47 protein-coding genes, 2 tRNA genes and 1 pseudogene are annotated in these 53,057 nt (G+C 65.8%); 23 read left to right on the plus strand and 27 right to left on the minus strand.

The genetic code is table 11. The annotated features are described in order from the left end of the window. Positions 1-37: 37 nt before the first annotated feature. From IE243_RS14830 to groES, 3 genes are all read right to left on the minus strand, one after another. Complete coding sequence (locus tag IE243_RS14830) at positions 38-1,855, minus strand: ABC transporter ATP-binding protein/permease (protein WP_191320171.1); 1,818 nt, start codon at positions 1,853-1,855, stop codon at positions 38-40. An 895-nt stretch (positions 1,856-2,750) separates the two neighbouring features. Next, positions 2,751-4,397: a chaperonin GroEL gene (groL, locus tag IE243_RS14835; RefSeq protein WP_191320172.1), complete on the minus strand. Its 1,647-nt coding sequence runs from the start codon at positions 4,395-4,397 to the stop codon at positions 2,751-2,753. A 149-nt stretch (positions 4,398-4,546) separates the two neighbouring features. Further along, the gene (gene groES, locus IE243_RS14840; RefSeq protein ID WP_132010087.1) at positions 4,547-4,834 is read right to left on the minus strand and encodes a co-chaperone GroES; all 288 of its coding nucleotides are present in this window, start codon (positions 4,832-4,834) and stop codon (positions 4,547-4,549) included. A 415-nt stretch (positions 4,835-5,249) separates the two neighbouring features. On the opposite strand from groES, the gene IE243_RS14845 reads away from it, so the two are divergent. Continuing rightward, positions 5,250-5,732 (plus strand): MarR family winged helix-turn-helix transcriptional regulator, encoded by a 483-nt coding sequence (locus IE243_RS14845; protein ID WP_244643193.1) that lies wholly within the window; start codon positions 5,250-5,252, stop codon positions 5,730-5,732. Positions 5,733-5,835: 103 nt separating this feature from the next. On the opposite strand, the gene IE243_RS14850 is transcribed toward IE243_RS14845, so the two are convergent. Next, a complete protein-coding gene (locus tag IE243_RS14850) occupies positions 5,836-6,132 on the minus strand; it encodes a hypothetical protein (RefSeq protein WP_191320174.1) in 297 nt (98 codons plus the stop codon). A gap of 94 nt (positions 6,133-6,226) precedes the next feature. On the opposite strand from IE243_RS14850, the gene IE243_RS14855 reads away from it, so the two are divergent. After that, positions 6,227-6,931 (plus strand): L,D-transpeptidase, encoded by a 705-nt coding sequence (locus tag IE243_RS14855; RefSeq protein ID WP_452101186.1) that lies wholly within the window; start codon positions 6,227-6,229, stop codon positions 6,929-6,931. Positions 6,932-7,078: 147 nt separating this feature from the next. Further along, positions 7,079-7,780, plus strand: coding sequence for a hypothetical protein (locus IE243_RS14860; RefSeq protein ID WP_191320175.1), 702 nt, complete (start codon positions 7,079-7,081; stop codon positions 7,778-7,780). A gap of 102 nt (positions 7,781-7,882) precedes the next feature. On the opposite strand, the gene IE243_RS14865 is transcribed toward IE243_RS14860, so the two are convergent. Next, entirely contained in the window at positions 7,883-8,764 is an 882-nt protein-coding gene (locus tag IE243_RS14865) for a DUF2076 domain-containing protein (RefSeq protein ID WP_191320176.1), read from the minus strand. 267 nt (positions 8,765-9,031) lie between these two features. Between IE243_RS14865 and IE243_RS14870 the strand changes: the two genes are divergently transcribed. From IE243_RS14870 to bfr, 8 genes and pseudogenes are all read left to right on the plus strand, one after another. Beyond that, on the plus strand, positions 9,032-9,517 hold the full coding sequence (locus tag IE243_RS14870) for a c-type cytochrome (RefSeq protein WP_373301695.1): 486 nt from the start codon (positions 9,032-9,034) through the stop codon (positions 9,515-9,517). Between the two features lie 127 nt (positions 9,518-9,644). Beyond that, the gene (locus IE243_RS14875) at positions 9,645-10,460 is read left to right on the plus strand and encodes a (Fe-S)-binding protein (RefSeq protein ID WP_191320177.1); all 816 of its coding nucleotides are present in this window, start codon (positions 9,645-9,647) and stop codon (positions 10,458-10,460) included. A gap of 1 nt (position 10,461) precedes the next feature. Then, positions 10,462-11,931: a LutB/LldF family L-lactate oxidation iron-sulfur protein gene (locus IE243_RS14880; RefSeq protein ID WP_191320178.1), complete on the plus strand. Its 1,470-nt coding sequence runs from the start codon at positions 10,462-10,464 to the stop codon at positions 11,929-11,931. Continuing rightward, the gene (locus IE243_RS14885; RefSeq protein WP_191320179.1) at positions 11,928-12,611 is read left to right on the plus strand and encodes a LutC/YkgG family protein; all 684 of its coding nucleotides are present in this window, start codon (positions 11,928-11,930) and stop codon (positions 12,609-12,611) included. The genes IE243_RS14880 and IE243_RS14885 overlap by 4 nt, the downstream gene beginning before the upstream one ends. A 60-nt stretch (positions 12,612-12,671) precedes the next feature. Beyond that, on the plus strand, positions 12,672-12,893 hold the full coding sequence (locus IE243_RS14890; protein WP_191320180.1) for a hypothetical protein: 222 nt from the start codon (positions 12,672-12,674) through the stop codon (positions 12,891-12,893). 295 nt (positions 12,894-13,188) lie between these two features. Next, positions 13,189-13,335: pseudogene (locus tag IE243_RS23515) on the plus strand ((2Fe-2S)-binding protein); the annotation flags it as partial. A gap of 6 nt (positions 13,336-13,341) precedes the next feature. Beyond that, complete coding sequence (locus IE243_RS14895; protein ID WP_244643200.1) at positions 13,342-13,629, plus strand: hypothetical protein; 288 nt, start codon at positions 13,342-13,344, stop codon at positions 13,627-13,629. Positions 13,630-14,080: 451 nt separating this feature from the next. Then, positions 14,081-14,575, plus strand: coding sequence for a bacterioferritin (gene bfr / locus IE243_RS14900; RefSeq protein WP_191320182.1), 495 nt, complete (start codon positions 14,081-14,083; stop codon positions 14,573-14,575). Positions 14,576-14,916: 341 nt separating this feature from the next. Here bfr and IE243_RS14905 read toward each other — a convergent pair whose 3' ends face one another. After that, a complete protein-coding gene (locus IE243_RS14905; RefSeq protein ID WP_244643195.1) occupies positions 14,917-18,063 on the minus strand; it encodes an ATP-binding protein in 3,147 nt (1,048 codons plus the stop codon). A gap of 283 nt (positions 18,064-18,346) precedes the next feature. Between IE243_RS14905 and IE243_RS14910 the strand changes: the two genes are divergently transcribed. Beyond that, a tRNA-His gene (locus IE243_RS14910) sits at positions 18,347-18,423 on the plus strand. A 329-nt stretch (positions 18,424-18,752) separates the two neighbouring features. On the opposite strand, the gene IE243_RS14915 is transcribed toward IE243_RS14910, so the two are convergent. From IE243_RS14915 to IE243_RS14935, 5 genes are all read right to left on the minus strand, one after another. Beyond that, positions 18,753-19,613: a helix-turn-helix transcriptional regulator gene (locus IE243_RS14915; protein ID WP_191320183.1), complete on the minus strand. Its 861-nt coding sequence runs from the start codon at positions 19,611-19,613 to the stop codon at positions 18,753-18,755. Positions 19,614-21,049: 1,436 nt separating this feature from the next. Further along, a complete protein-coding gene (locus IE243_RS14920; protein WP_191320184.1) occupies positions 21,050-21,556 on the minus strand; it encodes a Ros/MucR family transcriptional regulator in 507 nt (168 codons plus the stop codon). Between the two features lie 1,427 nt (positions 21,557-22,983). Beyond that, complete coding sequence (locus IE243_RS14925) at positions 22,984-23,961, minus strand: NAD(P)H-dependent flavin oxidoreductase (protein WP_191320185.1); 978 nt, start codon at positions 23,959-23,961, stop codon at positions 22,984-22,986. A 206-nt stretch (positions 23,962-24,167) separates the two neighbouring features. Beyond that, positions 24,168-24,923, minus strand: a complete 756-nt coding sequence (locus IE243_RS14930; RefSeq protein WP_191320186.1) for an SDR family NAD(P)-dependent oxidoreductase — start codon at positions 24,921-24,923, stop codon at positions 24,168-24,170. Beyond that, positions 24,920-25,549: a 2-hydroxychromene-2-carboxylate isomerase gene (locus tag IE243_RS14935; protein WP_191320187.1), complete on the minus strand. Its 630-nt coding sequence runs from the start codon at positions 25,547-25,549 to the stop codon at positions 24,920-24,922. The genes IE243_RS14930 and IE243_RS14935 overlap by 4 nt, the downstream gene beginning before the upstream one ends. A gap of 296 nt (positions 25,550-25,845) precedes the next feature. Here IE243_RS14935 and IE243_RS14940 point away from each other — a divergent pair, with 296 nt between their 5' ends. Then, a complete protein-coding gene (locus IE243_RS14940; protein WP_191320188.1) occupies positions 25,846-26,364 on the plus strand; it encodes a winged helix-turn-helix transcriptional regulator in 519 nt (172 codons plus the stop codon). Positions 26,365-26,600: 236 nt separating this feature from the next. Here IE243_RS14940 and IE243_RS14945 read toward each other — a convergent pair whose 3' ends face one another. From IE243_RS14945 to hemA, 4 genes are all read right to left on the minus strand, one after another. Further along, positions 26,601-26,924, minus strand: coding sequence for a hypothetical protein (locus IE243_RS14945; protein ID WP_191320189.1), 324 nt, complete (start codon positions 26,922-26,924; stop codon positions 26,601-26,603). 273 nt (positions 26,925-27,197) lie between these two features. Continuing rightward, positions 27,198-28,739, minus strand: coding sequence for an acetyl-CoA acetyltransferase (locus IE243_RS14950; RefSeq protein WP_191320190.1), 1,542 nt, complete (start codon positions 28,737-28,739; stop codon positions 27,198-27,200). Between the two features lie 300 nt (positions 28,740-29,039). Continuing rightward, positions 29,040-29,114: transfer RNA gene (locus tag IE243_RS14955), tRNA-Thr, on the minus strand. 451 nt (positions 29,115-29,565) lie between these two features. Further along, positions 29,566-30,789 (minus strand): 5-aminolevulinate synthase, encoded by a 1,224-nt coding sequence (gene hemA / locus IE243_RS14960; RefSeq protein WP_191320191.1) that lies wholly within the window; start codon positions 30,787-30,789, stop codon positions 29,566-29,568. A 348-nt stretch (positions 30,790-31,137) separates the two neighbouring features. On the opposite strand from hemA, the gene IE243_RS14965 reads away from it, so the two are divergent. Together IE243_RS14965 and murA are read left to right on the plus strand one after the other, a co-directional pair. Then, complete coding sequence (locus tag IE243_RS14965) at positions 31,138-31,455, plus strand: hypothetical protein (protein WP_210319870.1); 318 nt, start codon at positions 31,138-31,140, stop codon at positions 31,453-31,455. 492 nt (positions 31,456-31,947) lie between these two features. Continuing rightward, positions 31,948-33,243, plus strand: coding sequence for a UDP-N-acetylglucosamine 1-carboxyvinyltransferase (gene murA / locus IE243_RS14970; RefSeq protein ID WP_191320192.1), 1,296 nt, complete (start codon positions 31,948-31,950; stop codon positions 33,241-33,243). 5 nt (positions 33,244-33,248) lie between these two features. Here the strand turns inward: murA and IE243_RS23790 are convergent, their stop codons facing one another. Both IE243_RS23790 and IE243_RS14975 read right to left on the minus strand, forming a co-directional pair. Next, positions 33,249-33,383 carry a hypothetical protein gene (locus IE243_RS23790; RefSeq protein WP_280514602.1) on the minus strand — a complete coding sequence of 45 codons (135 nt, stop codon included), beginning with the start codon at positions 33,381-33,383 and terminating at the stop codon, positions 33,249-33,251. A 63-nt stretch (positions 33,384-33,446) separates the two neighbouring features. Beyond that, entirely contained in the window at positions 33,447-34,091 is a 645-nt protein-coding gene (locus IE243_RS14975) for a hypothetical protein (RefSeq protein ID WP_191320222.1), read from the minus strand. 249 nt (positions 34,092-34,340) lie between these two features. On the opposite strand from IE243_RS14975, the gene IE243_RS14980 reads away from it, so the two are divergent. From IE243_RS14980 to IE243_RS14995, 4 genes are all read left to right on the plus strand, one after another. After that, a complete protein-coding gene (locus tag IE243_RS14980; RefSeq protein ID WP_191320193.1) occupies positions 34,341-34,793 on the plus strand; it encodes a DUF2948 family protein in 453 nt (150 codons plus the stop codon). A 1-nt stretch (position 34,794) separates the two neighbouring features. Beyond that, positions 34,795-36,105, plus strand: coding sequence for a histidinol dehydrogenase (gene hisD, locus IE243_RS14985; RefSeq protein ID WP_191320194.1), 1,311 nt, complete (start codon positions 34,795-34,797; stop codon positions 36,103-36,105). A gap of 87 nt (positions 36,106-36,192) precedes the next feature. Beyond that, complete coding sequence (locus IE243_RS14990; RefSeq protein ID WP_191320195.1) at positions 36,193-36,720, plus strand: UPF0262 family protein; 528 nt, start codon at positions 36,193-36,195, stop codon at positions 36,718-36,720. Positions 36,721-36,772: 52 nt separating this feature from the next. Continuing rightward, on the plus strand, positions 36,773-37,222 hold the full coding sequence (locus tag IE243_RS14995) for an arsenate-mycothiol transferase ArsC (RefSeq protein WP_191320196.1): 450 nt from the start codon (positions 36,773-36,775) through the stop codon (positions 37,220-37,222). Between the two features lie 262 nt (positions 37,223-37,484). Here IE243_RS14995 and IE243_RS15000 read toward each other — a convergent pair whose 3' ends face one another. The 4 genes from IE243_RS15000 to IE243_RS15015 all read right to left on the minus strand — a co-directional run bounded on the left by IE243_RS15000 (position 37,485) and on the right by IE243_RS15015 (position 42,070). Then, positions 37,485-38,201, minus strand: coding sequence for a TerC family protein (locus tag IE243_RS15000; RefSeq protein WP_191320197.1), 717 nt, complete (start codon positions 38,199-38,201; stop codon positions 37,485-37,487). A gap of 249 nt (positions 38,202-38,450) precedes the next feature. Continuing rightward, on the minus strand, positions 38,451-39,638 hold the full coding sequence (locus tag IE243_RS15005; protein WP_191320198.1) for a serine hydrolase domain-containing protein: 1,188 nt from the start codon (positions 39,636-39,638) through the stop codon (positions 38,451-38,453). 61 nt (positions 39,639-39,699) lie between these two features. Then, complete coding sequence (locus tag IE243_RS15010; protein WP_191320221.1) at positions 39,700-40,296, minus strand: NUDIX hydrolase; 597 nt, start codon at positions 40,294-40,296, stop codon at positions 39,700-39,702. 241 nt (positions 40,297-40,537) lie between these two features. Further along, positions 40,538-42,070, minus strand: coding sequence for an acyl-CoA synthetase (locus IE243_RS15015; protein ID WP_191320199.1), 1,533 nt, complete (start codon positions 42,068-42,070; stop codon positions 40,538-40,540). Positions 42,071-42,427: 357 nt separating this feature from the next. On the opposite strand from IE243_RS15015, the gene IE243_RS15020 reads away from it, so the two are divergent. The 3 genes from IE243_RS15020 (at position 42,428) to IE243_RS15030 (ending at position 45,277) form a co-directional block, all read left to right on the plus strand. Beyond that, positions 42,428-43,405, plus strand: coding sequence for a DMT family transporter (locus tag IE243_RS15020; RefSeq protein WP_191320200.1), 978 nt, complete (start codon positions 42,428-42,430; stop codon positions 43,403-43,405). Between the two features lie 129 nt (positions 43,406-43,534). After that, positions 43,535-44,800, plus strand: coding sequence for an alpha/beta hydrolase (locus IE243_RS15025; protein ID WP_191320201.1), 1,266 nt, complete (start codon positions 43,535-43,537; stop codon positions 44,798-44,800). 297 nt (positions 44,801-45,097) lie between these two features. Continuing rightward, a complete protein-coding gene (locus IE243_RS15030; protein ID WP_191320202.1) occupies positions 45,098-45,277 on the plus strand; it encodes a hypothetical protein in 180 nt (59 codons plus the stop codon). 88 nt (positions 45,278-45,365) lie between these two features. On the opposite strand, the gene IE243_RS15035 is transcribed toward IE243_RS15030, so the two are convergent. From IE243_RS15035 to mscL, 3 genes are all read right to left on the minus strand, one after another. Beyond that, positions 45,366-45,698, minus strand: coding sequence for a hypothetical protein (locus IE243_RS15035; protein ID WP_191320203.1), 333 nt, complete (start codon positions 45,696-45,698; stop codon positions 45,366-45,368). Positions 45,699-45,846: 148 nt separating this feature from the next. Next, positions 45,847-46,140 (minus strand): GCG_CRPN prefix-to-repeats domain-containing protein, encoded by a 294-nt coding sequence (locus tag IE243_RS15040; protein ID WP_191320204.1) that lies wholly within the window; start codon positions 46,138-46,140, stop codon positions 45,847-45,849. Between the two features lie 409 nt (positions 46,141-46,549). Further along, on the minus strand, positions 46,550-46,963 hold the full coding sequence (mscL, locus tag IE243_RS15045; protein ID WP_191320205.1) for a large conductance mechanosensitive channel protein MscL: 414 nt from the start codon (positions 46,961-46,963) through the stop codon (positions 46,550-46,552). A 256-nt stretch (positions 46,964-47,219) separates the two neighbouring features. Between mscL and IE243_RS15050 the strand changes: the two genes are divergently transcribed. After that, on the plus strand, positions 47,220-50,720 hold the full coding sequence (locus IE243_RS15050; protein WP_191320206.1) for a hybrid sensor histidine kinase/response regulator: 3,501 nt from the start codon (positions 47,220-47,222) through the stop codon (positions 50,718-50,720). Between the two features lie 294 nt (positions 50,721-51,014). Here the strand turns inward: IE243_RS15050 and IE243_RS15055 are convergent, their stop codons facing one another. Genes IE243_RS15055 through IE243_RS15065 form a run of 3 tightly spaced genes read right to left on the minus strand, consistent with a single transcriptional unit; the run spans position 51,015 to position 52,599 of the window. Continuing rightward, positions 51,015-51,266 (minus strand): zinc ribbon domain-containing protein, encoded by a 252-nt coding sequence (locus IE243_RS15055; RefSeq protein ID WP_191320207.1) that lies wholly within the window; start codon positions 51,264-51,266, stop codon positions 51,015-51,017. 28 nt (positions 51,267-51,294) lie between these two features. After that, positions 51,295-51,990, minus strand: a complete 696-nt coding sequence (locus tag IE243_RS15060; protein ID WP_191320208.1) for an OmpA family protein — start codon at positions 51,988-51,990, stop codon at positions 51,295-51,297. A 3-nt stretch (positions 51,991-51,993) separates the two neighbouring features. Continuing rightward, entirely contained in the window at positions 51,994-52,599 is a 606-nt protein-coding gene (locus IE243_RS15065; protein WP_191320209.1) for a hypothetical protein, read from the minus strand. Positions 52,600-53,057 lie beyond the last annotated feature (458 nt).

Below are 53,057 nucleotides of genomic sequence, written 5' to 3' on the forward strand. Positions count from 1 at the left end.
GAACCGGATTTCGCGCCGCTGGAAAACGCTCTGGCTTTCAGGCCGCGTGGTCGCGCGGCTCGAACAGGCGATTGCCTGTGCTGACCATGTCGATGACGCGGCCGTGCAGGGCGTGCAGGGTGGAGCGGTGGCCAATGGACACCAGGGTAGTCCGGGGCAGTTCGCGGGCCAGCAGCTTGTAGATCGACGCTTCAAGCCCTTCGTCCATGGCCGATGTCGCCTCATCAAGGAACAGCCAGTCTGGCCGCGCCAGCAAGGCCCGGGCGATGGCGAGGCGTTGTTGCTCGCCCAGCGACAGCGACTGGGACCAGTGCCTGTCCTCGTCAAGGCGATTGACCAGATGCCCGAGTTGCGCCGCCTCCAGCGCCCGCCGCAACTCCTGGTCGCTCCAGGTATCGGCGGCGGAGGGATAGGACACAGCCTCACGCAATGGCCCGATCGGCAGATAGGGCCGCTGGGGCAGCAGCAACAGGCTGGCTGGCCCGCCTTTCTCATCCTGCGGCAGCGCGATGGCCCCATGGCCGAACGGCCAGATGCCGGCGATGGCCCGGAACAGGGTGGACTTGCCAGAGCCGGAAGGACCGGTGAGCAACGCCGTCTCGCCTGGCCGGAACGTCAGCTCCTGCACGCGCACGATCTGGGTTCCATCCGGCAGGTTCAACGCAAGACCGGCGATGTGCAGCGCCCCATCGGCGCCTTCCGCGCGGGCGATGCGGGTGACCAGAGCGTGGCTCTCGTCCTGCCCCTGGCTGTCCAGGGCGCGCGCCGCGTCAACCGAACCGGTGAAGGTGGTGAGACGGTCGACGACGGCCTTGTAGTCGGCGATGGTCGAATAGGCGCTGATGAAAAACGACAGGGAATCGCTGACCCGGCCAAAGGCGCTGGCGGTCTGCTGCATGCCGCCGAGGGTGATCTTGTCGGCAAAATAGTACGGCGCCACCAGCACGTACGGGATGACGTTGGCGATCTGGCCGTAGGCCGCGGTCACCGCCGTCAGCTTCTTGGTGCGGCTGACGATGGCGAGGAAGTTGCCGATGACCGCGCCGAAGCGGCCGGACAGGTGCTGCTTTTCAGCCGGAGCGCCGCCGATCAGCGCCACCTGTTCGCCATACTCACGCAGGCGGGCCAGCGAGAAGCGGAAGTCAGCCTCATATTTTTCCTGCTCGAAGTTCAGGCGGATCAGCGGCTTGCCAACCTTGTGAGTGATCCATGTGGCGAGCACCGCGAAGATCAGCGCCCCCCACAGCAGGAAGCCCGGAACCTGGACGCTGGTCCCGGGGAAGGTGAAGGCGGCCGAGAGCTGCCACAACACCACCGCGAAGGAGGCCAGGGTCGTCACCGACGACAGAAGACCAAGGAACAGCGTCATGGTGCGCAGGATGAAGGAATCGATGTCCTGCTGGATGCGCTGGTCGGGGTTGTCGGCGCCGTGCCCCAGCAGCTGCATGTGATAGTGGGCGTTGTGATCCAGCCACTGGCCGACGTAACGCTCGGTCAGCCAGGTGCGCCAGCGGATGCGCATGTAGGATTTCAGCGCGTACTGGTAGATGGCGGCGACGATGTAGATCACCGCCCAGAACAGGAACACCGTGAACAGCAGGCTCCAGAAGCTGGCTGCGTCCTTGTTCTGGATGGCGTTAAACCAGTCGCGCGAGAAATAGGACAGGCGCACGTTGATCGCCACCAGCGCGAATTCGATGGCGATGATGACGGCGGCGAAGATGAGGGCCAGCACGCGTTGCTGCACGGCAAAGGCCGGCAGCGGCCAGATGCGCGCCGTGGTCAGCTCGCGCGAGGTGAAATAGGGCAGCGTCAGACGCCAGATATCGGCAAGGGCCTGTTTCAGTCCGTGCATGGGTTCCGCCGGCTCGCATGGGTGGGCGCATGTGGACGCGCGAACGGCGCTCCGCCGCAGGTCGCATGCTGCAGGACGCCCGCCAGCCGAAGCTGGCCGGACGCGGGAATCATCGGAAGTCCGGCCAACGCAGATCATGCGCGCCGTCTCCATGGAAGGCGGGCCAGCCATGCTCCCGGCAACCGGAGCGCGCGACAGATCCGCCGAAGTCCCGCGAAGGGGACCGTCACCGCAACCTATGCGATCTCACGGTCAATCCTCCGTTAAATTTTGGTCATTGTGCGCCAGGGACGTTCCGGCGCCAGAAAGGCCGCCAAAAACGAAAAAGCCGCGCGCTCCAGAGTGGGAGCGCGCGGCCAGAATCATGTCAACGCCGGGGCGCGCCCCGACCGGCTTCAACCGAAGTTGTGCCAGAAAATGGCGACGCAAGCGACGATGGCGAAAGCCAGCGACCAGAACACGCCCGCGATTGGGCTGTCGACTTCATCATTATTGCTCATGGCTTCACCCCCTGGAGCATGTCCGGACCAAAGCGGGGCCTCACAAGGACATGCGTCAAAACAACAAGACGGAACGGTTCCGCGCCACGCGGCGCCAAAACGCTCCCGGCTTCCGCGCAACTCCCCACCCCCAGCGACGGCGACGTTGCGAGGCGGAATTGCGACCGACAAACGGACAGGCGCGCCAGCGATAGCCGGAACGCTCCATGTCTCCAGTCCTAGAACATCATCCCCGAAAGGGAAACCGCTTTTGCCAAACATCCCCGCGCGCGGTCGACGCGGCGGCGGCTGTCGCCCCATGGCCGGAAGCGCGCCGCACGAAAAAGGGCTCCGGAAAACTCCGGAGCCCCGATGTCGCCGGTCCGGCGCGGGCCGGACCGTCTGAGCTGGCTGGATCAGAAGTCCATGCCGCCCATGCCGCCCATGCCGCCAGCCGGCATCGCCGGAGCCGCATCCTTCTTCGGAGCGTCAGCGACCATGGCCTCGGTGGTGATGAGCAGACCGGACACCGAAGCGGCGTCCTGAAGGGCGGTGCGGACAACCTTGGCCGGGTCAACGATGCCGGCCTGGAGCATGTCGACATACTCTTCGGTCTGCGCATTGAAGCCGAACGTGGCGCTGTCCTTGTTGTCGGTGATCTTGCCGACAACGATCGAGCCTTCAACGCCGGCGTTTTCGGCGATCTGGCGGATCGGAGCCTCAAGGGCGCGGGCAACGATGGCGATGCCGGCGCGGATATCAGCGTTGTCCGAGGTCAGGGCCTGCACAGCGGCGCGGGCGCGCAGCAGGGCGGTGCCGCCGCCCGGAACGATGCCTTCTTCCACCGCAGCGCGGGTGGCGTTCAGGGCGTCGTCAACGCGGTCCTTCTTTTCCTTGACTTCGACTTCGGTCGAGCCGCCAACGCGGATGACCGCGACGCCGCCAGCCAGCTTGGCCAGACGCTCCTGCAGCTTCTCACGGTCGTAGTCCGAAGAGGTCTCTTCGATCTGGGCCTTGATCTGGGCGACGCGGGCCTCGATCTCCTCGCGGGCGCCGGAGCCGTCGATGATCGTGGTGTTTTCCTTCTCGATGCGGATGCGCTTGGCGCGGCCCAGCATCTCAAGGGTGACGTTTTCCAGCTTGATGCCGAGGTCTTCCGAGATGGTCTGACCAGCGGTCAGGATCGCGATGTCCTCGAGCATGGCCTTGCGACGATCGCCGAAGCCCGGAGCCTTGACGGCCGCAACCTTCAGGCCGCCGCGCAGCTTGTTGACCACCAGGGTGGCCAGAGCCTCGCCCTCGACGTCCTCGGCGATGATGACCAGCGGCTTGCCGGTCTGGACGACAGCCTCGAGCACCGGCAGCAGGGACTGCAGCGACGACAGCTTCTTCTCGTGGATCAGGATGTACGGATCTTCAAGGTCCGCAACCATCTTCTCGGCGTTGGTGATGAAGTACGGCGACAGGTAGCCGCGATCGAACTGCATGCCCTCAACGATTTCGACCTCGGTCTCGGCCGTCTTGGCCTCTTCAACCGTGATCACGCCCTCGTTGCCGACCTTCTGCATCGCATTGGCGATTTCCTCGCCGATGAAGCGGTCGCCATTGGCGGAGATGGTGCCGACCTGGGCGATCTCGGACGAATCCTTGACCTTCTTGGCGCGGGCGGCGATGTCCTTGATGGCGGCGGCGGTAGCAAGATCAATGCCGCGCTTCAGGTCCATCGGGTTCATGCCGGCGGCGACAGCCTTGGCGCCTTCCTTGACGATGGCCTGGGCCAGCACGGTGGCGGTGGTGGTGCCGTCGCCAGCCTTGTCGTTGGTCTTCGAGGCCACTTCGCGCACCATCTGGGCGCCCATGTTCTCGAAGCGGTCAGCCAGTTCGATTTCCTTGGCGACCGAAACGCCGTCCTTGGTGATGCGCGGCGCGCCGAACGACTTCTCGATCACGACGTTGCGGCCCTTCGGACCCAGCGTCACCTTCACGGCGTTGGCGAGGATATCGACGCCGCGCAGCATCTTTTCGCGGGCTTCACCGCCGAATTTCACGTCCTTGGCAGCCATGTGCTTGCTCCTGTTGTCGGGACCTCCCGCCGATACCTGCGCCGGATCCAGATCCGTCGCGGCTCTGGCGGAGCCCTGAATTCACTGTTTGGAAAAATCGGAGAACATCCGGCCGGCCCGGAAGCCGGCCCCATCACGCTGGCTGGAAATCAGCCGATGACGCCGAGGATGTCCGATTCCTTCATGATCAGCAGGTCTTCGCCGTCGATCTTGACCTCGGTGCCCGACCACTTGCCGAACAGCACGCGATCGCCAGCCTTGACGTCGAGAGCAACCAGCTTGCCCTGCTCGTCACGCGCGCCGGCGCCAGCAGCCACGACCTCGCCCTCCTGGGGCTTTTCCTTGGCGGTGTCGGGGATGATGATGCCGCCCTTCGTCTTCTCTTCGCTCTCAATGCGACGGACGACGACGCGGTCATGCAGCGGACGGAACTTCATGGACCATTCCTCTTGATAGAAGCGCGAAACGCGCGTGGTTCGAATGGGGTCGTTAGCACTATACGAACGTGAGTGCCAACGCTGGCCGGGAGATAGGCGTGGGCCCGCGGGGTGTCAAGAAGCGCGCCACGGGGTCCGGAGCATTTTTCTACGGCGCCATGGCCTTCCCACCCCCGCCAGTTGTCCCCGTCAGCCCGCGAGCAGCGGCAACCGCCCGGAAAAACCCGGCGAATGTCATGACGGTTTACCAAACGCGGGCAATGCGCCATGTTTCGCCCGAAGCTTCCGCGCATATGCGTGAGCGACAGACAGCGCAGGGGCAGACATGACCGCCAGCCAGCCCGGCAACCCGCCTGCCAGCCGCAGGGACGCTTCCTCCGGTCCTGGAACCATATGCGCCTGCCTTCAATCGCGTATGACAGCCCGGGCGCTGACCCGCATGTATGATGAGGCGTTGCGTCCCACCGGCCTCAAGGTGACGCAACTGTCGCTGCTGGCGGCGATCGACCGTGGCCTTACCGGCTCGATCAGCGCCCTGGCCGATATGCTGGCCCTGGAGCGAACCACCCTCACCCGCAACCTGCGATTGCTGGGCGACGCCGGGCTGATCGCGCCCCGGGCCGGCGGCGGCCGCGCCGTCGCCCACGAACTCACCGACGCTGGCCGCGCTGCGCTGGCGCGGGCGACGCCGCTGTGGCGCAAGGCCCAGGACGCGATCGAAACAGGCATGGGATCCGGGGCCTGGCTGGAAGCGCGCGACAGCCTGCGCGCCTTGCGCCGCGTCGCCCGCGCCCAGTCCACGCCCCAGGAGGCATCCCGGGAAGCGCCTCGCGAGACGTCCCTGGAGATGCGCAACGTCGTGGCGGAGCGCAGCGCGCGGACAACGGCCCGGCGCTAGGGCGCCCCCGGGAAACGCGGAGCCCAAGCCGCGTGGAAAAATGAGACCAGTCAATGGGGTAGAAGGCGCTCCGGCCGGAACCGTCTGGTCAACCGGAGTGCGCTCATAACCAGGGGAACCGTTCCACGGCAGGATGCTGGCGAAACAGACCGGAACAGCGTCCCGACAGCATCGTCACAATTCCGCTGCCGGGAACCGCCAGCATCGCCATTGCATTATCCTGCTGGGGGAACAGGCCGGCCTGCGCTCCCACTGGCGCGCGTTCGTTTCCGGGGAGGATCACGACTCCGGCAAGATCGCGACCCGACGCCAGCCCCTGATCCTGCGCGCTTCCCGCGAAAGCGGCTTCAGCCTGGCGGAAAGCGTCGCGTTCACGTTGAGTGGAGGCGCCGATGCCCATGCTGATGCCGATGCCGGTCAGAACCGGTCAGAAGGCGGCGCTGGATGCGCAATCCCATCGGCGCCCGGCGGCGCGAGGGGCCGTCGTTATCGCCATGGCGCTGCTGGCGGCGCCCTTCGCGGCCCAGGCGCAGGATTATGGCCATGGCGTGCGCCGCGCTCCCCCGCCCGGCTACTGGCGCGGCGGCGCGCCGGCGCTGGATGGTCAGCAATATGGCTATTGGGTTGATGACAGCGACGCCAGGCCACGATCCCAACGGCGCTCACGCGCCGCTTCCAGGGAGCCCCAGCAACTGGACGATCAGGGATACTGGGGCGGCGACGTCTATGGCGGCGAGGCCATGCAACAGGAGGTCGCGCCGCGCTTCCGCCGCCAGACGGCGGCCTATTCCGGCGGCCAGCCCGCCGGCACGATCATCATCGATACGCGCAACAAATACCTGTATCTGGTGCAGGGTGGCGGCATGGCCATCCGCTACGGCATCGGCGTTGGCCGCGAAGGCTTCCAGTGGCGGGGCAGCCAGCGCATTTCCATGAAGCGCGAATGGCCCGACTGGCGTCCCCCGGCCGACATGCGCCGGCGCCGGCCCGACCTGCCGCGTTTCATGGCCGGCGGCCCCGACAACCCGCTCGGCGCCCGGGCCCTGTATCTGGGCTCAACGCTGTATCGCATCCACGGCACCAACGAGCCCAACACCATCGGCCAGAACGTGTCCTCCGGTTGTATCCGGCTGACCAATGACGATGTGATCGACTTGTATTCGCGGGTCAGCGTCGGGGCAAAAGTCGTGGTGATGTGACAGGGGGCGCCCAGGCTGGCGTCCAAGCCCGGCTTCCGGGCCCGGCGTCCAGGTCGGGCGGCCAGGTCGGGCGTGCTTGAAGATCGCTGCCTGCGGGCAGGGCCCTCCGCTATCCTTTACCCAGAGTTGCGAAGCGGGGGCGGCGACATGAGATGGCCGGGCGTCCTGACACATGCACGAAAACGCGCCAGATCACTGGGCCACATCGACAGGCCGTCCGCGCCAGACGATCTCGACAGCGATCTGATCCTTCAGACGCTGAGGGAACATCGCATTCACTATGTTCACGGGTCACGCACGCCCTCGCTGCCGGGCGTGGCGCAACACGAGGGCCTCCTGTCGGCCCTGGGACTGCATGGAAAATACCCCAATCCCGATGATGGAGAATGGCTCCCGACCGGCGAACAGTTTTTTACCCGATATGCGCTGGACCTTTATTTCAGCGGCCAGGAGTTGCAGCTTGAGGATGAGTGCAATCTGCATGGAGTCAGCCTCCATGCGACGCCGGAATACGCCAAATCGTGGTGGTTCTACGCGAACCACCGCGCAAGCGCGAATACACACAAGGTTCTGTACGGGGTGAGAGACGTCGACGTCAGGTATATCGCCGGCATAAGCTATCGACATCACTATGCGACTGACATCATTCCGGCAGACTCGATCAAGGCCGTTTTTGTGGCCCCATCCAGAGTGGCGGGCATAAAGGCCGATCTGGAACTGGCGGGCTACCCGGAGATGGCTGCGAAAATCACACGGATTGTCAGCCCGCGCTCCGCCAGGGTTCCGATGCGAAGACACAGTATCCCGGCGACATGTTCAATCCGCGACGGGCTGTTTGCTGGATTCTGAAACGCCAGGGTCCAATCCGTGCAGCGCGCTCGCGACCATGCGAAGCGATGGCGCGCAATGGCAATGCGCGCCATCCCCACCCTGCCCGCGGGGCTCCGGAGCTTACGCCCAGTCGTCGTCGCCGAAGCCGCCGTCGTCCCAGGACTGGTCATCGTAAGACGGATCGTCGTAGCCAGCGTCCTGATAGCTGGCGTCGCTCTGGCTATCGTTCTGGCTGTTGTCCGCCTTCTGGTCGCTGGCGGCGCCCTTGCTGGCGTCATCCGGCTGCGCATCGGTCTTCGCCGTCTCGGCCGCCTTGTCGACCGGCGTGGCGTTGGCGGCGGACGAGCCGCCCATCATGCCCTTCACCGCGTCGAACAGCAGGGCGCCGCCCGCGACGCCCGCCGCCGTGGTCAGGGCGCCGCGCAGGAAGCCGCCGCCAGCCGGGGCCTGCGGCTGCTGCTGCCCGCCCCACGGCCCGGCGCCCTGGCCGGGCTGCGCGCCGCGCGACCACGGGCCGCCGGGCAAAGGACCACCCGGTATGGGACCGCCCTGCGGTCCACCTTGGGTGCCGCCGCCAAAGGCAGGATTCTGGGCGCCGGCAGCCTGAGGGCCGGCTGGCTGGCCGAAGCCGCCCGGCCGCCCCGTTGGCGGCACGCTGCCGCGACCGCCAAACAGGCCGGAAAGGAAGCCACCGGAGGAGCCAGGGGCAGCGCCCTGGTTCGACGCCTGCTGCGCCTGTTCGCGCGCCAGTTGCTCCTGTGCCCTGCGGGCCTCGTCCTCAAGCCGCTGGACGCGCTGCTCCAGTTCCTGATTGCGGGAGGACAGCTGCTGCACCGCCATGTCCTGGACATAGACGGCTTGGGCGAGCGCATAAGGCGCATAGGGCTGGCGGGCGACCAGATCAGCGATATAGCGCTCCGCCTCAGGGTCGCGCGGGTTGTTCGCCGCCTCTCCGAGGCGCCGGAAAATCCCGTCGATGACCTCACGTTCCTGCGGATCCATATACGTCTTCTCCTGATTGCCCACCGCTTCCTGCGAGCGGCCATGGATGACATGGGGACGGTTTCCCGCGCGCGCCAGAGGCGTCAGCTGAACTTTTCATCGTCTGGCCAAGGCTTGGCGAAGGGCGCCAGCCTGCCGTGGGGGCTCGCGATGGCCTGGACAAAATACCTTGCTGCGTCACGCATCCGCGTGTGCAGAATGATTCCAAAGTGCTAAAACCGGCAATATCGAAGCCGGCGCCAGCTTCGGCCAAATAAGGAAAATACCATGATCGCGCATCCGTCCCCCCGCCTCCGCCAGACCGACAACACCCGGCGCCGCGGCGGCCCTGGACTGGCGCGCCTCATGGGCGCCGCGTTGTCCCTGGCGTTCATCGCGGGCCTGCCCGTGATGGCGCGAGCGGAAACCGCCGCGCCGGCCGCCGCCGGCTCCGCCGAGGCTGGCGAGAAGGTGTTTCTGAAATGCCGCGCCTGCCACCAGATCGGCGCGGGCGCCAAACATCTGGTCGGTCCGGAGCTGAACGGGGTGATCGGCCGCAAGGCGGGAACCGTGGCCGGCTACAGCTTCTCCGACGCCATGAAGAATTCCGGCCTGACCTGGGACGCCGCCACCCTGCGCGACTACCTGAAAAACCCGCGCGCCAAGGTCACCGGCACCCGCATGATCTTTGTCGGCCTGCCCAAGGACAAGGACATCGACGACCTGCTGGCCTATGTCGGCCAGTTCGACGCCGATGGCAAAAAGAAGCCCTGACATCAGGAAGCCCTGACCTCTTGCGGGAGCAAAATCCGTTGCCACGGCGCTGGATGTTTGCTTCCGTTTTCCGAACACATGCGTTGTCCAGCCTGTATTGAACAACGCTTCCGAGAGGAACGCGCCGATGCCGCAGCAGACCGCTCCGCGAAACCCTCCGCAACAGCCCCGCGTCGGACTGTTCGTCACCTGCCTGGTGGACCTGATGCGGCCATCCGTAGGGTTCGCCGCGGCGAAACTGTTGCAGGACGCCGGCTGCCATGTGGAGGTTCCAGCCCAGACCTGTTGCGGCCAGCCAGCGTTCAACTCCGGCGACCGGGCCACGGCGGCAGATCTGGCGCGGGCGATGATCCGGGCGTTCAGCCATCTGGATTATGTGGTGGCGCCGTCGGGCTCCTGCGCCGGCATGGTGCGGCGACACTATCCGGAGCTGTTCGCCGACGATCCGGACCTGCGCGGCAAGGCCAACGCCTTCGCTGAAAAGACCTGGGAGCTGACCAGCTTCCTCGTCGACGTCATGGGCGTCAGCGACGTCAACGCCAGCTTCGACGGCGTGGCGACCTACCATGACTCCTGCGCCGGGTTGCGCGAGATGGGCGTGCAGGCGCAGCCGCGCAAGTTGCTGGGCTCGGTGCGCGGGCTGAAGCTGGTGGAGATGGAAGGCTCTGATGTCTGCTGCGGCTTCGGCGGAACCTTCGCGGTGAAATACGGCGAGATCTCCAACGCCATCGTCAGCGAAAAGGCGGCGCGGATCAGCGAATCCGGCGCGCCCATGGTGCTGGCCGGCGACCTTGGCTGCCTGATGAACATGGCCGGCAAGCTGTCGCGCCAGAACAGCGCCACGGCGGTGCGCCATGTGGCCGAGGTGCTGGCCGGCATGGACGATCTGCCGCCGATCGCCGCGCCGGCGGCCCCGGCCACTGGCAAACCGGGAGCAGCCTGAGATGACGGCGGCCATCACCTCCCCCGCCTTCCGTGAAAACGCCCACCAGGCGCTGGAAGACAAGCAGTTGCAGGCGGTGCTCGGCACCATGCGCACCGGTTTCTCGGTGAAACGCGCCGAAGCCGCCGCCGCCCTGCCCGAGTTCGAGGCGCTGCGCGACAGCGCCCGCGACATCAAGAATCATACGCTCGCCCATCTCGATCTTTATCTGGAGCAGTATGAAGCGAAGGTGACCGCCAGCGGCGGCCATGTGCACTACGCCCGCGACGCCGCCGAGGCGCGCCGCATCGTCGCCGACATCTGCCGGGATCTCGGCGCGAAAACGGTGACGAAGGGCAAATCGATGATCTCCGAGGAGATTGGCCTCAATGATCATCTGGAGCGCGAAGGCTTCACGCCGGTCGAGACCGATCTGGGCGAATACATCATCCAGCTGCGCCATGAGACGCCCTCGCACATCATCGCTCCTGCGTTCCATCTGAGCGCCGCCCAGGTGGAGCAGGATTTCCGCCGCGTCCACACGCAACTGCCGCCGGAGCGCGATCTGTCCGAACCGGTGAGCCTGCTGAACGAGGCGCGGCAGATGCTGCGCCAGCATTTCCTCGCCGCCGACGTGGGCATTACCGGGGCCAATTTCCTCATCGCCGAGACCGGGACATCGGTCATTGTCACCAACGAGGGCAACGGCGACCTGACCCAGACGCTGCCGAAGGCGCACATCGTGCTGGCCTCGCTGGAAAAGCTGGTTCCGACCCTGGATGACTGCGCCCAGATGCTGCGGGTGCTGGCGCGCTCGGCCACCGGGCAGGACAGCTCGGTCTACACCACCTTCTCCACCGGTCCGCGCCGCGCCGGGGACGCGGACGGGCCCGGAGCCTATCATGTCGTGCTGCTCGACAACGGCCGCACCGGCATGCTGGGCACCTCGTTTCAGGAGATGTTGCGCTGCATCCGCTGCGGCGCCTGCATGAACCATTGCCCGGTCTATCAGGCGGTCGGCGGCCACGCCTATGGCTGGACCTACCCCGGCCCGATGGGCTCGGTGCTGACCCCGTCGCTGATCGGCGTCGAGAAGGGCGGCCACCTGCCCAACGCCTCCACCTTCTGCGGCCGGTGTGAATCGGTCTGCCCGGTGCGCATTCCGCTGCCGAAGCTGATGCGCCACTGGCGCGAGAAGGAGTTCGAGCGGCATCTGACGCCGGCGACCACGCGCTCTGGCCTCGCCCTGTGGGGCTTCTTCGCCCGCCGGCCTTGGCTGTATCGCCAGGCGACGCGCCTCGGCGCCGCGACGCTGGCGCTGGCGGCGCGCGGCAGGGGCAAATTCGCCGCTTTGCCCTTCGCCTCCGGCTGGACCCAGGGACGGGATTTCCCGGCGCCGGAAGGCAGGACATTTCAGGCGATGTGGGCGGCGGAAGCCGGCAAGCGCCGGCGAGCGGGCGGCAAGCCTGGAGCGAAGGAACAGAACCCATGACGGCTCGGGACGAAATTCTCGCCGGCGTCCGCCGGTCGCTGGGCGTCACCGGCCATGAGGAGCCGCGTCGCCAGGCGGTGGCCGACCGGCTGGCCCGGCCGGAGCGCGGCGTCGTGCCGGCGCGCGGCCAGAAAACCGGCGCGGAAGCCATCGCCACGTTCCGCAAATACGCCGGGGCGGTGCAGACGTCCGTGACGATCGTCAGCGGGCCGGAGCAGGTTCCGGCCGAGACGGCGCGCTGGCTGAGCGCCAACAATCTGCCAGCCCGGCTGCGCATGGGCGCGGATGCGCGCCTCGCCGCCATGCCATGGGACGCCACGACGCTCGACGTCAGCCATGGGCCCAGCGCCGGTACTGATCTGAACGGCGTCAGTCACGCCTTCGCTGGCGTCACCGAAACCGGGTCGTTGATCCTGCTGTCCGGGCCGGACAACCCCACCACCATCAACTTCCTGCCGGACAACCACATCGTGGTGCTGGACAGCGCCGATCTGGTTCCGGCGCTGGAGGATGTGTGGGCGCGTCTGCGCGCCGAAACGCGGAGCGACCCGTTGCCGCGCACGGTCAACATGGTGACCGGGCCATCACGCTCCGGCGACATTGACCGCACCATCTTTCTGGGCGCGCACGGACCGCGCGCCCTGCATGTCATCGTCATCGATCCGGACATGGCGGTCTGAGCGCATCTGGCGGAACCGGCTGGCCATGCTCACGTTATGATTAAGTGAGAGGAGGCTGCCATGAACGACAACAAACCAGGCGCGGGACCCAAACCCGGGCCGGAGCGGTCAAAAGAACGGGCGCACGAGGAAGCGGAACTCGACGAGTCCATTGATGAGAGCTTTCCGGCCAGCGACCCCTCGTCGGTGACGCGCGCGCCGCGCGACCAGCGCTACGCCATCAAGCCGCCGAAAGAGGGCGCGGACAGGAAAACCCCGGCGCATCCAGGCCCCGAGGCCTGAAACGCCTGAAAAGACGCCCGGTCTGCCAGATGCCGGCGCACCGGCAGATGGGCCGGCGGCGTGGTGACGCGCTTGATGAACGCAAAGCCAGGGACTGTCCGGCGGAACGCCGCCGGAGGGTTGCTCTGGCTTTTGTGGCTTGACGTCCAGCCGCCGTGGCCGCGCGAATGGCAGGCCTGGCGACAGATGGCGTTGCGCGCCTGCGGCATTGGCGCGCGACCCGCTTGACCGAACCGGCGTATTATACAATAAGTAATTGAGATAACTTCACTTTTTAACAATTCTAAAGAACGCGATGATCGTCTGTTCCTGTAATCAGTTGACCGACCGCCAGGTGCTGGATTCGCTGACGGGCGAAGTGGCCACGCGTCCGCGTTCGCCAGGGCAGGTCTATCTTTGCCTTGGCTGCAAACCGAATTGCGGTCGTTGCGTCCAGCAGATCCGGCAGATGTTTTCTGACATCACCAGCGGCGCCGGCGCCTGCCAGATTGGCTGCGCCGTGTGCCCGGGCGAGGCCGCGCACGCCGCAGCAGCAACGCCGCCTGTCCAGGCCGCGCCAGCGCCTGACTGGCGCCATGGAAGCGTTGGGCCGCGTCGCCAGCTGGTTGTTCCGGAGGACCAGAGATTCTGCGCCTCCCACGCCTGTGGCGCCGCATGCGTCGATCACGGCCATGGCGATACGGCGCGGCCGGCCAATGATGATGACGGCGACCGGACGCTGATGGCGGCTGAGTAGCCCGCGCCGCTCCTGTCCGCGCACACCGCATCGCTGTCCTCGCGGTTGCCCAGCCGGATTGAGCTGCTTTTTTTGGCCCTGTTGACGACGGAACAACGTGGATGCCCGCAACATGCGCGGGCATGACGCGGTGAGGAACGTGGGAGCGGGTGCAACGCCCCCTTCCCGCTTCCCCTGCCACTCCCCCTCGCGCTATCTTGGCGCGAATCCGACCCCACATTTCCCCAGTTATTGCCCTGCACGGGCGGATTGGCGTCGCGCCTGTCAGTGGGCCGGGCTCTGGCCTGGATTCTCCTGCCTGGTTTCATGGCGCATCCTGCCGGGCAAGATCAGCCTGACGCCGCATGGCGAGAGACTGTTATCCGCGAAACGCCCCCCAGGAGCGCGCCAGCCCCTTGCTTCGGAACGCATCCGCATCTAGATTAGAACAATCCTAAACAAGGAGCCCCCGATGAAAGGCGACCAGAAGGTCATCGAGTATCTCAACCGTGGCCTGCGCAGCGAACTGACCGCGATCAACCAGTACTGGCTGCATTTCCGCATCCTGGACAACTGGGGCCTCAAGAAGCTCGCCCAGCAATGGCGCAAGGAATCAATCGAGGAAATGCAGCATGCGGACCGGTTCACCGACCGCATCCTGTTCCTGGAAGGCTTCCCGAACATGCAGGTCCTCGATCCCCTGCGCATTGGCCAGACCGTCACCGAAATCCTGCAGGCAGACCTCGCCGCAGAGCTGGACGCCCGCGCCCTCTACCAGGAAGCAGCGTCCTATTGCCTGGAGGTGAAAGACTACCCGTCGCGCGACCTGTTCGTCGAACTGATGAAGGATGAGGAAGGGCATATCGACTTCCTCGAAACCCAGCTCGACCTGGTCAACCGTCTCGGCGAAGCGCTGTACTGCCAGCACCACATGGGCGGCCTGGACGAAAGCGGTTCGGACCACTGACGCCAGATCGCGAGGATGCCGGCGCATTCACGATCTGAAAAGCTGGCGTCAGCGCAAGGCATGCCCTCGCCGGCAATGCTTTGCGCCGCCAGGGCGGCGGCCCCGCCCCTTCATCAAAACCCGGCGGGTCAGGCTCAACGGGTTTTGATATGGGTTCAGTGCGCGAAACTGCCCCGCACCATGACATCACCAGAAAAGGCCGGAGCGATCCGGCCTTTTTGCGTTTCGCACAGCCAGGACGTTCCCGGAAACGTGAGGGTCACGCTTCATGAGGAATACGCGTCAAAATCAGGAAGCCCGGCATTTGGGCCAACCGGCTTCACCCGGCATGGTCCTGCATTTTAACCCGCCAGCACCCGCGACGGCGGCAGCACGATATCCACCAGCGTGCCCTCGCCCGGCGTGCTGCTGATGCGCAACGCGCCGCGGTTGGCCTCCACCAGCGCAGCCGTAAGCGGCAGGCCGAGGCCGGTGCCGGGGGTCTTGCGGCCATGGGCGAGACGGCGGAACGGTTTCAGCGCCTCCACCACTTCCTGCTCACTCATGCCGATGCCGGTGTCACGGACGCGGATGACGACCTCACCCGCCGGCGTGCGCGTCGACGACAGGATCACCTGACCGCCGGCGTCAGTGAATTTGAGAGCGTTGCCAAGCACGTTCAGGGTGATCTGCCGCATCGAGCGCTCGTCGGCCACCACCGGCGGCAACTTCGCCTCCAGCGAACTGCGCAGCACGATGTGCGCCTTGTTGGCCTGGGGCTGCATCAGCGTCACGCAGGAGTTCAACACGGCGTTGAGATCGACGCTGGCGAACGACAGCTCCATCTTGCCGGCCTCGATCCGGGCCAGATCGAGCAGGTCGTTGACGAGGCTGATGACGTATTGGCCCGACTCGTGGATATCGCGCACATATTCGCGGTAGCGCGGGTTCTGGATCGGACCAAAGCGTTCTTCCAGCATCAGCTCGGCAAAGCCGATCATGGCCCCAAGCGGCGTCCGCACCTCATGGCTCATGCGCGCCAGGAAGTCCGATTTCTGCGCATTGGCTGCTTCGGCCCGGCGCTTTGATTCAATCAACTCGCTCTCGGTCTTCTTCCAGGCGGTAACGTCGCGCAACACGGCGCAATAGCGCGGGTTTCCGCCGCCGCCGACCTTGCCCAGCGTCATGAACAACCGGCAGTCGCCGCCCTGGCGCACCCGCCCAATCACCTCGCGTCCATCATTGAGCAGGCTGGCGACGCCACCCGCGCGCAGGCTGTCGAGATAGTCCTGGGCGGCGGCGTGGCTCTCTGGCGCCAGCAGGCGCGTGAGCGACTCGCCAACAAGCTGGTTCTGCTCATAGCCGAACAGCGCCTCCGCCGAACGGTTGACCGAGAGGATGCGGCCATGGGCGTCCAGCAACACGACGCCGTCGGTCGCGGTGTCGAGCACGCCGCGCAATTCGGCCTCGCGCGCCGCCGAGGCGGCCAGTTCGTCTTCAAGATGGGCGGAGCGGGCCGCGACCTCGGCCGTTGCATCCCGCAACGCCAGAATGAGCAGAGCCTCGCCGCCTGTCCACGGGACCGGCGCGCAGATCAGCTCCACCGGCGTGCGCACGCCGCGGGCGCCAGCGAGAACGCCCTTGCCGCTAAAGCAGGCGCTCAATGCGGTTTCAGGAAACAGCAGGCCGAGCCGCTGCCCGGCCACGTCCCCGAAGCCGGCGTGGCGCGACAGGGCGAGAAACGCATTGTTGGCGTGCGCCGCAACGCCCTCCTGACTGACCAGGGCGGCGACCGGCATCGCCTGAACCAGGGCGCGAAGCGCCTCGACCTGGGCGTCCGAGGCAATGGCGGCGCGCTCTTTCCCAAGCTGCCTCTCAAGCTCCTGCGCCAGATCCCTGGCAAGATCCTGAGTGAGTTCCTGAGCTGGCGCGGGATCAGCGGGCCCGCCCGGACCCGCCGCCTTGGGCGCGAGATCAGCCTTGGGCGCGTATTCCTGACCAGCCAGTTCCATCGCCGGCTCAGACTCCGGAGGCCCATCAGACGTCGCCCGGGCGTCCCCGCCAGCCGTCCCGGCGACAGCAGCCGGCTGGGCCAGGGGAACCGGATTCCCTGGGGGCGCCGCCGTATCAATGGCGCTGGCGGCGCCGGAACCGGTCGCAGCAGCCCCACGGGAATCCGTGCTTTTCGTCGATTGGCGCCCCGTAGACCGACCTGCAGTCGACTGACTTGCAGTAGACCGACTTGCCGCAAGCGGCGCCTCCGCAGGCGGAACTGGCGCCTCGTCGCCGCCCTCGTGGGCCGCCTCCTGAACCGCCGCCTCCTGAACCGCCGCCTCTTGGCGTCGGGCCTCATCATCGCTCACCCGCGCGCCGAGCGCCCGGGCAATGTCGCGCAACGTCTGGCGTTCGCCGTGGCTCAATCCGCTTGCGTCCGACTTGCGCCTGATATCCGCATGCCGCGCGGGGGGAACTGGACGAGGCGCCGCCGGACGCGCATCAGCCAGCGGCGTGAACAGAGGCAACGCCGGTTCAGGCGCCGGGCTACCGGACGCAACCCTGGCGACAATGCTGGACAGGCCATCGCCCCCCTCCTGGGCAGGACCAGGCTCAGGGGGCTTCGCCGCCAACTGCTGAGGCGGCTGTTCGGGATACTGCGGCTCCGCCCCAAAGACGTCGCCCTGCGGCTCCGGCGCGTCCACCAGTGTAATATCCGCTGGCGCGACATCAACCGGGGCAATATCAACTGCCGACGGCGGCGCCACTGTCGCCGCCTCGTCAAGGCGCATCAGGCCATAGCCCCGCTGCCCCGCCGGCGCGCCGGAGGCGTCGCGGATGGGAGCGCCGCCGAACTCCACGGGAATGTCTGCCCCCAGCGCATCAAGACGCCACGTGGTCGCCAACCCCGACCAGGCCCGGCCGGAACGAACCTGCGCGTCAAGCTCCGGCGCCGCGACGATCTCATGAGCAAGCCCGGCCCAGGTCTTGCCGATGATCGTCTCGCCCCCCAGAGCCCGGACCAGCGCCGCCGACACCGAGCGGATGACGCCCATCGCGTCCGTATGCCAGACAAAACGCAAGGTTGGCCGGGCGCCCGCCATCGTCCTCAGGGCGTTCGCCGGCGCGTCGCTGTCTCCAGCCACTCCCGGGACCTCGAAACGCTCGGGAGCCGCGCCCCAGGCGCGAGGAATACGCCCGGCGACCTGGACCATGACGGCGTGCGCGCCGTCATGGCGCTGCAACACGCTGATACGGGCTGAAAAACCAACGCCGCCGGCCCGCACGGGGGTAGCCGCGCGCAGCGCGCCGGGCGCTTCAGCAGCAAAGGCCAGCACGCGCGCCCGCGAAGGGCGATCCAGTCTCGCCGCCAGCGCCCGCCCCGGTGCTGTCGCCCACAACAGGGCGCCGTCAGCCGCGAACAGACACGCAACGTCATTCGCCTCAACCACGGGCGCATCGGCCGGCCTGGCCAGCAAATCCGTCAGCGTTATATGGCCGGCCGGGTCGGTCATCGATACGGTCACTGCTCCTGCGGACGCGGTTTGGTCAATTTCCGCAATATACTAACAGAATATCCGGCAACGACAGAGCCATTGGACCAGGGGCGTCCAGGGAAGGGTTAACGGTTCTGGCGGGATCGACGCCAAAGCCTGGCGCAAGGCATTTTTCCCCGGCTTTCGCCCTCTGGCGGCCGGCGGGACGGAATGTCGCAAAAGAAGTCGTTGAATAAATGCGATGGAGCGTTGACGGGGTCTTGCCTTCCCGGCCCGACCGCCATAGGTTCCGCCCCAGAATGCAGCTGTAGCTCAGTTGGTTAGAGCGCTAGATTGTGGATCTAGAGGTCCCCCGTTCGAGCCGGGGCAGCTGTACCATTCTTCATCCCATGCAGGATGACAGGCCGCCGCAAGGCGGCTTTTTCTTTGGCCATGTTTTTCTTTGGCCCATGCTTTCCTGGCCCCCCCCTTGAGCAGAGCCCCCCGGGCAGCGCCTGGCGCTGGCTGGCGCGGCTCCGGTCCATTTTCTCCGCAATGCCTGCTTCCCCGGAAGATCTGGCGCAGCGAGGTTCTGGCGCGCAATGGGACGAAGCACCCGGGCAGGCCGGAGCCCCTTCAGGTCGGTGCAGTGGACGCTGCAGCGCGGCGTAATTTCGCGCCCGGCCGCTCAGCGCCCAGCCTGCCCGATCATCGCGGTCGTCAGTTCCTCAGGCGCTTCTGGCCTGAGGCGGCCCCGCCGGAAAACGAAACGGGGACATGGTCAATATATAGAGCAGAAAGAATTCCGAGCGGCGATTGATGCCGAGCTTGAGCATGATGCGCTTGATGTAGGTGCGCACCGTGGCTTCGGTCAGCCCGAGTTCTGCGGCGATCCCTACAGGCGCTGCGCCGACAAGGATCAGCCTGACCACGCCCTCTTCGGCCCGCGTCAGATTGTAGAGGGCTGACAGCCGCCGGGCGCCCTCCTCTTCGTCAACCTCCGGAAGCACCACCACGGCGGTTGGATCCTCGCCATGTGACGGCGACGGCGCCACGATAGCGAAGCGCGGCAATCCCGCGTCCCCTGTCAGGGGGATAATCGACGACCGGCGCCCTTCCGTTCCCGTCTCGCGCACGGACCTGCGCACGGCGGCGCGCAATTCTTCCATGGCGTGGCAAGTGGCGCTGGCCAACCGGCCAGCCTGCTCACACAGGACGCCGCCATGCGCGAGCTCGCGCCTGGCGGGCTCATTGAGGTTCACGATTGCAAGACGCTCGTCGACGCGAATGACCGGGGACACCACGGAGTTGATCAGATCCAGCCCCCCCGCGCCTTCCGCCGTCCCCCGGCCGCGATCGGCCTCAACGGCGTTGCGACAGGCATTGACGCCACGCGCGAGCAGCGCCGCCTCCAGTGGCTCCAGACATGTCGGACGCCACCCGGCCACCAGCACGAGGTCACAATCCGCCTGCCAGCGAATACGCCCGATAACGCTGTGCGCCTGGCCAACCGGCGGTTCGCCAAACAGGCGGGCGACCAGCGGATGACAGGGCGCCAGCCCCAAAAACTGGCCTGTGGCCTGGGGCATCTGCCGCGCAAGCAACCGGACGTCATCACTGACCGACACGCCAGGCGAACTTTCAGATGCCGGCCCGATGCGGACATATTCCTGGACGGAGCCACATGCCGCGATCAGGGCCAATATGCCAGAACGGCACCCGGCCAGGCTCGTCAACACCTCAGCGCACAGCTGCAGGCGCGCGCCAACAGGCAAGTTCTGAACCGACCCTCTTGGGAAAAGAAAATTCACTGTACACCACCATCCGCCCCCGAAATTCATGCCTCAACAGGAATAATTTCCAATAATATGTCCTCGTTTGGAATTTGAGCAATTTTATGAAATAATAAAATAATAAAATGGCAGATCATGCAAAGCTCATGGCGCGTGGAGTGGAAATAAAGCGAAGCCAGTTGTTGGCGTTGACTACCATTTATCCTTGCCCGACCTCGTCACCATATAAACGATCACGTTTTATGGAACAACTGCAACCCAACCCAAATCCGCCCGCTCATCCACCGACGTATCGTTGCGTTCCGCGCCTTGCCATTGCCCTCACAGGTCCGCCATGTGCGTTCGCGCACAAGTTGACTGCCCTGCATGCAGATTACCGGACAGCATAGCCACCGGCCTGGGGGCGCCGTACACGCCGAATATATCACGCGCCGCCTCCAAAACCCTGACCGGGAGCAGCAATACCATCTGGCGATGGAACGAAGCCGTATCTGGGTGCTTGCAGGACTTGCATTTGCAAGACCTGGACAGCAGCCCCCACTGGCCGCGTTGAGAAACGCCCAGAGACGACGTACGCCGCAGGCGCGCCGTCATCATCACCCCTCATGCCAGATCGCCAGGCTGCTGACGCATCCGCGACCTGCAAAGTTCATGCAGCGTAACCGATGTCCTTGCGGGACATCTGTTGCGCGGTTTGGGCTTCCCCAGCCCGATGGCCCTGCTCAACAGGGCCGGCGTCAGGCGTCCTCCAGCAACCTGCTTCCGCACGAGAGTAATCCGGCCCGGCAGATCCGGAGCGGGAGCATTGCGCGAAACAGGATGACCGCCGTCATCACCAGGCGCGTGCAGAATGTCTGCTGGCGCGGTCCGCCAACTGGCAGGCGCTGAACGCCGGCATCCGGCTACCATGCCCAATCCAATGCATCTGACGCATTGGCTCTGGTGAAGGGGCCCAGTGAAGCCTCGCCTGCCCAAAGCCTGCCCTGCAAGGCGGCGCGTTGTACTGGACCGGACCATGCCGGCGTGAACGCGTCAGCATCTTCACGACTTGGCGTCGACGTAACTGGCGACTGCCAGTGGCGCCCCCTCTGACGCCCCCCTCTCCATTCTTCCATATAAAAACAGGCGCGGCCGAAATGGCCGCGCCTGTAAATGTCTCTCCGGCAAGCTCACAGAAGGACCTGAAGCCGGATCTGCCGGCGGATCAAAAACCGCCAGTCAGATCAAGCAGATCACTCAGCGCTTTTGGCCGGGCCGCGCTTGCGGGTGCTGGTCGCAGCGCTCTTGGCCGCATTCGCCGTCCGGGCAGCCGGCGCGTCGTTGGCGGCGCCGCGACGACGCTGCTGGCCGAGACCCATTGATTTGGCCAGCGCCGAACGGGACGCCGCATAGTTGGGAGCAACCATCGGATAATCAGACGGCAGGCCCCACTTGGCGCGGTACTGCTCAGGCGTCAGATCATACGACGTGCGCAGATGACGCTTCAGCGACTTGAACTTTTTGCCGTCCTCCAGACAGACGATGTAGTCTGGCGTGACCGAACGCTTGACTGGCACGGCCGGCTGCTGCGGCTCCGCAACAACTTCCGTCACCCCAGTCGCCAGCTTCACCAACGAATCATGGACGGAGCTGATAAGTTCCGCCAGCTGAACGCCATCCAGCTGGTTGTTGGCGACGTAAGCTGCAACGATATCCGCCGTCAGCTCGATAAGATTTTGCGTTTGCGTGGAATCAACCATTGAATCGGTCCCCTGATCTGCCTGAAAGCTAACTTGTGCAGCAGAGATTGCAATAGTTATCTTCAGTCGTCAAAATAACATCTATCGGCCGCAGAAATACCCCAATCTAACCGACCTGCTCGCCAGGCTCCGGAAAGACCTCAAGGGACCTGACCGCATCAGCCGACGATTCGGATACTTCGCTGACGCCACTGCCAGCTGCCGCTGCGATATCTGGCACCAATAGCGCGGCGGCTTATAGTTAAGCTCACCTGGGTCGACAGACCCGTTTGCCAGACGCACCGTTTGCCCGCTTCGTCAAACTGGATATAAGGCATGCCAATACGCAAAAACAATAACGTTTCGATTTTTTTTGAGTATAGATTTGCTTGAAGGCCGCCTGACCCGGGCCATCCGGGACAGTTTTTGCTCCAACATTCATCACGCCGCCGCTGACGCCAGCCTCAGGCAGCCTTGTCGCGAGCCTGCCTGGGCCTGGATCGCCAAACCTGAAGAAAGCCAAATTATATAATACAATTCATGCTGTTAGTTTGATGTTCGCCATCATAAATTGACGCTTGCCGTCGTCTGAAGCATCTGTTTTATGGCCACGCTCGCGCTTGTTCGGGCAGCCGCAGCGTTAGCACGTCAGCGATTATCAAAATTGCGTTGATACGTCGCACAACCTGAGCTTGTACGGAAAAATCAGGCGACCCGTGACAGTCCCCGCAGCCGGCGTCATGACTGTTTCCTCCCACTGATCTGGGGGGCAAAGCGGCGCCTCCCCGAAAAGCTGACGGGCAACGGATATTATCCTTCCTCCGGCAGTATCCTGGGGGCCAGACGGCGCGTGAATAGTTGCCATTGCAACATACCAACCTGCGGCCGGTCCGACCTGGCTATTTCCGGGCGCCATGTCGCCGGTCAGGCCGGGGGACGAGAAGATCCGCCAGCCTGAAAGCGTTTCCCAGAAAATGAGCGCCGCCGGGCGCGTAAAATACTGGCGGCGCAGCGAACATGAGGCCCTGCCGACAGGAAATTTCCAGCAGATCCGGATCCAGGAAACCTGGCGTGAATGAGCTGATCTGGCCCGCACAACGCGGCGCATGATGATGACGTCGTATCCCGCGCGGCGTCCGGATCGGGGCCTTGGCAAGGGCTCTGCGCGTCTGGAAATCGTATCGCCGGGGCGTCCGGCAAGTTTCCGAATCAGCGTGAACGGGTTTTGCATCGCCAGGCGTCATGCTCCCCGGTTCAGGAACAGGAACAATACGGGCCTCAACGGTTGACGCGACATGAAAAACAGCCCGGATGGCTTCCCATCCGGGCTGTTCCTGAAATCCGCCCCATGAAGCATTCCGCGCTTCATGGGGATGACTGATTCTTTCCAAGGCTGCGCCAGCCGGGATCCGGATCAGATGAACCGGACCCCGCTTTGACGTCACAGCTCAGGAATTGGCAAATCCGGCAAGACGTTTGTTGATCAGGTCGTTGGCCTGGACCATGATCCGGTCGATCAGTTCCTGACAGGTCGGGATGTCGTTGATCAGGCCGGCGACCATGCCGCAGCTCCACGCGCCCGCGTCCATCTCGCCGTTCTGCATGATGCGCGGATACACGCCAGCCACTTCAGCAGCGATATCCTCGAACTTGATGTTGGCGCCGAGGGCCTTTTCCTTCTCCAGAAGGCGGTCGACGGCGGCGTTGCGCAGCACGCGCTCGGTGTTGCGCAGCGGGCGCATGACGAGGCGGGTGTCGGTCTCGGACGCGGCGAGGATCGCCTGCTTGACGTTCTCGTGCACCGGGGCTTCCTTCGTGGCGATGAAGCGGGTGCCCATGTTCATGCCCTCGGCGCCCAGCGCCAGGGCGGCGACGAGGCTGCGGCCATCGGCCATGCCGCCGGAGGCGACGAACGGCACCTTCAGCTCTTCCTCGGCGCGGGCCAGCAGGATGAAGTTCGGGATGTCGTCTTCACCCGGGTGCCCGCCGCACTCGAAGCCGTCAACGCTCAGCGCGTCGACGCCGAGCGCCTGGGCCTTCAGCGAGTGGCGGATGGTGGTGCACTTGTGGATGACCTTGACGTCGGCCGCCTTGAGCATGTCGACCCACTTGCCGGGGTTGTTGCCGGCGGTTTCCACCGCCTTGACGCCGCCGTCGATGATCGCCTTGACGTAGCCCGGATAGTCCGGCGCGTTCACCACCGGCAGGAAGGTCAGGTTTACGCCGATCGGCTTGTCCGTCAGCTTGCGCGCCTTCTCGATCTCACGCGAAAGATCGTCCGGGGTCCGCTGCGTCAGGGCGGTGATGATGCCAAGGCCGCCAGCGTTGGAAACGGCGGCCGCCAGCTCGGCAAGGCCGACAAAGTGCATGCCGCCCTGAATGATCGGGTGCTTGATGCCGAACAGCTCGGTAATGCGCGTCTTCATGGGTGTCTCATTCCTTCCCACATGGTCCGGCGCCCGGGCCTCCCCGCCGCCAGCATTCTGATCTTCTCACCGGAAACCGCCACGCATTGCTGCGGCGCGGACCAGCTTCCGTATTGCCTGGGCAAGGCGACAACTGCCTTGCCCAACATGCGTTGACGCCGGCTGGCAGCCCCTTGCCATGCAGTGCGGTCGCCGGACTGCGGCGGCTACCAGGGTTCAGCCCATGGACGCAGATCCATCTCATGGGTCCAAGCGTCCCTTGGCTGCTGATAGAGCGCCCAATAGGCCTGCGCAACCGATTCCGGATGCATCAGCTGGTCTTCGCCCAGCGCGTCGAGCGCCGCGTCGCCGCCCCGGGCGCGAATGCGCTCGCGCACCCAGGCCGTGTCCACCCCGGAATCGATGACGAGGTGGGCGACGTGGATGTTCTGCGGTCCAAGCTCCCGCGCTGCGGACTGGGCGACGGCGCGCAGGCCAAACTTGGCGCTGGCGAAAGCGGCGTAGCCGACGCCGCCACGCAGGCCGGCGGTGGCGCCGGTCAGGAAAATCGCCCCCCGACCATGGCGCGTCAGGATTCGCGCGGCTTCACGCGTTGCCAGAAAGCCGCTGTAACAGGCCATCTCCCAAACCTTGCGGAACACCCGCTCGGTGGTGTCCAGCAGAGGGAAATTGACATTGGCGCCAACGTTGAAAATGCAGATTTCCAGCGGGGCGATGGCGTCGGCCTCCGCCAGAAAGGCGGTGACGTCCTGCTCGTCGCGCGCGTCGAGGGAACGGCCGCTGGCGCGACCGCCGGCGGCGGCGATATCGGCGACGAGCGCCTCAAGCTTCCCGCCATCGCGGCGGCCGGCGTGAACGGCGAAACCCTCGGCGGCGAATTTCCGGCAGATGGCCGCGCCGATGTAGTCGCCGGCGCCAATGACCGCCACGGACGCCTGGCGCGGACTTGCGGTCGGGGTCATGCGGCGTCTCCCCTGCTGGCGTTCCGCGTGCGGACAATGTCTTCCTCCACGTCGCGCAGACGATCCTTGCCGAAGTACAGTTCATCACCGACGAAGAAGCTCGGGATGCCGAAGACGCCGCGCTCCACCGCCTGATTGGTGTTGGCCAGCAATTCGTCCTTCACATCCTGATCGGCGGCGCGCTGCAGCAGGCGTTCAATCGGCAGACCGGCGTCGGCCAGCGCGGCGCGGAACACGTCCGGGTCGTCCATCTTGCGGGGCTGCTCCCACATGGCGCTGAACACCGCCTCGACATAAGGCGCGAACACGTTCTCGCGCTGCGCCGCCACGGCCCCGCGCATCAATTGCAGGGTGTTGACCGGGAAATATGGATTGAAGCGGAAGCGCGTGATGCCGTGACGGCTGATGAAACGCTCCATCTCGCGACGTTCATAATCCATCTTGTTGCGGATATTGGCGAACGCCTCCGCCGGAGAGCGATTGCCGGTCGCCCGGAATATGCCGCCAAGCAGCACGGGCGTGCGGGTGAACGTCACCCCGGTCCGCGCCTCGATATCAGGCAAAACAAGGTGGGCCAGCCACGCATTGGGGCTGCCGAAGTCGAACAGAAATTCCGGATTGGTCATGGCGCATCCTCCCTGGAAGCGCGCCCTGCGGAAGAAGCATGGCCTTTTCCCTGCCGCAGGCGCTGACAAAGTTCCAAAAAGGAACTATCGTCAAACTAGGCGTTGCGCCGGCGCTGTCAAGCGCTCCGGCAATACCCCGCCCACGACGACGTTTCTGGCGGAAGCGGCGTGGCGGGAGAGCCTGGCGAGGTCCGTTCATGCCGGGCGGGATTTTGCGATATGCTTTGCCTTTATGAGATTTCTTCATACGAAGCGGCGCCTGCTTCGCATGAAGAGACCTCCAGGAGAGACGACTGATGAAATGGAGAGCGCTGGACGCGGAGCCCTGCTCAATCGCCCGCACCCTGTCATTTGTCGGCGACAGGTGGAGCCTGCTGGTGCTGCGCGACTGTTTCCTGCGCGTGCGGCGGTTCGAGGAGTTCCAACGCCGTCTCGGCGTCACGCGGCACATCCTCGCCGACAGGCTGAAGCGTTTTGTCGAGGCGGATATCCTGACGCGCGTCGCCTATCAGAGCAAACCGGAGCGCCATGAGTATGTGCTCACCGAGAAGGGGCTTGCCCTCTACCCGGTGCTGATGGCGATGGCGCGCTGGGGCGACACCTATATGGACGATGGCGCCGGCCCGCCGCTGCGTTATCGTCACCGCCCGTGCGGGCGTCATTTTACGCCGGTGATGTGCTGCTCGGAATGCGGCGAGCCGCTTGATCCCCGCTCTGTGATCGTTGAGCCAGGGCCCGGCCTTGATGCTGACGCCGCGCGACTTTTGCCGCCGACGCCCCAGAGCGCTCTCAGGAAGGGCGGCGCCGTTTCGTGAGGAGAACGGCGCGAGCAAACCCCTTGGCCAGGCCCAATGAATCAGACGGCCTGGGCCTGGCCAAGGGGTTTGTTCTACCTGTTTGATTGGATGGGCCCTGATTTCGCCGCGCAAGGCGTCGCCCACTTGGCCCGAAATGCGCCAGCGCGCGATCCCCACCCGTAGAACGAAAAGCAGCTCCACGGACGGGAATCCGGTTGCCTTCAGGAATCTGGCGCCCCGCGGCGGGCGTCAGATTACCAGCGGCGGTAGTAACGCGGCCCGTAGTAGCGCCGGTAATATGGCCGCGGCGCATAATAGCGCGGGCGATAATAATAGCGGCGCGGCGCGTAATACGGCCGGTAGTAGGGCCGCGGCGCATAGTAACGCGGGCCCGGGCGATAAACGCAGCCATAGGGGCCGCAAACCGTATAAGCCCGCTCAAAAAGCGCGTCGGTCGCGCCGCCGGCCGCCACAGCGGCCTGCGGCCCCGCCACAGCGGCCCGGGCCTGCGGCGCCATCGCCAGTCCCCCCAGACCAAATCCGGCGAGCATCGCCAGACAGATCGCAAAACGTCTCATGACTCGTCCCTTTCTCCACACGGCGCCCCAGTCCCGACGCCATGCGTTCGACAGCATTCATTCTGTCGGGACGAGTCTGCCGCAGTGCGAACGCTGCGGCAATTCACAACGTTCCATCGAGAAATTCGGGCCATGCCCGGAAAAACCGGACGCTGACCGGAACAACGAACCTGGAGACACGCCGGAGACTGGCGCGATCATTAAGATCAGCAACGGATTTTGCGGCGCCAGCCAGTACGTTGCGGCTGGCGCCGCGTCACGACAACGTGAGGATCAGGCCGGGGTGAAGATGTTCCGGCCGTCCTCATGGCGCACCACGCCCGGCCGGCCGATGCCTTCGCGCGCCTGCAGGTCGCGCATCACCGCCAGGTCCTTCGGCGTGTTGGACAGGAAGCGTTCGCCGGTGGCGAGACGGCCGACGACGATGCCAAAATCCGGATCGGTCTTGCCGTACATGACGGTGTAGGTTTCGATGGTCGCCGGACCGTTGGCCACCTCGACCAGCGGCGCCTTCGGCAGCGCGTCGAGAGCGTTCTGCAGCTCTGACGGCTTCTGGCGGCGCCAGTGGCCTTCCGTTGGCCTGGTCGAATAGACGCCGAACGAATGCTTGGTGATGTAGTTGCCGTTGGCAGTGACCAGACCGAAGCTCTCCGGCTTGCCGCGCACCCGGCGCACCATTTCCGAGATTGAATGCATCACATAGCTGTTGCCGGGGCCGCCAAAGAACGGCAGGCCGCCCGTCACCGTCAGGCCGCGCGGGTCGTCTTCGGCAAGACCGATCTCGGCGCAGGCGATTTCCACGGCGGAAGGGAAGCAACTGTAAAGATCGAGGAAGTCCATGTCGGCAATGGTCTTGCCGGCCATGTCGAGCGCGATGCGCGAGCCGTTGCGGATCGCCGCCGAACCGGCGATGACCTCACGCTCGGACAGATACCAGTGGTCGTGCCCGTCGGCGCAACCATGCAGATAGACCCACTTGCTTTCCGGGATGCCCAGCTCACGCGCCGTTCCAACCGAGGTCATGACCACGGCGGCGGCCTGGTCGATGTAGGCGTTGGCGTTCATGAAGCGCGGATAGGGGAAGCCAATCCAGCGATTGTCGCTGGTGATGGTGGAGAGCTGCTCCGCGCTGAAACCCTCGCGCCGGGTTGCCAGCGGGTTGTCCTTCGCCACGGCGGCGAAGCCGGCGAACAGCTTGCCCATGGCCTTCATGTGGGTTTCCACGTCGCGGCCACGCTTGCCGCGAATGGCGTTCTCGATCAGCGGATACATGGCGATGGCCGCCCGCATCAGGTGGCGCTCTTCGTAGTCGCTCCAGCCGCGACGCGGATCGCCGATTTCCTCGAAAGCGCCGCCGGGATCCTCGGCCCAGTTGGCCTTCACGTCGCCACGGGTGGCGCCATACTGGGTGCGCAGCGCCTCGCCGCCGACCAGCAGGGCGGCGCGCATTTCGCCGGCCGCGATCTGCTCGGCGAACATGTTGACCAGATACTGGGGCATGTTGCCGCCGTTCCACGTGTAGATGTGGCGGCTGGCGTTGACGCCAAGGCGCTGGGCCACGCTCTTCGGCGGATTGGTCGAGCGACCGAAACTGGTGGCGAAGCGCGGCGCGGTGTCGGCGAACATGCGCAACATGGCCACCGTGTCCACAACCCCCGCCATGCCGGCGGCGCCTGTGTCATCCAGCGCCACGCGCCCGGCCTGGGCGATCAGATCGATGGGTGACCGGGCGTCGGTGGCCGGCGTCGTCAGATCGGTCACGTCGCCGCAACCGACGAGCACCGGGGTTGAAGGATTGATATTGCTGGTCGCCATCTGTCTCCTGCCCTGTAGCCGGGCGCGTTCCGCTGGCCAGAACCATTGCGGTCCGCTCAGCGCGCGCCCCTGTTGTTGCGCCAGATCCGGGCCGCCCGTTCCCTGGACGGATCAGATCGCCAGACGCCCGTCCAGACGCGGCTCCCCGATGGGGCGAACCGGCCTGCGGCCTCATATGCAAAACTGCATAATCGCAATCTCCGCCCGAGGCGAGAGCGGCGCAGGCGATTGGTCGCATGCCCCGTGCGCATGGCGACGGAAATTCAGGGGATCAGTCAGGAATGTGGAAGACCGAAAGACTGGTGCCGCAGGGGAGGATTGAACTCCCGACCTCACCATTACCAATGGTGTGCTCTACCACTGAGCTACTGCGGCTTTCCCGGGGAGCGGCGCGCTTGCGTCAGCCGCGTCCTTCGATGGGCGCTCCAATGCCACAGCGACCGGCGGCGCGCAAGCGGGACGAGACGAATGTTTGTGGAATGCGACGTTTTCGCGCTTTTTCCCCCGCCGCGCCGCGACGGAAACCGACGCCGCCTGGCGCTGTCGGACAACCGCTGGTGAAGTGAACCAGACATTGGCGTCCGCCTTCACGCCATGCGGCGGGCGACCATCAAATTCATGATTTACAATATAAAAATCGATAGGCCGCCAACAATCCGGGCATAGACCCGGACAGACCAGCCGCCAGCGACCCTGGGCTGCGGATGAAGAGGTTTCCGGTTTTTTGCCGGGCACTGGAGGCCCGACGCAAAAAGGGCGCGACCCGGCCTGCGGATCACGCCCCATGTCCAGACGGCAACTGGCGATCAGGGAGACCTGCGGCCCGTCAGGCCGCCTGACGCTCCCCCAGAGCGAGCCCCAGCTCGCGCCAGGTGGCGACCAGGGCCTCCGTCAGCTCGTCAATGAGCGCATCCGAATGATGCGGCGTCGGCGTGATGCGCAGGCGTTCGGTTCCACGGGCGACCGTCGGATAGTTGATTGGCTGCACATAGACGCCATGGCGCTCGATCAGCATGTCGCTGGCGGCCTTGGCCAGTTGGGCGTCGCCAACCATCACCGGCACGATGTGGGTGTTGTTGGCCATCACCGGCAGACCGGCGGCGGCGAGGCGCGCCTTGGTCTTCGCCACCTGGGCGCGCTGCTGGGCGCGCTCGGCGTCGCTGACCTTCAGGTGCTCGATGGCGGCGCGGGCGGCGGCGGCCACCGGCGGCGGCAGCGCCGTGGTGAAAATGAAGCCCGGCGCGTGCGAGCGAATGGCGTCGATTACGCATTCCTTGCCCGCCAGATAGCCGCCGAGACCGCCGAAGCCCTTGGCCAGCGTCGCCTCGATGATGTCGAGACGGTGCATCGCCCCCACCTCCTCGGCATAGCCGCCGCCGCGCGGGCCATACAGGCCGACGGCATGCACTTCATCAAGGTAAGTCATGGCGTTGTAACGTTCCGCCAGATCGCAGATGGCGTGGATCGGCGAGACGTCGCCGTCCATCGAATACACGCTTTCGAAAATGATGATCTTGGCGCGGTCGGGTCCCGCCGCCTTCAGCACCTCTTCCAGATGGGCGACGTCGTTATGGCGGAAAATCCGCTTTTCGCCGCCCGAGCGGCGCACGCCCTCAATCATGGAATTGTGGTTCATCTCATCGGAGATGAGCAGGGGCTCGGGCAGCAATTTGGCCAGGGTGGAGATGCCGGTCTCGTTCGACACGTAACCGGAGGTGAAAACCAGCGAGGCTTCCTTGCCGTGCAGGTCCGCCAGCGAGGCCTCAAGATCGACGATGGGCTTGGAGGTGCCGGCGATATTGCGGGTGCCGCCGGCGCCGACGCCAAGCGTGCGGGCGCATTCAGCCATGGCCTCGGTGACGACCGCGTGGCGCCCCATGCCGAGGTAGTCATTGGTGCACCACACGGTTACCTCGCGGGCGCCCTGCGGCCCGTGCCAGGTGGCGCGCGGAAAACGCGTGACATCATGCTCGATGGTTACGAACACCCGGTACCGGCGCTCATTTTTCAGGGCTGCCAGGGCATTCTCGAAATAATGTTCGTAATTCATCACGGTCCCGTTCCGCGCTGCCTGCGCGCCTCTGGCCTGCCTTGCGGATCTGGCCGGGCTGCGAATGGCCCTTTTTTCCCGCAAGCACGCCGCCATGCAATAGATGACCTGCGGTTTTGAAGCATTCCAGACAAACAACGGCCACGCAAGCGCGACAATCGCCGCAGTCTGACCAGTTTTCGCCTCTGACAACCGGCGTCACGACGGCGCGACGACCCGGTGAAGGCCGCCGTTGCCGGGACCAGAGCTGCTGATTTCCGCGACGCGCCGGTTTTGACATCCAGGACGCGCGCCAGGCGACGCTGACGGCTTTGTCATGATTGCTGGCGCCAGGCGGCCGGACTTTGTATGAGAAGGGTGACGGGCTGGCCCACCCGCCCGCCAGCAATGAAGCGTCTTCGTGCATGGCCTGTCCGCCTTGCCGGGAACGCCCTGATCAACCCGAACGCCGGGGCGGTTGTGAGCGAAACAGCGACAGAACGACAGAAACGGCTGGCGCAGGCGCTGCGGGCCAATTTGCGCAAGCGCAAGACCCAGACGCGGGAACGCGCCGCCGACCCCTCGCATGGTGAGGATGCGCGAGCGCAGGAGACCGCATCGCCCGACACCGCATCGCCCGCGCCCGGCGCCCGCGACGATCCGGACAAGGCCGGCGCGGCGGGCTGAGGCGCCGCCGCCCCCTGGCGTCGATGCGTTTTGTCCATTTCCTGCGCGTCCGCGCTTGCACGTTCGCCCCGGGCGCGAGACGACGCCATATTGCCGGGAGCATCCGGCCGTCGCTGTGGCTTTCCGGCGCTTGTGCGGGAATGCGCCCTCTGCCAAAATTAATGTTCTGCCAGAATCATCCGGCTGCGCGCGCCCGACCAGAAGGCGTCGGCCCGGAAGGAGAGAACGCCACCCGATTGGCCTCGCCCTGGCGGGGCCGGAAGCAGGTCAGGCGACACCGGATTTCCGCGCCGCCACAGCCTGACGGTGTTTCGGACGGTGTTCTTGTGGCGATTTGCTGGAAACCCGCGCAGGCGTTTCTGCAACGCTCCCTATCAGCATCCGCATTCGGCGCCCGGCCGCGAAGTCTGGCGCCGTCGCATTTTCGGCCTGTCTGAGCTGTCTTCAGACCCTGTTGATCACAAGAGGCGGCGTTCCGCCTGGAGCACATAGATGGACCGTATCCGCATTACCGGCGGCGCGACGCTCAACGGCGTCATCCCGATTTCCGGCGCCAAGAACGCCGCCCTGCCGCTGATGATCGCCAGCCTGCTGACGTCGGAAACGCTGGAGCTGCACAATGTGCCTCGCCTCGCCGACGTGCAGCAGCTGCTGCGCATTCTCGGCAATCACGGCGTCGACACGGCGATCGCCGGCAAGCGGCCGGGGCAGACCTCGGAGACCGGCCAGAGCATCCGCCTGAAAGCCGCGTCAATCATCGACACCACCGCGCCCTATGAGCTGGTGTCGCGCATGCGCGCCAGCTTCTGGGTCATCGCGCCGCTGGTGGCGCGCGCCGGCCGCGCCCGGGTTTCCCTGCCCGGCGGCTGCGCCATCGGCACCCGCCCCGTCGACCTGTTGCTGATGGTGATGGAGAAGCTGGGAGCGAAGGTCGAGATCGAGGGCGGCTACGTGGTCGCGACGGCCCCATCCGGCGGCCTCCGCGGCGCCCATATCGATTTCCCCAAGGTCACCGTCGGCGGCACCCATACGGCGCTGATGGCGGCTGTGCTCGCCGATGGCGAGACCGTCATTGATAACGCCGCCCGCGAGCCGGAAGTGGTCGACCTCGCCGACTGCCTCAACGCCATGGGCGCGCGCATCAGCGGCGCCGGCCAGTCGCGCGTCGTCATTCAGGGCGTCGGCAGCCTCGGCGGGGCCAGCCACACGGTGCTGCCGGACCGCATCGAAGCCGGCACCTACGCCATGGCGGTGGCCATGACCGGCGGCGAAGTACTGCTGGAAGGCGCGCGGCCGGAGTTGTTGCAGTCAGCCCTGGACATCATCGTCAGGACCGGCGCCGACATTACGGTCAGCAACGAAGGCATCCGGGTGCGTCGCAACGGCCACGGCATTGATCCGGTTGACGTGACCACTGAACCCTTCCCCGGCTTCCCCACCGATCTCCAGGCCCAGTTGATGGCGCTGCTGACCCGGGCGAAGGGCACGAGCCGCATCCGTGAGACCATCTTCGAGAACCGCTTCATGCACGTGCAGGAGCTGGCCCGCCTCGGCTCACGCATCCGCCTTGACGGCGACGTGGCCTGGGTGGACGGCGTCGAACGGCTGACCGGCGCGCCAGTGATGGCCACAGATCTGCGCGCTTCCGTCTCGCTGGTGATCGCGGCTCTTGCCGCCGACGGCGACACCACCGTCAACCGGGTCTACCACCTGGATCGCGGCTTCGAAGCGCTGGAAGCCAAGCTTGGCCGCTGCGGCGCCCAGGTGGAGCGCCTCTCCGGCGACTGACGTCTTCACGTTTCCCGGCTTTCCTGACGTTCGCCATGTGCAAAGAAAAGGGCGGAGCCGCTGGCTCCGCCCTTTTTGTTGTCGTTGGCAGGTCCGAAGCTGAAACCACGCGGCCCTGAGGCAAAGCGCGGCGACAGCATGCGAAACGCCTCGCATCCAATGCCGGAACGAAAATCCGTATTCGCGCTCCGGCAATTTGCGGCTCAGTAAGCCACGGCGCCGCGCTTGACGCCGAAACCGGGGATATCGCACTGGCACGGCGCGTTGCGGGGCAGCATCATGCCGGTCGGGCAACTGCCGCGCGACGTGACGCAAACACTGCCGCGCGGACCGCCGCCACGGGAGTCACGGCCCCGATCATAGTCCCTGCCGCGCCGGTCATAGTCCCGGTCACGACGATCATAATCCCGGTCACGCCTGTCATAGTCGCGGTCATAGCCGCGACGATCGTAATCGCGGTCGCGGCGATCATAGTCACGATCCCGCCCCCGATCGTAGGCGGGCGGCGGCGGTGGCGGAGGTGGTGGTCGGAACGCCGGGGGCGGCGGTGGCGGAGGCGGCGGCGGCGGCGGCCTGAACGCCGGCGGTGGTGGTGGTGGCGGAGGCCTGAACGCCGGGGGCGGCGGCGGCAGTGGCGGTGGGGGCGGCGGCGGCCGGAACCCGGGCGGCGGCGGCGGCGGGCGCATGCCGGGCGGCGGCGGCGGGCGGCCATCATCCGCCGGCTGGGCGGCGGCGATCTGCGGCAGCATCATCGCCGCCATCGCCGCGACTGTCACGGCCATCGTCACTGCCCTTGTCGTCGCCCTTGCCGTCCGGGCCACGCGCCCCGTCAACGAACGGAACCTCATGGGAATTCTCCTGACCCTGCCCGCCGAACGGTTCGGCGCGCCTTTCGGGTTATTGCTTCCAGCGTTTCCTGCCGGATTGTGACGCGCCCGCGCTTGTCGGCCGCGCCAACGTCCGCAAACGTTATCAATCATGATATATGCACAGTTCGTTACAAGCCGCGCGCCAGACGTCGTTCCCGCATATGTTTCCTCTGGTCTGAGGTTTTCCTTGTTCAGATCAGGGTTTCAACGCCAGCCCGACAGGCAACCATGAGCCAACTGACCCCCGACGACAGCACGCCCCTTGGCCTGATGGCGCTTGACGCCGAAGACCTTGCGGTGATTTCCGCGCACGTTCAGGACGCCGTGCTGCGGCCCGCCGACATCGTCTGGCGACCGGGCGATGGGCTGCTGGTCCTGACCTTGCGCCGTTTCGACTGGTCGTCGCCGGCCAGACGGCCGCAACGCCGGCTCAGCGCCCTGCATTTCGGCCGCGTCGCCCGCGTCGTCCACAAGGGAATGGAGCCCTCCGCCGGGGCGCTGAATCTGCTGGCAATTTCCTTCGAACCAGGCGAAGCCCCGTCTGGCGCATTGCGGCTGGATTTTTCCGGCGGCGGCGCCATCCGCGCCGAGGTCGAATGCATCGAGGCGCAGCTGAAGGATCTGGGACCGGTGTGGGAAGCCATCCGGCGTCCCGCCCATGAAACCGACGGAGAGCATTGACATGGTTGATACAGGCCCCGGGGCGCTGCGACTGGACGCCCGCCAGGACGGCTTCCAGCATGCTTTCGCCCGCCTGCTCGGCCAGAAGCGCGAAACCTCGGTGGACGTTGATGAGGGCGCGCGCGCCATTCTCGCTGACGTGGCGGCGCGCGGCGATGCGGCTGTCATCGAGCTGACGGCGAAGTTCGACCGGCTGGACATCTCCGGCGGGCGCATGCGGGTCGGTCCCGGGGAGATTGCCGCCGCCAGGGCTGCCTGCAAGCCGGAAGAACTGGCCGCCCTTATCGTCGCCCGCGACCGCATCGAGGCCTATCACTGCCGTCAGAAGCCGCAGGACGACAGCTTCACGGACGCGCTGGGCGTCACCATGGGCTGGCGCTGGACGGCCATCGACGCCGTGGGGCTTTACGTGCCCGGCGGCACGGCCAGTTATCCGTCTTCGGTGCTGATGAACGCCGTGCCGGCCCGCGTCGCTGGCGTGCCGCGCATCGTCATGGTGGCGCCGACCCCGGACGACGCCATGAACCCGCTGGTGCTGGCGGCGGCTGACCTCGCCGGCGTGGACGAGATCTACCGCATCGGCGGCGCCCAGGCGATCGGCGCCCTTGCCTATGGCACGGCCACCATCGCGCCCGTGGCCAAGATCGTCGGGCCAGGCAACGCCTGGGTGGCGGCGGCCAAACGCCGGGTGTTCGGCACGGTCGGCATCGACATGATCGCCGGCCCGTCCGAGGTGCTGGTGATCGCCGACGACCACGCCAATCCGGACTGGATCGCCGCCGACCTGCTGGCCCAGGCGGAGCATGACGCGGCGGCGCAGTGCATCCTGATCACCGACAGCCCAAGCCTCGCGGACGCCGTGGAAGCTGCCGTGCAGCGTCAGCTGAAAACCCTGCCTCGCGCCGCGATCGCCGCCGCCAGCTGGCGCGACAATGGCGCCATCATTCTTGTCAGCGATCTGGATGACGCCGCCCCGCTGGCCAACGCCATCGCCGCCGAGCACCTGGAAATCGAAACCGCCAATGCGGCGGAACTGGCGGCGCAGGTGCGCAACGCCGGCGCGATCTTCCTCGGTTCGCACACCCCGGAGGCCATTGGCGATTATGTTGGCGGCCCCAATCACGTGCTGCCGACGGCGCGGTCGGCCCGCTTTTCCTCCGGCCTCGGCGTGCTGGACTTCATGAAGCGCACCTCGATACTGTCGTGTTCGCCGGAGGCGCTGCGCCAGCTCGGACCGTCCGCCATCAGCCTCGCCAATTCCGAGGGGCTCGGGGGGCACGCCCGCTCGGTGGCTATCCGCCTCAATCTCTAACGACGGGAACCATGCGCCAGCGCAGGATCCGTTCACCTTGGACGGATCCGACCGGAAGCGCTCTGGCAGGGCCGGGAAGGAGCCGCCATGTCCGCAAGCGGAGATTCGTCAGGCGCGGCTTCCGCCCGGAACCGGCTGGCGTCCGTCAGGCTGGACGATCAGTCGATCGGCCGCGGCGCCCCCGAACAGGAGCACGAGCGCAACGCCGCCATCTGGGACATTGTGGAAAGCAACAGCTTCGCGGTGCCGGATGTCGACGCTGGCCCCTATGCGCTGGAACTCGCCATGGTGGAAAAACGGCTGGCGTTCACCGTGCGGCAGACGCCGGAAGATGGCGAGCCGGCCGGCAGCGGCGCGCTGGTGGCGGCGCACTATCTGTCGCTGACGCCGTTCCGGCGGGTGATCAAGGACTACGAACTCGTCTGCAACAGCTATTTCGCTGCGGTGCGCTCCGCCTCGCCGCAACAGATCGAGGCGATCGACATGGGCCGGCGCGGCCTGCACGATGAGGCGGCGACGCTGGTGCAGGAACGGCTGGCCGGCAAGCTGACGGTGGATTTTGACACCGCCCGCCGCCTGTTCACCCTCATCTTCGCCCTGCACTGGAAGGGCTGAGTTGACTGCGGTCCTCCCGTCTGAGGCGCCGGGTCAGGCCGCGAAGGCGCCCATGGAGCCTGTGAAAACGCGGGTGCAGGCGGTGCTGTTCGTCTGCGCCCTCAACGCCGTGCGTTCGCCGATGGCGGAGGCGCTGGCCCGGCATTATTACGGAAAGAGCATCTATGTGCAGTCCGCCGGGGTGCGGAAGGATGATCTCGACCCGTTCGCCGTCGCCGTGCTGGACGAGATGGGGGTGGACGCCAGCCGCCATCGCCCGCGCACCCTCGATGAGCTTGAAGAGTACGAGGGGCTGAATTTCGACCTGATTGTCACCCTCTCGCCTGAGGCGCACCACGCGGCGCTCGAACTGACGCGCACGCTGGCGGTGGAGGTGGAGTACTGGCCGACGGCTGACGCCACGGCGATGCATGGCTCGCGCGACCAGATGCTGCAGGCCTACCGCGCCGTGCGCGATCATCTGCAGAAGCGGATTATCGCACGCTTCCGCGACCAGGTCTGACAGGAACGGTCGCTGGCGCAATGTCGCTGGTGCGCCGGGCGCATGTCGCCCGGATCATATCAAGGGCAAACTGGAACAAGGGGAGCGCTAATGCATCCCCTCGCGCATGCCAAAACCCAATGGGTCTGCCCCCCCTGATTTTGGTTCGACGCGCAGGCGGCGCAGGACGTTGCCTGCAAGAAGCGTTGCCCGCAACGACGCGCGTCACGCAGGACCAGGCGTGCAGATCCCGGATGCGCCAGAGCAGCGTCACGACCTGGCGTCAGATGCCGCCCCCGACATCCGCATCGGCGCTGGCCGCCCGCCGGCGCTGGGCCAGCCGTCGCATCAGCCAGCCAAGGCCAACCACCAGCAGCACGCCCGCCGCCTCGACTGGAAGCTTCCAGATCGCCACGGCGTCGGCTCCGAGCGTTTTCACCATCCACGGATCGGTAATCAGCATGCCGCCGGCCACCCAGCCGAGCAACGCCGCGCCGGCCCAGATCAGGATGGGGAAGCGGTCGATGGCCTTCACCAGGATATTGGCGCCAAAAACGATCAGCGGGATCGACAGGGCAAGGCCGAAAATCAGCATGCCGATGTGATCCTGGGCCACCGCGGCGATGGCGATCACATTATCGAGGCTCATCACCGCATCGGCGACGACGATGGTCCAGACGGCGCCCCACAGTTTGCCCGACTCGCGGATTTCGTCGTGCTCGTCCTCCTGCCCCTTGGTCAGGCCGACGGCGATGCGCAGCAGGAGGAAGGCGCCAATGACCTTGAGGAACGGCACCTGCAGCAACTGGATGACCAGCAGGGCGAAAATCACGCGCAGGATAATGGCGGCGCCGGCGCCTAAAATAATGCCCCATTTGCGCTGTTTGGCCGGCAACCCCCGGCAGGCCAGGGCAATGACCACCGCATTGTCGCCCGACAGGACAAGATCGATCCAGATAATCTGGAGCGCAGCGACGATTTCAGGCCACCAGGCAGACATGCAGTATCCTGACGTTGAATGAACCGCGATGTGACGAGGTCCGGGCGCGGCGATGCGTGAGGATTTACCCGCAGGCGCCCCAATGCGCAAATAACAGGCGCAAAGCCGGTTTCGTGGGCGCGGCGCCCTCGCCTGTCGGGAAAACGCTCACGCGGCCCGCCCCCGGCGCCGGGAACGGCGCCCCTGCCCTCCAGGTTACGAAATGACGCCGCCCGCAGCGCCCGTTGCCAGGCGCGGCGGGCGCGATGCTCAATCGCCGAAGGCGCCGTAGGCCAGGTTGCGGAACAGGTGCCGGTACTCCTCGCGCTGGTTCGGCGGCACCTGGATCATCAACAATGCGAAGAACTCCTCCTCCGGGTCGATCCAGAAGGTGGTGCCGGCAATGCCGCTCCAGAAGAACTGCCCCGCCCCGCCCGGCGACGGCGCCAGGCCATCGTGGGTGCGCACGGCGAAGCCGAGGCCAAAGCCGTGGCCCGGCGGCAGGAGATCGGAGCCGACCGGCGTGCCCTCTGGCAGATGGTTGGAGGCCATGAAGCTCACGGTCTTGCGGCTCAACAGCCGCGTCGAGCCGAGCACGCCGCCATTCTGGATCATCTGGATGAAGCGGGCGTAATCCATCGCCGACGACACCAGGCCGCCGCCGCCAGACTCGAACTGGACCGGCTTCGTCACGTCGAGCAGCTTCACCGCCTCGCCGGTGTCGGGGTCCTGCGGCAACGGCTCGGCCAGCCGGTGGAGCGAACCTTCCGGCACATAAAAGCCGGTGTCGTCCATGCCGAGCGGATCGAAAATGTGCTCGCGCAGGGCGTCGCCAAGGGAGGAGCCGGTGACGACTTCGACGATGGTTCCCAGAATATCCGTGGAGCGGCCATAGTCCCACTGGGTTCCCGGCTGACTGTTGAGCGGCAGCTGGGCCAGGGCTTCGGCGTGCTCCATGCTGGTCCAGTTGCGCCGGAAAATCCGGGCGTCCATGTACATCTGCTGCAACTCGGGCATCGCGAGGAATTCGTAGCTGAGGCCCGACGTGTGGCGCAGCAGGTCCTGCACGGTCATCGGCCGCGCCTGATCCTCCAGCGTCAGCACGCCATCGCGCTTCACCGCCACCTTCGTGCTGGCGAACGCGGGAATGTATTTGGCGACCGGATCCGAGATCAGCAACTGGCCGCGCTCCACCAGCATCATGATCATGGTGGAGACGATCGGCTTCGTCATGGAATAGCAGCGGAACAGGGCGTCGGTCTGCAGGTTCTCGCCCGTCGCCGGATCGCGCATGCCGACAGCGGAGAAGTGCGCCACCTTGCCGAAGCGGGACAGCATGGTCACCGCGCCGGCAAGCCGGCCCCGGTCGACATGATCGCGTAACACGGCGTTGATCCGCTCGAGACGCTCGACGGAAAAGCCGGCTTCCTCAGGCCTGATGGTCGGCAAATTGCTCATGAACGCTGAAACTCCCGAATGTCCGGCGTCCGGCCGGAGAGATTTTTCAAAAGAGCGAAGATTATTTCCAGGCGAAGACCGGCTGCTCCAGTTCGTGCACGCGGGTGTCGCGGCCGGCGAGCACCTCGCGGAACTGGTAGATCACCGCCGCCGTGGGCGCATGGATGTGATCATCGTCGATCCACAGCCGGATGACCTGGCGGGGGCTTTCGGGAATGGTGACGAAGCTGACGATATCCTCGCGGGCCACATGCGCCAGGGGAATGAAATGGACCGAGGCCACCTCGGCGGGGTTAGGAACAATGGCGCGGGGATCGCCGGCCCAAACCACCACCGGGGTCATCAGGTAGCCGGAACGGGTGGGATAGTCATCGAGAACGCCGAGCACCGCATCGGCGCTGAGGGCAAGGCCGATTTCCTCAGAGACCTCACGCAGGGCCGCCTGGACGATGGTCTCCCCCGGATCGCAGCGGCCGCCCGGCAAGGCCCACTGGCCGCCGTGGGAGCGCAGCGTGCGGGCCCGGCGGGTGAGCACGAACGCCAGTTCGCCGCCGCCGCGCGGATGCTCGACCACGGTGATCGCCACCGCCGCGCGCTTCAACCCTGCATGGCCATCATGGTCAGCAAGTCGCTCAAACCCCGAAATCAGCCCGGTCATCCGGGCGCGAACTTCGTCAAAACTCTCAGTCACAGCAAAACTCTCAGACACGCCTGTCGCTTTTCATGACGGCGCGCCAGCCTCTCAAAAGCGTTTTCCAGCAAAGCGAACGCCACCTTGCGCGTGGAAAACGCATCCAGTCAGAGAGACAGAGAAAAACCCAGTTCAGCGTGAACGGCTTTTTCTCCGGCTGGCGCGCCGGTTGCTCCTGCCGCCCGGCCCAGGGCGCATTCCAGCCGGATCAGACCTTCTCCGGTTCAGTCACGAACTGACCGCGCAGGGTCGGCTTGTGCACCTTGCCGGTGGCGTTGCGTGGCAGCGCCTCGACAAACGCGACGTCGCGCGGGCACTTGAAGCGGGCGAGGTGAGCGCGGCAATGCTCATGGACCTGCTGCTCCGACAATTGCTGCCCCGGCTTCACCACCACCACCGCGAGGCCGCTTTCGCCCCAGCGCTCGTCCGGAACCCCGATGATGGCCGCCTCGGCGATTTGCGACATCCGGTAGAGCACGTCCTCCACCTCGGCCGGATAGACGTTCTCGCCGCCAGAGATGTACATGTCCTTCCAGCGGTCGACGATATAGAAGAAGCCGTCAGCGTCGACGCGGGTCGCATCGCCGGTGTGCAGCCAGCCATCGGTGAAGGATGTGGCGTTGGCGTCAGGCCGGTTCCAGTAGCCCGGCGTGACGTTGGGGCCGCGCACCCACAGCTCGCCGATCTCACCCGCCGCCGCCTCGGTCCCATCCTCCCGCATCACGCAGACTTCAGTGTGCAGCACCGGCTTTCCGGCCGAGCCTGCCCGGACCGCGGCGTCCGCCTGGTCGAGCGCCAGTACGGCGGGGCTGGTCTCCGTCATGCCATAGCCCTGCTGCAGGGCGACGCCGCGCTGCTCCCAGATGCGCAGCAGCGGCACCGGCATCGGCGCGCCGCCGACGCCGCCGACCCTCAGGCCCGAGAAATCGGTTTTGTCGAAATCCGGATGCTGGCACAGGAACTGGTAAATCGACGGCACGCCAAACAGCAGGTTCAGCCCCCATGCCCGCTCATGGATCAGGCGCAAGGTCGCGCCCGGATCGAAAGCGCGCATGATCAGAACCACGCCGCCGGCGTGCAGGGTCGGATTGACGTAGCAGTTGAGGCCGCCGGTGTGGAACAGCGGCAGCACCAGCAATTGCACCGTGGTCTGGTCGACGCCGGCGATGGCGCCAAGGTTGACGCAATTGAAGAACGTCATGCCATGGGTGATCATCGCCCCCTTGGGGCGGCCGGTGGTGCCGGAGGTGTACATGATGGTCGAGACGTCATCATGGGTGACCTCGGCCCAGGCCCGTTTGGGCAAGGGCTGGGCCGCCGCCAGCGCCGCCTCGTAGCTGGCGTCGAACTGCAGGCTGGACGGGGTCTGGCACGCGGCCGCGACCTCAAGTGCCGTCGGCGCCAGCTCCGCGTCATGAATCATCACGCGCGGCGCGGCGTCGCCAACAATGTAAGTCAGTTCGGAAACGGTGAGACGGGTGTTCAGCGGAACGAAGATGGCCCCGAGCCGGCCACAGGCGAACTGGACCTCAAGGGTTTCGGGCGCGTTGTGGGCCAGCACCGCGACGCGGTCGCCAGCGGTTACGCCCAGACCGGCAGACAGATGCGTCGCCAGCCGACCGATGCGGTCATGCATCTGCGCGTAGGAAAACTCACGACCATCCGCCAGATTGACGACCGCCAGCCGCTCCGGCGTGCGCATCGCGTGATGGGCGATCCAGTCGTAGTAACGAACCGTCATACAGTGTCCCTCCCGAATACATTGGCCGCTCCATCTTGTTGGTTGCCGGGAGCGTGAACCAAGATTTCTACGAAACACACCGCCAGGCAAGGCCCGACGAAAGCCGCAGACGGCGACAGGGCCCGGCGACGCGAGCCCTGGAGTGCTTTCCAACCAGATGGAAGCGTCCGCGCGATCAGGGCCCCTCGAACAGGAGAGCCTGGATCGGCTTCCAATCCGGTTGGTCAGGCGACGGACCACACCGCGCCAGCCATGACGTCAGCGCAAGGTTCGCACAGCAAGCCCGCACATGACGCATTTGTTATAACGTCCGCAACGCTGCACAAATCGCCGGGAGCAATATCAGGTCCGGCGCCCATGCACCCCCAACCTTCCCGCAACAACCTGGCGCTCGTCACGCTTCTTGGCCTGATCTGGGGCCTGAACTGGCCGATCGTCAAATTCGCCATTCTCGAATACGGCCCATGGACGACGCGGGCGCTGAGCCTGTCCGGGGCCGCGCTTGTGCTGGTCGCGGCGTCGCTCTGGCGCGGCCAGAGCCTGCGCATCAGCCCGCGCGACTGGTGGCGCGTGCTGGTTCCCGCCATTTTCGGCATGGCGCTGGTCAACATCCTCAACGCCTGGGCGCAGATGGTGATGGAGACCGGGCGCGCGGCGATCATCGCGTTTTCGATGCCGGTGTGGGCCACGGCGATGGCGGTGTTCTTCCTTGGCGAGCGACTTGACGCCCGCAAATCGCTCAGCCTGGCGCTTGGCGCCGCCGGTCTGCTGGCGCTGGCATGGCCGGCCCTCGCCGCCGGCGGGCTCTCGGCTGGCCTGGCGCTGGCCCTTGGTTCGGCGATGTCCTGGGCCTGCGGCGCGGTCTTCATGAAGCGCTTCCCGATCAACGCCCCGCCACTGATCGCCGCGACCTGGCAGATCGGCGCCGCGGCCGCCATTCTGACGCTGGGAATGCTGGCCTTCGAGGGGGCGACTATTCCATTCCACGGATTGACCAACGGCTTCCTCGGGCTTGCCTACAATATCGTCGCCGCGCAGGCGATCGGCACGTGGATCTGGTTTGGCGTGTTGACGCGATCGCCGGCCTCCGTCGCCGCCATTGGCACGCTGATGACGCCGGGCGTCGGCGTGATCGGCGCCATGCTGATGCTGGGCGAAACGCCGGCCCTTACCGACTGGCTGGGCCTCGCGCTCGTGGTCAGCGCAAGCGCCATCGTGCTGCTGCGCCGCGCCCCCGCCGGCCATCCCGCGCCTGTGACAAAAACACCACCGCCGCCCTGCCCCGCATCCTGTGGCGACGGGCAGCTTCTGGCGCCCGCTCCCACCGCGCGATAAGGTGCCCCGTCCAACGGTTGAGGCTGGGGGACGCCCCCAATCCCGACCGGCCAGCCGCAGAGCCGAAGGCGCGCCGCGCAGGGTCTGACTGCAGGTTTAACTGCGCCTGTTCTGGAGCTACGCTGCGTCATGCGCCGACTATATGTGCTAGCCGTCACCGCGATCGCCGCCGCCCTGCTGGCAGGATGCAGTGGTCGCGCCCGGAATGTGTTGCAGCCGGAACAGGGAGCCGTCTATCCGGGCGCCACGCCGGTCAGCATGCTGGTGGCCACCACGCGCAGCCCGGATAACGCCCTCCCAGGCCAGATGTTCACCGGCGAGCGTTCCGATCTGCTGAATTTCGCCGAGATCACCGTCTCCGTGCCGCCAGCTGGCGCGCGCAAGGTTGGCGACGTGCAATGGCCCCGCCAGTTGCCGGCCAATCCGGCGACTGATTTCACCACCCTGTCCGCCAGAATGTTGACCGAGTCCCAGGCGATGGCTGCGTTCAACCAGCGCATGCGCAAACAGCGCCAGCGCAGGGTGCTGGTTTTTGTGCACGGCTATAACACCAGCTTCGAGGACGCGGTTTACCGGTTCACCCAGATCATTCACGATTCCGGCGCGCCGGCCATGCCCGTGCTGTTCACCTGGCCCTCGCGCGGCCGCCTGCTCGCCTATGGCTTCGATCGCGAGAGCGGCAACTTCTCCCGCGACTCCCTTGAGAAGCTGCTCGCGGCCCTCAACAGTGATCCACAGGTGGGTGAGATCGCCATTCTCGCCCACTCCATGGGCAATTGGGTGACGCTGGAGGCGTTGCGTCAGATGGCGATCCGCAACGGCCGCATCGCGCCCAAGATCAACAGCGTGATGCTGGCCGCGCCCGACGTCGATTTCGACGTCTTCCGCCGGCAGATCGCAGCCATTGGTCCGAAACGGCCGCCATTCGTCATCTTCACCTCGCAGGATGACGAAGCCCTGGCGTTTTCACGCCGCGTCTGGGGCCGCACCCGCCTCGGAGCCATCAACCCCCAGGCAGAGCCCTATCGCTCCGAACTGAAGCGCGACGACATCGTCCTGATTGATCTCACCGGGGTCCAGTCGTCGGATTCCATCAACCACGGCACGTTCGCCCAGTCGCCCCAGGTGGTCCAGATGATCGGCAGCCGGCTGGTCGCCGGTCAGGCCCTCAGCGACTCTGGCGTGGGGCTTGGCGACAAGCTGGGACGGATCGCCGTGGGCGCGGCCTCCACCGTCGGCACGGCCGCCAGCATCGCGGTGTCGGCGCCGATCGCCATCATCGATCCGAAGACGCGCGAAGGTCTCGGCGACCAGTTCGAGGTGCTCGGCTCCAATGTCGCCGACACCCTGCCGCTGCCGCGCGGACAAACCAACGCGCCGCTGGCTCCGCGCTGATGCAGCGCGCGGCCCGGGCCCATCCCCCTGAAGCCACGCCGTGAAATCGCCACGGCTGGCTGTTCCGCTACGCCAGGTCGCGAAGATGCTGACGCATCCGCGACCTGCAAAGTTCAAATCAGCGTCACGCGCGGCCCGCAGGACATGCTTTGCGCAGCCCGGGCTTCGCCAGAACGCAATGAGCCATACGCGTCGCGTTCTGGTATCAAGCGTGTGATGACGCGCGGCCCCTGATGTGGCGCCATCCGGGCGTGGACGTCGCGTCCTGTTTTGCCGAACTGTTCTGGGAGAACCGATATGGAAGCCACTATCGACCGCCGCCAGCAGCGCCTGAAGCGCGCCGCACGGATCACCGTGCGATGCGGCGCATTGCTCGCCGTGGCCCTGTCGCTCGCCGCCTGCGACAAGTGTGGACGCGCCACGCCGATCAACAAGCCCTGGAGCTCCGCCTGCGAGTCTGGCCCGTCCACCAACTGAACCGGCTTTGGACTCCGCGACGCCTCAATGAAAAAACGGCCCCGAAACGGGGCCGTTTTCATTTTGCAAGACGATCCCCGCCAGACGATCAGCGGCAGATGCGACGCGGGCCGTGCGGGGTGTGCTGCACCACGCAATGGGGCGCCCGGCGCGGCGCATGATAGTGGCGCGGCGGAGGCGGCGGCGGACGGTGGGCGTGCGGACCAGCAGCACGATAGCAGCGGCCGCCTGGCCCCCGGTACATGCCGTGGCCACATCCGCCGGCAACGGTCGACACCATTGGCGCGCCCTCGCCTCCAAGGACGCCGGCGCCGGCGCCTGCCGGAGCCGCCATCGCGCCCGACGCCGCCATCAACACGCCGGCGATTGCGGCGAAACCGGCGATGCGTGCGCCAGACAACATTGCAGATGCAGTCTTCATACGTTTCTCTTCTTTATACAGGGTCCCGGGCCTTGCGGCCTGTCGGCCTTGCCGGTCAGCGCTCCGGCCCGGAAACCATTGGTGTGTTGTTACAAAATACCCGCCAGAGCGTTGCCTGGCGCAGGGCAGCCGCTATTCCGGAAATTCCTTAGCGGCAGACGCGGCGCGGACCGTAAGGGGTGTGCCGGACGAAGCAGCGCGGCGGACCATAGTAGCGCGGCGGCGGCGCATAGCGCGGCGCAGGCGCATAACCGGGGCGGCCGTAGGCGCAACGGCCAGACGGCGTCCGCCAGCCGCCGGCGCCACAGCCCTGGGCGACATGGGTCACATAGCCATCCGCCTGCGCGGGCTGGGCCAGACCCGAAGCCGCGGGCATGGCGAATGCGCCCGAAGCGAAAAGCATGGCGCCAGCAAAAGCGCTGGCGGTCAGGGCGAATTTCATTGTCACTCCTCCGCAATCATTCCTGCAGGGAAACGCCTGTCTCCCTGATTGGTTGCATCAGACCATCGGTTTTCGGCGCAAACATGAAAAACCGCAGGCAGTTGCAGACAAGAGAAGAAGGCGTGAATAATAGTTAACAAATGGTATTCCCATTTGCAGACAGGCATTTGGGCGCACCGGCTGGATTCATCGCGCATTCATCATGGCGAACAAATGGCGAATTCTGTTCAAATAATCTCTGCCGCCCCCGTCTTGTCGGATGGAGCTGGCGACGTGGGAACACTCGTCCCACCCTGCGGAAAACAACGCCGGGCTGGAGAACCCGCCCGGCGCAACGACATTCACACAAGGGCGCCTTCCGGCAAGGGCGCCGCCTTCGTCAACGAAAGCGCGGGGACGCCGCCAGGTGTCAGCCGGCTTTCTTCGCCGCCAGCAGGTCGCGAATTTCAGCGAGCAGCACGACGTCGGCGGGCGTCTCCGGCGTCGCCTCTTCCTTCGCCTTCAACCTGTTGATGCCGCGCACCACCAGAAACAGGATCCAGGCGACAATCATGAAGTTCACCGCCAGGGTGATGAACCGGCCATAGCCAATGACGGCGCCCTGCTTCTGGGCTTCAGCATAGGACGTGGCGGTGACGTCCTTGCCCAATGCGATGAAGTGATTGGTGAAATCGAGGCCGCCGGTAACCCAGCCGATGATGGGCATGAAAATATCCGCCACCAGCGAGTTAACGATGCCGCTGAAAGCCGCGCCGATGATCACGCCGATCGCGAGATCAACGACGTTGCCGCGCATGGCGAATTTTTTGAATTCACTCAACATCCTGCTTTTCTCCTCAAGATCGGCGTCGCGATGCCTGGCCGGCCCACGTCCAGCCTCCTGGCTCCTGACGGCGAGCCGCCCCCAGGCCGCGAGATGCTTGCGCCCGCCAAAGTTTGGTCTCACCTTCTTTGCTGGATAACCTGGTAAAGGTTATTGATCGTTACACAAACGCGCGTGCAACCTTGCCCTGGACAGGTCGGCCCTCAATCCTGTCGCTCCACGCGGCGGGCCCGCCACCCCAGACGACAGGAGTCCCATGCCCGACAGCTGGATGGTGATCGCCGCCGCGTTACTTTATCTGTGCGCGCTTTTTGGCGTCGCGTGGTTTGGCGACCGGCGCGCCGGGCGGTGGCTCGACGGGCGCCTGCGGATGTTGATCTATCCGCTGACCATCGCCGTCTACTGCACGTCCTGGACATTCTACGGCTCGGTCGGGTTCGCCGCCCGCTCCGGCCTCGACTTCCTGATGATCTATATCGGACCGGCGCTGGCGCTGGTTCTCGGCGCCCGGCTGATCATGCGCATCATTGCCCTCAGCCGCGCCCAGAACATTACCTCCGTCGCCGACTTCGTGGCGGCCCGCTACGGCAAGAGCCAGAAGGTCGCGGCCATCGTCGCGCTGATCGCCGTCACCGGCTCGGTTCCCTATATCGCCCTGCAGCTCAAGGCCGTCTCGGTTTCACTCACCGCGTTTCTCGCCGCCATCGACGGCAAGACCGCATCGTGGATGGAGTGGATCAGCGTGATGGCGGCGGTGGTGCTGGCGCTGTTCGCCGTGGCGTTCGGCACCCGGCGGGTCGACGCCACCGAACACCAGCAGGGGCTCGTCGCCGCCATCGCCGTGGAGTCTGTCGTCAAGCTGGTCGCGTTTCTCGCCGTCGGGCTGTTCATCACTTATGTGATGTTCGGCGGCGTGACCGACATCGTCGCCCGCGCCGACGCCACCTCGCCCACGCGTTTTCTGGAAATGACGTCCAGCCCGCTCAATCTGGCGACGCTGGTGCTGTTGTCGGCCTGCGCCGCGCTGCTGTTGCCGCGCCAGTTTCACATGATGATCGTGGAGAACCGCCGGGTGAGCGACGCGCCGCGCATGGCGTGGATGTTCGCCGCATATCTGGCGTTGATCAACCTGTTCGTCATCCCGATCGCCCTCGCCGGCATCTCGATGTTTCCCAACGCCACCGACCGGGACATGACCCTGCTGCAGCTGCCGCTGCACGCAGGCGCCGGCTGGGTGGCGCTGCTGGCCTTCATCGGCGGCCTTTCCGCCGCGACGGCCATGGTGATCGTCGACTCCGTCGCCCTGGCGATCATGATCTCCAACGACCTGGTCATGCCGGTGTTGCTGCGCTGGCGTTCGGCCCGGGCGGCGCGCGGCCTGCACATCCGCTCCGGCATGGGCCCGGTGGTTTTGGGCATCCGTCGCTGCGCCATCGTGCTGGTGATGGCGCTGGCCTGGTTTTACAATGAAAACGCGGCGAACGCGGCGCTGGCGGCGACCGGGCTGCTGTCATTCGCCGCCATCGCCCAGATCGCGCCGCCTTTCATCGGCGGCCTTGTCTGGCGGCGCGGCACGGCGCTGGGGGCGGTGGCCGGGCTCAGCGTCGCCTGGCTTGCCTGGGCCTGGATGCTGCTGCTGCCGGCGATCGCTGACCCGCAGAGCCTGGGCAGTTCCTTCCTGACTGGCCCCTTCGGCCTGCGCATCATCAATCCAGCGGTGTTGACCGGGGCCGGTCCGGAAAATATCACCCCCGGGGTCCTCTGGAGCCTTGGCCTCAATATTGTCTTCTATGTCACCTGTTCCCTGCTACGCCCGGCCAGCGCCATCGAGCGCCTTCAGGCCTATGCCTTCCGCTCGCCGGAACCGCGCATGAGCCAGAGCCCGATGCCGGTGCGCGGAGTCGCCACCTTTGATGACCTGTATGACGCCGTGGCGCGTTATCTCGGCGAGGATCGCGCCCGCTCGGCCTTCGCCGGTTTCAACGCCACCCGTCAGGAGCCAGCCAGGGGACCGGCCCCGGCGGACATCCAGACCATCCGTTTTGCCGAACACCTGCTGGCGTCCGTCATCGGCGCCGCGTCGTCGCGCCTGATGCTGTCGCTGCTCAACAGCTCCGACAAGCTGTCGTCGAGCACGGCGATGGCGTTGCTGGACGACGCCTCCGCGGCCATCCAGTACAACCGCGACGTTCTGCAGAACGCCCTCGACCACGCCCAGCAGGGCATCACGATTCTCGATCACGACATGCGGATCCTGGCCTGGAACCAGGCCTTCGTTGATCTGTATGATCTGCCGCCGGACTTCGTCCGCGTCGGCGTCGGCCTCGACGCGGTCGTGACCTTCAACGCCAGCCGTGGAGCCTATGGGCCGGGCCACGTCGACGATCTCGTCGCCGACCGGCTCGCCAGCCTGCTGAGCGACGGGCCGCCGGCGCGCGTCAAGCTCTATCCTGGCGAGAGCGTCATCGAAATCCGCTCCAACAAGCTGCCGGGCGGCGGCTTCGTGACGACCTACACGGAAGTGACGCGGGAGGTGGAGGCCGAGGAAGCCCTGGAGGCCGCCTACGCCACGCTGGAAAAACGCGTGGAAGAACGCACCCAGGAGTTGATGCGCCTGAACGTGGCGCTGACCAGGGCAAAATCCGTCGCCGACGAGGCCAACCAGTCGAAGACCCGCTTCCTGGCCGCCGCCAGCCACGACATCCTGCAGCCGCTGAACGCCGCCCGCCTCTACGCCGCCGCGCTGGTGGAGCGGCCTGAAGGCGCCGGCGAGGCCCGCCCGATGATCGACAACATCGTCGGCTCCCTCGACGCGGTGGAAGAGATCCTCACGGCGCTGCTTGACATCTCACGCCTCGACGCCGGGCAGATGCGGGCTGAATTTTCAATTTTCCCGATCGGCCCCCTGCTCGACCAGTTGCAACGCGAATTCGCGCCCATGGCCCGTGAGAAGGGCCTGACGCTGAAGGTGTTGCCATCGTCGCTGCACGTGCGCTCAGACCGGCGGCTGCTGCGCCGGCTGCTGCAGAACCTCATTTCCAACGCCATCAAATATACGCCGTCAGGCAAGGTGCTCGTTGGCTGCCGGCGCCATGGCGACCGTCTGCGCGTCGCCGTCGCCGATACCGGCCTTGGCATTCCTGAGTCGAAGCAGCGCCTCATTTTCCGCGAGTTCCAGCGGCTTGACCAGGGCATGCGCGAAGCGCGCGGCCTCGGCCTGGGTCTGTCCATCGTCGAGCGCATCGCCCACGTGCTCCACCACAAGGTGTCCGTCGTCTCCACGCCAGGGCGGGGCTCGCTGTTCTCTGTGACGATGCCGGTGCGCGAGCCGGTGGCGGCGCCGGAGGTCAACCGTCCCACGCCAGCCCCGGCCACGCCCCTGACCGGCATGCGCATTCTCGCCATCGACAATGAGCCTGCGATTCTGGAGGGCATGCGCGCCCTGCTGGAAGGCTGGGGCTGCGAGGTGGCGACGGGCGGCAGCCTCGATGAGGCCAACCGGGCGATCGGCGCGCGCCGCTTCGCGCCGGATATCGTCATCGCCGACTATCATCTGGATGAAGGCGACGGCCTGGAAGCAATCACCCGCCTGCGTTGGCGGCTGGGGCCCGGCCTGCACGCCGTGCTGCTGACCGCCGACCGCTCGCCGGAAGTGCGGGCGGAAGCACAGAGGAAAAACGCTCACGTGCTGCACAAGCCGTTGAAACCGGCGGCGCTGCGCGCCCTGCTGACCCAGTGGCGGGCGCGGATGGAATGAAACAGCGCCACGAATGCGTCAAGGCAAAGCCTCGCTCCTGAACCTGGCCTTCATTCGATTTCTTTGACGCACTTTCTTCACGAAAAGCGGAGTCCACTTCTCTCGAACATGCTCCGTTGGCCTGCTTCCGACATTCGCATCCCCTGATACAGGGCGGTGGAGCGAATACCGGACGCAAACGCCAAATTCGTTCCACTAGAGCAGTTTTCGATCAATCTGGATCGCAAATTGCCCCAGTTTTTATTTTGAGCGAATTCTGATCGATCGGCCAATTCCGGCTGATCGGAAAGCGCTCTAGCGCGTCCCCAGAATCAGCGTGATCATGATGGCGGCGAAGCAGATCATCATGATCGCGCCAACAATCACCCCAACCAGCATGCGGGCGGTGATCCAGGCGCCAGCGACGTTGCCCGCCACGCCCGCGACGCCCACGACGCGATCAGGCCGCGCCGCGCTATCGTCGGCGACGGGATAGCCGCAGCCAGGGCAGGCAGGCGCCCGGTCAGAAATCTGGCGACCGCATTCCGGGCATGAAATCAGTGACATGAATTTTCCGTTTCTGGCAATTTGACGGTCAGCGCGCGCCGGGTCCGGCGCCGATGATGATCTCGACGCGGCGATTGCGTTGACGCCCCTGCGGGTCATCCGAGCCGTCGGGACGATTGTTGGCAACCACCGGGCGGGCCTCGCCAAAGCCCGCTGTGCGCATACGCCTTGCCGCAATGCCCCGCGCCGCCAGCCAGGCCCCGACGGACGCGGCCCGCTGGCGCGACAGCCCCAGATTGTAGACATCCGAACCAATGGCGTCGGTGTGTCCCTCGATGCGCACCGGCGCGTCGCGATAAGCCTTGAGCAGCTCAGCAATGCGCCCCAGAATCGGCCGGGCGTCGGCGCGAATATCCGACCTGTCAAAATCGAACAGCACATCGCCAGGCACGGCGATCACAATGTCGCCCTGCATCTCCCGCGCGCCCAGTTCGCCCAGCAGTTTCTGGGCCCGCAGGCGGGAGTGCGGCGCCACTTCACGGATGCGGAAGGACGACTCATCTCCCCGGCCGGCGACAGCCGACGTCTTCTCCCGCTGGCGCCACAGGCTGTGCGGCCCATCGCGGAGGCGCCATGTGCTGGCGCCCACGGGGCGTTCGGCAATGCGACCGGTCCGGTCGCCGAGAGTTCCTGCCCCGCGAGTGACCTCATAGTCGGCCAGCGCCGGACTGCAGGAAAAAACCACGGCGGCGATGCACGCCGGCAGACGGATCCGTCCCCACATGGATCAGCGCGCTTCTGCGAGCGACAGACGCAGGATCACGCCGGGGGCGTTCTGGTCGTCGCCCTCATTGCCTTCATTGAAGCTGAGAGTCACCTGTTTCGTCCCGTCAGGAATCTGTCCCGGAAACACCAGTTCAGCGTCGATGGTCTGGCCGTTGGCGATGGTGAGGTAGCGGTTGTCGTCCGGCTGGCGCAATTGCAGGCGCTGGCCGTCGCCCAGATCAAGCGTGGCGTTGGCCTCATTGAGGTTGACGCGGCTGGTGCGGCGGCTGTCGAAGGAGGCGACCAGATGGACGACGGTCGCGTCCTCGCCAACCACGATCTTGCGCACCTGGATGGTGACGCCGGCCGGAACGCTGGCCTGTCCGCCTGAAACCTTGAAGGTTTTTTCTGATGCGGACGCGGCTGGCGCGGCCTCCCCCACAGGAGCCGCGGCGCCGGACTGGACGCCGGACTGGGCGCCGGACTGGGCGAGGACAGAGGCGCCAGACATCGCCCAGGCCAGAGCAAGGACAAAGGTCAATACACTGGCGGCGCGGGCGGATTTCCGGAGGCTGGAAGCACATGCGGTGGTTTGCCTGGCGACTGTCGGCATCGTCGCGAGCATCATGAAATCACCTTCCCTGTTTGTGCAGACGGCGGCTGTCTGTCTGCCTGTTCCGCGCCGCTGCGCCTGGCCTGCGTCGCGGCGCAGCCGTTCTAACCCGGCCTGCGTCGGGGGCGGGATCAAAAATACGCCATGGCGGCCGCATCCGCCCCATTCCACGGACGTGTGAACGCGCAACGGGCCGGGGTGGAGGAGCCAGAACAGGCTTTGACTGCAGGGGGCGCCCCAACGGGGCGACGCGGCGGAGCCGGCGCCAGAAACTGTTCGGCCCGTCCAGGCGGCTGCCCCATGCGGACGCCTGCGGCGCCTGAACAAAACACAACGTGATGCAGGCGTCACAACCAACATGCCCTATCATCACGCCATGACGCTACCCAAACGGAGGCAACCATCACGTATTAGGGCAGTTTTCGATCAATCTGGATCGCAAACTGCTCCAGTTTTTTTGTTTTGAGCGAATT

This window comes from Camelimonas fluminis (assembly GCF_014656355.1).
GTDB lineage: Bacteria > Pseudomonadota > Alphaproteobacteria > Rhizobiales > Beijerinckiaceae > Camelimonas > Camelimonas fluminis.

Excerpts from the sequence above, each read along its gene's own strand:
- IE243_RS14830 (WP_191320171.1), bottom strand. The coding sequence starts at position 1,855 with ATGCACGGACTGAAACAGGCCCTTGCCGATATCTGGCGTCTGACGCTG.
- murA (WP_191320192.1), top strand. The coding sequence starts at position 31,948 with ATGGACCGTATCCGCATTACCGGCGGCGCGACGCTCAACGGCGTCATC.
- IE243_RS15025 (WP_191320201.1), top strand. The coding sequence starts at position 43,535 with ATGCGCCGACTATATGTGCTAGCCGTCACCGCGATCGCCGCCGCCCTG.
- groES (WP_132010087.1), bottom strand. The coding sequence starts at position 4,834 with ATGAAGTTCCGTCCGCTGCATGACCGCGTCGTCGTCCGTCGCATTGAG.
- IE243_RS14920 (WP_191320184.1), bottom strand. The coding sequence starts at position 21,556 with ATGGTTGATTCCACGCAAACGCAAAATCTTATCGAGCTGACGGCGGAT.
- IE243_RS14990 (WP_191320195.1), top strand. The coding sequence starts at position 36,193 with ATGTCCGCAAGCGGAGATTCGTCAGGCGCGGCTTCCGCCCGGAACCGG.
- IE243_RS14870 (WP_373301695.1), top strand. The coding sequence starts at position 9,032 with ATGATCGCGCATCCGTCCCCCCGCCTCCGCCAGACCGACAACACCCGG.
- IE243_RS14975 (WP_191320222.1), bottom strand. The coding sequence starts at position 34,091 with ATGAGGTTCCGTTCGTTGACGGGGCGCGTGGCCCGGACGGCAAGGGCG.
- IE243_RS23790 (WP_280514602.1), bottom strand. The coding sequence starts at position 33,383 with ATGCTGTCGCCGCGCTTTGCCTCAGGGCCGCGTGGTTTCAGCTTCGGA.
- IE243_RS14995 (WP_191320196.1), top strand. The coding sequence starts at position 36,773 with ATGGAGCCTGTGAAAACGCGGGTGCAGGCGGTGCTGTTCGTCTGCGCC.
- IE243_RS15050 (WP_191320206.1), top strand. The coding sequence starts at position 47,220 with ATGCCCGACAGCTGGATGGTGATCGCCGCCGCGTTACTTTATCTGTGC.
- IE243_RS14895 (WP_244643200.1), top strand. The coding sequence starts at position 13,342 with ATGTTTTCTGACATCACCAGCGGCGCCGGCGCCTGCCAGATTGGCTGC.
- groL (WP_191320172.1), bottom strand. The coding sequence starts at position 4,397 with ATGGCTGCCAAGGACGTGAAATTCGGCGGTGAAGCCCGCGAAAAGATG.
- hisD (WP_191320194.1), top strand. The coding sequence starts at position 34,795 with ATGGTTGATACAGGCCCCGGGGCGCTGCGACTGGACGCCCGCCAGGAC.
- IE243_RS14845 (WP_244643193.1), top strand. The coding sequence starts at position 5,250 with ATGACAGCCCGGGCGCTGACCCGCATGTATGATGAGGCGTTGCGTCCC.
- IE243_RS15040 (WP_191320204.1), bottom strand. The coding sequence starts at position 46,140 with ATGAAATTCGCCCTGACCGCCAGCGCTTTTGCTGGCGCCATGCTTTTC.
- IE243_RS15060 (WP_191320208.1), bottom strand. The coding sequence starts at position 51,990 with ATGTGGGGACGGATCCGTCTGCCGGCGTGCATCGCCGCCGTGGTTTTT.
- IE243_RS14905 (WP_244643195.1), bottom strand. The coding sequence starts at position 18,063 with ATGACCGACCCGGCCGGCCATATAACGCTGACGGATTTGCTGGCCAGG.
- IE243_RS14850 (WP_191320174.1), bottom strand. The coding sequence starts at position 6,132 with ATGGGCATCGGCGCCTCCACTCAACGTGAACGCGACGCTTTCCGCCAG.
- IE243_RS14890 (WP_191320180.1), top strand. The coding sequence starts at position 12,672 with ATGAACGACAACAAACCAGGCGCGGGACCCAAACCCGGGCCGGAGCGG.
- IE243_RS14930 (WP_191320186.1), bottom strand. The coding sequence starts at position 24,923 with ATGACCCCGACCGCAAGTCCGCGCCAGGCGTCCGTGGCGGTCATTGGC.
- IE243_RS14925 (WP_191320185.1), bottom strand. The coding sequence starts at position 23,961 with ATGAAGACGCGCATTACCGAGCTGTTCGGCATCAAGCACCCGATCATT.
- IE243_RS14940 (WP_191320188.1), top strand. The coding sequence starts at position 25,846 with ATGAAATGGAGAGCGCTGGACGCGGAGCCCTGCTCAATCGCCCGCACC.
- IE243_RS15015 (WP_191320199.1), bottom strand. The coding sequence starts at position 42,070 with ATGACGGTTCGTTACTACGACTGGATCGCCCATCACGCGATGCGCACG.
- IE243_RS14915 (WP_191320183.1), bottom strand. The coding sequence starts at position 19,613 with ATGCCCCAGGCCACAGGCCAGTTTTTGGGGCTGGCGCCCTGTCATCCG.
- IE243_RS14860 (WP_191320175.1), top strand. The coding sequence starts at position 7,079 with ATGAGATGGCCGGGCGTCCTGACACATGCACGAAAACGCGCCAGATCA.
- bfr (WP_191320182.1), top strand. The coding sequence starts at position 14,081 with ATGAAAGGCGACCAGAAGGTCATCGAGTATCTCAACCGTGGCCTGCGC.
- IE243_RS15020 (WP_191320200.1), top strand. The coding sequence starts at position 42,428 with ATGCACCCCCAACCTTCCCGCAACAACCTGGCGCTCGTCACGCTTCTT.
- IE243_RS15005 (WP_191320198.1), bottom strand. The coding sequence starts at position 39,638 with ATGAGCAATTTGCCGACCATCAGGCCTGAGGAAGCCGGCTTTTCCGTC.
- IE243_RS15030 (WP_191320202.1), top strand. The coding sequence starts at position 45,098 with ATGGAAGCCACTATCGACCGCCGCCAGCAGCGCCTGAAGCGCGCCGCA.
- IE243_RS15000 (WP_191320197.1), bottom strand. The coding sequence starts at position 38,201 with ATGTCTGCCTGGTGGCCTGAAATCGTCGCTGCGCTCCAGATTATCTGG.
- IE243_RS14885 (WP_191320179.1), top strand. The coding sequence starts at position 11,928 with ATGACGGCTCGGGACGAAATTCTCGCCGGCGTCCGCCGGTCGCTGGGC.
- hemA (WP_191320191.1), bottom strand. The coding sequence starts at position 30,789 with ATGAATTACGAACATTATTTCGAGAATGCCCTGGCAGCCCTGAAAAAT.
- IE243_RS14865 (WP_191320176.1), bottom strand. The coding sequence starts at position 8,764 with ATGGATCCGCAGGAACGTGAGGTCATCGACGGGATTTTCCGGCGCCTC.
- IE243_RS15035 (WP_191320203.1), bottom strand. The coding sequence starts at position 45,698 with ATGAAGACTGCATCTGCAATGTTGTCTGGCGCACGCATCGCCGGTTTC.
- IE243_RS15055 (WP_191320207.1), bottom strand. The coding sequence starts at position 51,266 with ATGTCACTGATTTCATGCCCGGAATGCGGTCGCCAGATTTCTGACCGG.
- IE243_RS14855 (WP_452101186.1), top strand. The coding sequence starts at position 6,227 with ATGGCGCTGCTGGCGGCGCCCTTCGCGGCCCAGGCGCAGGATTATGGC.
- IE243_RS15010 (WP_191320221.1), bottom strand. The coding sequence starts at position 40,296 with ATGACCGGGCTGATTTCGGGGTTTGAGCGACTTGCTGACCATGATGGC.
- IE243_RS14950 (WP_191320190.1), bottom strand. The coding sequence starts at position 28,739 with ATGGCGACCAGCAATATCAATCCTTCAACCCCGGTGCTCGTCGGTTGC.
- IE243_RS15065 (WP_191320209.1), bottom strand. The coding sequence starts at position 52,599 with ATGATGCTCGCGACGATGCCGACAGTCGCCAGGCAAACCACCGCATGT.
- IE243_RS14875 (WP_191320177.1), top strand. The coding sequence starts at position 9,645 with ATGCCGCAGCAGACCGCTCCGCGAAACCCTCCGCAACAGCCCCGCGTC.
- IE243_RS14980 (WP_191320193.1), top strand. The coding sequence starts at position 34,341 with ATGAGCCAACTGACCCCCGACGACAGCACGCCCCTTGGCCTGATGGCG.
- mscL (WP_191320205.1), bottom strand. The coding sequence starts at position 46,963 with ATGTTGAGTGAATTCAAAAAATTCGCCATGCGCGGCAACGTCGTTGAT.
- IE243_RS14935 (WP_191320187.1), bottom strand. The coding sequence starts at position 25,549 with ATGACCAATCCGGAATTTCTGTTCGACTTCGGCAGCCCCAATGCGTGG.
- IE243_RS14945 (WP_191320189.1), bottom strand. The coding sequence starts at position 26,924 with ATGAGACGTTTTGCGATCTGTCTGGCGATGCTCGCCGGATTTGGTCTG.
- IE243_RS14880 (WP_191320178.1), top strand. The coding sequence starts at position 10,462 with ATGACGGCGGCCATCACCTCCCCCGCCTTCCGTGAAAACGCCCACCAG.
- IE243_RS14965 (WP_210319870.1), top strand. The coding sequence starts at position 31,138 with ATGAGAAGGGTGACGGGCTGGCCCACCCGCCCGCCAGCAATGAAGCGT.